This is a genomic window from Pararhizobium sp. P1_E7 (assembly GCF_056405855.1).
In genome coordinates this window covers 1-55719 of sequence record NZ_JBFUBH010000017.1, presented here as the reverse complement: position 1 = coordinate 55719, position 55719 = coordinate 1, and the positions used below count along the sequence as shown (strand labels likewise).

General features: G+C 61.2%; 60 protein-coding genes (1 of these 60 only partly in view). 22 read left to right on the top strand and 38 right to left on the bottom strand.

The genetic code is table 11. The features are described from left to right. Window positions 1–342, bottom strand: partial view of a LysM peptidoglycan-binding domain-containing protein gene (locus AC1D17_RS16960; RefSeq protein WP_477566537.1) — the start only. The gene continues 1473 nt to the left of window position 1, outside the view; only the first 342 of its 1815 coding nucleotides appear in the window; the start codon lies at window positions 340–342; its stop codon lies beyond the left edge, outside the window. Between the two features lie 253 nt (window positions 343–595). Here AC1D17_RS16960 and AC1D17_RS16955 point away from each other — a divergent pair, with 253 nt between their 5' ends. Continuing rightward, window positions 596–1216 (top strand): LOG family protein, encoded by a 621-nt coding sequence (locus AC1D17_RS16955; protein ID WP_477566536.1) that lies wholly within the window; start codon window positions 596–598, stop codon window positions 1214–1216. A gap of 24 nt (window positions 1217–1240) precedes the next feature. On the opposite strand, the gene rarD is transcribed toward AC1D17_RS16955, so the two are convergent. The 9 genes from rarD to cysS all read right to left on the bottom strand — a co-directional run bounded on the left by rarD (window position 1241) and on the right by cysS (window position 8978). Then, window positions 1241–2179, bottom strand: coding sequence for an EamA family transporter RarD (gene rarD, locus AC1D17_RS16950; RefSeq protein ID WP_477566535.1), 939 nt, complete (start codon window positions 2177–2179; stop codon window positions 1241–1243). Between the two features lie 456 nt (window positions 2180–2635). Further along, a complete protein-coding gene (gene cimA, locus AC1D17_RS16945; RefSeq protein WP_477566534.1) occupies window positions 2636–4258 on the bottom strand; it encodes a citramalate synthase in 1623 nt (540 codons plus the stop codon). Window positions 4259–4416: 158 nt separating this feature from the next. After that, window positions 4417–5373: a prolyl aminopeptidase gene (gene pip / locus AC1D17_RS16940; RefSeq protein WP_477566533.1), complete on the bottom strand. Its 957-nt coding sequence runs from the start codon at window positions 5371–5373 to the stop codon at window positions 4417–4419. A gap of 34 nt (window positions 5374–5407) precedes the next feature. Further along, entirely contained in the window at window positions 5408–5881 is a 474-nt protein-coding gene (locus AC1D17_RS16935) for a GFA family protein (protein ID WP_477566532.1), read from the bottom strand. Window positions 5882–5883: 2 nt separating this feature from the next. Then, entirely contained in the window at window positions 5884–6378 is a 495-nt protein-coding gene (locus tag AC1D17_RS16930) for a GFA family protein (RefSeq protein WP_477566531.1), read from the bottom strand. After that, window positions 6375–6857: a GFA family protein gene (locus AC1D17_RS16925; RefSeq protein WP_477566530.1), complete on the bottom strand. Its 483-nt coding sequence runs from the start codon at window positions 6855–6857 to the stop codon at window positions 6375–6377. Before AC1D17_RS16925 ends, AC1D17_RS16930 begins: the two co-directional genes overlap by 4 nt. After that, the gene (locus tag AC1D17_RS16920) at window positions 6854–7261 is read right to left on the bottom strand and encodes a PIN domain-containing protein (protein ID WP_477566529.1); all 408 of its coding nucleotides are present in this window, start codon (window positions 7259–7261) and stop codon (window positions 6854–6856) included. Before AC1D17_RS16920 ends, AC1D17_RS16925 begins: the two co-directional genes overlap by 4 nt. Before the next feature lie 14 nt (window positions 7262–7275). Further along, a complete protein-coding gene (locus tag AC1D17_RS16915; protein ID WP_477566528.1) occupies window positions 7276–7530 on the bottom strand; it encodes an antitoxin in 255 nt (84 codons plus the stop codon). A 56-nt stretch (window positions 7531–7586) separates the two neighbouring features. Further along, window positions 7587–8978, bottom strand: a complete 1392-nt coding sequence (cysS, locus tag AC1D17_RS16910) for a cysteine--tRNA ligase (RefSeq protein ID WP_477566527.1) — start codon at window positions 8976–8978, stop codon at window positions 7587–7589. A gap of 414 nt (window positions 8979–9392) precedes the next feature. Here cysS and AC1D17_RS16905 point away from each other — a divergent pair, with 414 nt between their 5' ends. Further along, entirely contained in the window at window positions 9393–9548 is a 156-nt protein-coding gene (locus AC1D17_RS16905) for a hypothetical protein (protein ID WP_477566526.1), read from the top strand. A gap of 4 nt (window positions 9549–9552) precedes the next feature. Here AC1D17_RS16905 and AC1D17_RS16900 read toward each other — a convergent pair whose 3' ends face one another. Next, window positions 9553–10317, bottom strand: coding sequence for an SOS response-associated peptidase (locus AC1D17_RS16900; protein ID WP_477566525.1), 765 nt, complete (start codon window positions 10315–10317; stop codon window positions 9553–9555). Between the two features lie 60 nt (window positions 10318–10377). Between AC1D17_RS16900 and AC1D17_RS16895 the strand changes: the two genes are divergently transcribed. From AC1D17_RS16895 to AC1D17_RS16860, 8 genes are all read left to right on the top strand, one after another. Beyond that, window positions 10378–10797 (top strand): NUDIX hydrolase, encoded by a 420-nt coding sequence (locus AC1D17_RS16895; protein ID WP_264219374.1) that lies wholly within the window; start codon window positions 10378–10380, stop codon window positions 10795–10797. A 58-nt stretch (window positions 10798–10855) separates the two neighbouring features. Continuing rightward, window positions 10856–11278: a TIGR02301 family protein gene (locus AC1D17_RS16890; protein WP_477566524.1), complete on the top strand. Its 423-nt coding sequence runs from the start codon at window positions 10856–10858 to the stop codon at window positions 11276–11278. A 124-nt stretch (window positions 11279–11402) separates the two neighbouring features. Then, complete coding sequence (locus tag AC1D17_RS16885; RefSeq protein WP_113004128.1) at window positions 11403–11672, top strand: hypothetical protein; 270 nt, start codon at window positions 11403–11405, stop codon at window positions 11670–11672. A gap of 40 nt (window positions 11673–11712) precedes the next feature. Beyond that, window positions 11713–12435, top strand: a complete 723-nt coding sequence (locus AC1D17_RS16880) for a hypothetical protein (RefSeq protein WP_477566523.1) — start codon at window positions 11713–11715, stop codon at window positions 12433–12435. Window positions 12436–12508: 73 nt separating this feature from the next. Continuing rightward, entirely contained in the window at window positions 12509–13348 is an 840-nt protein-coding gene (ygfZ, locus tag AC1D17_RS16875) for a CAF17-like 4Fe-4S cluster assembly/insertion protein YgfZ (protein WP_477566522.1), read from the top strand. Beyond that, window positions 13348–13956, top strand: coding sequence for a YfbR-like 5'-deoxynucleotidase (locus AC1D17_RS16870; protein ID WP_477566521.1), 609 nt, complete (start codon window positions 13348–13350; stop codon window positions 13954–13956). The genes ygfZ and AC1D17_RS16870 overlap by 1 nt, the downstream gene beginning before the upstream one ends. A gap of 1 nt (window position 13957) precedes the next feature. Further along, the gene (locus tag AC1D17_RS16865) at window positions 13958–14497 is read left to right on the top strand and encodes a tyrosine phosphatase family protein (RefSeq protein ID WP_477566561.1); all 540 of its coding nucleotides are present in this window, start codon (window positions 13958–13960) and stop codon (window positions 14495–14497) included. Then, window positions 14433–15464 carry an NUDIX hydrolase gene (locus tag AC1D17_RS16860; RefSeq protein WP_477566560.1) on the top strand — a complete coding sequence of 344 codons (1032 nt, stop codon included), beginning with the start codon at window positions 14433–14435 and terminating at the stop codon, window positions 15462–15464. Before AC1D17_RS16865 ends, AC1D17_RS16860 begins: the two co-directional genes overlap by 65 nt. Before the next feature lie 127 nt (window positions 15465–15591). Here AC1D17_RS16860 and AC1D17_RS16855 read toward each other — a convergent pair whose 3' ends face one another. Together AC1D17_RS16855 and AC1D17_RS16850 are read right to left on the bottom strand one after the other, a co-directional pair. Continuing rightward, window positions 15592–16104, bottom strand: coding sequence for a superoxide dismutase family protein (locus tag AC1D17_RS16855; RefSeq protein ID WP_477566520.1), 513 nt, complete (start codon window positions 16102–16104; stop codon window positions 15592–15594). Window positions 16105–16213: 109 nt separating this feature from the next. Further along, window positions 16214–16927 (bottom strand): sulfite exporter TauE/SafE family protein, encoded by a 714-nt coding sequence (locus AC1D17_RS16850; protein ID WP_477566559.1) that lies wholly within the window; start codon window positions 16925–16927, stop codon window positions 16214–16216. A gap of 121 nt (window positions 16928–17048) precedes the next feature. Between AC1D17_RS16850 and AC1D17_RS16845 the strand changes: the two genes are divergently transcribed. Further along, on the top strand, window positions 17049–17306 hold the full coding sequence (locus AC1D17_RS16845; RefSeq protein ID WP_477566519.1) for a hypothetical protein: 258 nt from the start codon (window positions 17049–17051) through the stop codon (window positions 17304–17306). Between the two features lie 10 nt (window positions 17307–17316). Then, on the top strand, window positions 17317–17553 hold the full coding sequence (locus tag AC1D17_RS16840) for a DUF6434 domain-containing protein (protein WP_477566518.1): 237 nt from the start codon (window positions 17317–17319) through the stop codon (window positions 17551–17553). Here AC1D17_RS16840 and nadC read toward each other — a convergent pair. From nadC to AC1D17_RS16800, 8 genes are all read right to left on the bottom strand, one after another. Beyond that, window positions 17550–18458: a carboxylating nicotinate-nucleotide diphosphorylase gene (gene nadC / locus AC1D17_RS16835; protein WP_477566517.1), complete on the bottom strand. Its 909-nt coding sequence runs from the start codon at window positions 18456–18458 to the stop codon at window positions 17550–17552. The two genes, AC1D17_RS16840 and nadC, sit on opposite strands and share 4 nt — an antisense overlap. A gap of 155 nt (window positions 18459–18613) precedes the next feature. Beyond that, window positions 18614–20212, bottom strand: a complete 1599-nt coding sequence (locus AC1D17_RS16830) for an L-aspartate oxidase (protein WP_477566516.1) — start codon at window positions 20210–20212, stop codon at window positions 18614–18616. 109 nt (window positions 20213–20321) lie between these two features. Continuing rightward, entirely contained in the window at window positions 20322–21401 is a 1080-nt protein-coding gene (gene nadA, locus AC1D17_RS16825) for a quinolinate synthase NadA (RefSeq protein WP_477566515.1), read from the bottom strand. A gap of 171 nt (window positions 21402–21572) precedes the next feature. After that, window positions 21573–22817 (bottom strand): MFS transporter, encoded by a 1245-nt coding sequence (locus AC1D17_RS16820; RefSeq protein ID WP_477566514.1) that lies wholly within the window; start codon window positions 22815–22817, stop codon window positions 21573–21575. A 139-nt stretch (window positions 22818–22956) separates the two neighbouring features. Continuing rightward, window positions 22957–23802 carry an MOSC domain-containing protein gene (locus tag AC1D17_RS16815; protein WP_477566513.1) on the bottom strand — a complete coding sequence of 282 codons (846 nt, stop codon included), beginning with the start codon at window positions 23800–23802 and terminating at the stop codon, window positions 22957–22959. An 81-nt stretch (window positions 23803–23883) separates the two neighbouring features. Beyond that, window positions 23884–24540, bottom strand: coding sequence for an HD domain-containing protein (locus AC1D17_RS16810; protein WP_477566512.1), 657 nt, complete (start codon window positions 24538–24540; stop codon window positions 23884–23886). A gap of 35 nt (window positions 24541–24575) precedes the next feature. Then, window positions 24576–27428: a DUF2339 domain-containing protein gene (locus AC1D17_RS16805; protein ID WP_477566511.1), complete on the bottom strand. Its 2853-nt coding sequence runs from the start codon at window positions 27426–27428 to the stop codon at window positions 24576–24578. Between the two features lie 214 nt (window positions 27429–27642). Next, the gene (locus AC1D17_RS16800) at window positions 27643–28101 is read right to left on the bottom strand and encodes a carboxymuconolactone decarboxylase family protein (protein ID WP_477566510.1); all 459 of its coding nucleotides are present in this window, start codon (window positions 28099–28101) and stop codon (window positions 27643–27645) included. Window positions 28102–28242: 141 nt separating this feature from the next. Here AC1D17_RS16800 and AC1D17_RS16795 point away from each other — a divergent pair, with 141 nt between their 5' ends. Next, window positions 28243–29112, top strand: coding sequence for a sigma-70 family RNA polymerase sigma factor (locus tag AC1D17_RS16795; RefSeq protein WP_477566509.1), 870 nt, complete (start codon window positions 28243–28245; stop codon window positions 29110–29112). A 25-nt stretch (window positions 29113–29137) separates the two neighbouring features. Here AC1D17_RS16795 and AC1D17_RS16790 read toward each other — a convergent pair whose 3' ends face one another. The 5 genes from AC1D17_RS16790 to AC1D17_RS16770 form a co-directional block, all read right to left on the bottom strand. Beyond that, on the bottom strand, window positions 29138–29647 hold the full coding sequence (locus tag AC1D17_RS16790) for a PaaI family thioesterase (RefSeq protein ID WP_477566508.1): 510 nt from the start codon (window positions 29645–29647) through the stop codon (window positions 29138–29140). A gap of 14 nt (window positions 29648–29661) precedes the next feature. Further along, window positions 29662–30408 (bottom strand): DNA repair protein RecO, encoded by a 747-nt coding sequence (gene recO / locus AC1D17_RS16785; RefSeq protein ID WP_477566507.1) that lies wholly within the window; start codon window positions 30406–30408, stop codon window positions 29662–29664. A gap of 94 nt (window positions 30409–30502) precedes the next feature. Further along, window positions 30503–32824 (bottom strand): Tex family protein, encoded by a 2322-nt coding sequence (locus tag AC1D17_RS16780; protein ID WP_477566506.1) that lies wholly within the window; start codon window positions 32822–32824, stop codon window positions 30503–30505. Window positions 32825–32948: 124 nt separating this feature from the next. After that, complete coding sequence (locus tag AC1D17_RS16775; RefSeq protein ID WP_477566505.1) at window positions 32949–34205, bottom strand: class I SAM-dependent methyltransferase; 1257 nt, start codon at window positions 34203–34205, stop codon at window positions 32949–32951. A gap of 300 nt (window positions 34206–34505) precedes the next feature. Further along, window positions 34506–35504: a glutathione S-transferase family protein gene (locus AC1D17_RS16770; RefSeq protein WP_477566558.1), complete on the bottom strand. Its 999-nt coding sequence runs from the start codon at window positions 35502–35504 to the stop codon at window positions 34506–34508. 180 nt (window positions 35505–35684) lie between these two features. Here AC1D17_RS16770 and AC1D17_RS16765 point away from each other — a divergent pair, with 180 nt between their 5' ends. From AC1D17_RS16765 to arsK, 6 genes are all read left to right on the top strand, one after another. Then, window positions 35685–36041: an ArsR/SmtB family transcription factor gene (locus AC1D17_RS16765; RefSeq protein WP_477566557.1), complete on the top strand. Its 357-nt coding sequence runs from the start codon at window positions 35685–35687 to the stop codon at window positions 36039–36041. Further along, on the top strand, window positions 36034–36561 hold the full coding sequence (locus AC1D17_RS16760) for an arsenate reductase ArsC (protein ID WP_477566504.1): 528 nt from the start codon (window positions 36034–36036) through the stop codon (window positions 36559–36561). The genes AC1D17_RS16765 and AC1D17_RS16760 overlap by 8 nt, the downstream gene beginning before the upstream one ends. After that, a complete protein-coding gene (locus AC1D17_RS16755; RefSeq protein WP_477566556.1) occupies window positions 36561–37274 on the top strand; it encodes an aquaporin in 714 nt (237 codons plus the stop codon). The genes AC1D17_RS16760 and AC1D17_RS16755 overlap by 1 nt, the downstream gene beginning before the upstream one ends. Window positions 37275–37354: 80 nt before the next feature. Then, the gene (gene arsC, locus AC1D17_RS16750; RefSeq protein ID WP_477566503.1) at window positions 37355–37777 is read left to right on the top strand and encodes an arsenate reductase (glutaredoxin); all 423 of its coding nucleotides are present in this window, start codon (window positions 37355–37357) and stop codon (window positions 37775–37777) included. Continuing rightward, window positions 37752–38477, top strand: coding sequence for an arsenical resistance protein ArsH (gene arsH, locus AC1D17_RS16745; protein ID WP_477566502.1), 726 nt, complete (start codon window positions 37752–37754; stop codon window positions 38475–38477). Before arsC ends, arsH begins: the two co-directional genes overlap by 26 nt. Further along, window positions 38474–39691: an arsenite efflux MFS transporter ArsK gene (arsK, locus tag AC1D17_RS16740; protein ID WP_477566501.1), complete on the top strand. Its 1218-nt coding sequence runs from the start codon at window positions 38474–38476 to the stop codon at window positions 39689–39691. The genes arsH and arsK overlap by 4 nt, the downstream gene beginning before the upstream one ends. A 32-nt stretch (window positions 39692–39723) precedes the next feature. Here the strand turns inward: arsK and era are convergent, their stop codons facing one another. The 8 genes from era to rpoZ all read right to left on the bottom strand — a co-directional run bounded on the left by era (window position 39724) and on the right by rpoZ (window position 46833). Continuing rightward, window positions 39724–40656, bottom strand: a complete 933-nt coding sequence (gene era / locus AC1D17_RS16735) for a GTPase Era (protein ID WP_037107068.1) — start codon at window positions 40654–40656, stop codon at window positions 39724–39726. Window positions 40657–40766: 110 nt separating this feature from the next. Continuing rightward, window positions 40767–41483 (bottom strand): ribonuclease III, encoded by a 717-nt coding sequence (gene rnc / locus AC1D17_RS16730; RefSeq protein WP_477566500.1) that lies wholly within the window; start codon window positions 41481–41483, stop codon window positions 40767–40769. Beyond that, complete coding sequence (gene lepB / locus AC1D17_RS16725; protein ID WP_477566499.1) at window positions 41480–42292, bottom strand: signal peptidase I; 813 nt, start codon at window positions 42290–42292, stop codon at window positions 41480–41482. The genes rnc and lepB overlap by 4 nt, the downstream gene beginning before the upstream one ends. A 118-nt stretch (window positions 42293–42410) precedes the next feature. Continuing rightward, window positions 42411–42818: a holo-ACP synthase gene (acpS, locus tag AC1D17_RS16720; RefSeq protein WP_477566498.1), complete on the bottom strand. Its 408-nt coding sequence runs from the start codon at window positions 42816–42818 to the stop codon at window positions 42411–42413. Between the two features lie 77 nt (window positions 42819–42895). Continuing rightward, window positions 42896–43462, bottom strand: coding sequence for a DUF2062 domain-containing protein (locus AC1D17_RS16715; RefSeq protein WP_477566497.1), 567 nt, complete (start codon window positions 43460–43462; stop codon window positions 42896–42898). 192 nt (window positions 43463–43654) lie between these two features. After that, a complete protein-coding gene (locus AC1D17_RS16710; RefSeq protein ID WP_477566496.1) occupies window positions 43655–43807 on the bottom strand; it encodes a DUF3563 domain-containing protein in 153 nt (50 codons plus the stop codon). A gap of 236 nt (window positions 43808–44043) precedes the next feature. Continuing rightward, window positions 44044–46269: a RelA/SpoT family protein gene (locus tag AC1D17_RS16705; protein WP_477566495.1), complete on the bottom strand. Its 2226-nt coding sequence runs from the start codon at window positions 46267–46269 to the stop codon at window positions 44044–44046. Window positions 46270–46425: 156 nt separating this feature from the next. Further along, entirely contained in the window at window positions 46426–46833 is a 408-nt protein-coding gene (rpoZ, locus tag AC1D17_RS16700) for a DNA-directed RNA polymerase subunit omega (protein WP_477566494.1), read from the bottom strand. 584 nt (window positions 46834–47417) lie between these two features. Here rpoZ and AC1D17_RS16695 point away from each other — a divergent pair. Next, window positions 47418–47996 (top strand): LabA-like NYN domain-containing protein, encoded by a 579-nt coding sequence (locus tag AC1D17_RS16695; protein WP_477566493.1) that lies wholly within the window; start codon window positions 47418–47420, stop codon window positions 47994–47996. Between the two features lie 61 nt (window positions 47997–48057). On the opposite strand, the gene smpB is transcribed toward AC1D17_RS16695, so the two are convergent. Continuing rightward, entirely contained in the window at window positions 48058–48534 is a 477-nt protein-coding gene (gene smpB, locus AC1D17_RS16690) for an SsrA-binding protein SmpB (protein WP_264219407.1), read from the bottom strand. Then, complete coding sequence (gene dapA / locus AC1D17_RS16685) at window positions 48534–49418, bottom strand: 4-hydroxy-tetrahydrodipicolinate synthase (protein ID WP_477566492.1); 885 nt, start codon at window positions 49416–49418, stop codon at window positions 48534–48536. The genes smpB and dapA overlap by 1 nt, the downstream gene beginning before the upstream one ends. A 299-nt stretch (window positions 49419–49717) precedes the next feature. On the opposite strand from dapA, the gene AC1D17_RS16680 reads away from it, so the two are divergent. Both AC1D17_RS16680 and AC1D17_RS16675 read left to right on the top strand, forming a co-directional pair. After that, a complete protein-coding gene (locus AC1D17_RS16680; RefSeq protein WP_477566491.1) occupies window positions 49718–51790 on the top strand; it encodes a lytic transglycosylase domain-containing protein in 2073 nt (690 codons plus the stop codon). 125 nt (window positions 51791–51915) lie between these two features. Beyond that, complete coding sequence (locus AC1D17_RS16675) at window positions 51916–52812, top strand: alpha/beta fold hydrolase (RefSeq protein WP_477566490.1); 897 nt, start codon at window positions 51916–51918, stop codon at window positions 52810–52812. Between the two features lie 102 nt (window positions 52813–52914). Here AC1D17_RS16675 and AC1D17_RS16670 read toward each other — a convergent pair whose 3' ends face one another. Further along, the gene (locus tag AC1D17_RS16670; RefSeq protein WP_477566489.1) at window positions 52915–53982 is read right to left on the bottom strand and encodes a porin; all 1068 of its coding nucleotides are present in this window, start codon (window positions 53980–53982) and stop codon (window positions 52915–52917) included. Window positions 53983–54777: 795 nt separating this feature from the next. Beyond that, the coding region (locus AC1D17_RS16665; RefSeq protein WP_477566488.1) for a porin at window positions 54778–55719 on the bottom strand (942 nt) is incomplete at its 5' end.

The window sequence follows — 55719 nt, the reverse complement described above, 5'->3', positions numbered from 1 at the left end:
GACGATCTCGAGCTTGGTGTTGGGCTGCGCCCGTCCGGCAATCACGGTCGAACCATCCGGCTCGACGCGCAGCACATCAAAGCCCGGCACAGCCCATGCGGCTGGATCGGCAGAGTTGACGTCCGTTGCCGTGGTATTTGCCGTTTCGCTCTCAGCCGTCGGGCGCGCGCCCTTTGCATCGACGGGCTTGGCATCAGCCTGCTTGGCAGTACTGTCACCCRTCGCTTCCGCCGTGATCTTATCTTTGCCGCCGTTGATATTGGGCAGGACAAAGAAAATCATCAACAGCGACGCAATTGCCAGGACGATAAGGGCCACCCAGCCGGCCTTGTTCTTCATCATGCAAATCTCCAAATGGCCCGGAACCGTCTGCGCCCGGCATGAGCGCAGAAAGACAGCCTTTTCCAAGCCCGTGCAGCTTTCCGCCGGTTTTTGCTGAATAGAATCAGCCTGCCCATTACGTCAGCTCATGCTTAAAAATTGCTAACGATTCCCAACATTTTCCACAAGCAGCGCCGCATGTTCCAACCTACGAACAGGCCCGTTTTTCGTCATTTTTCTTGACGACTGCCRCACTGCGATGTCTCTTTGGACCATGAATGAGCAAAATATCCCGATTCGATCCATCTGCGTCTATTGCGGTTCGCAGCCCGGAGGCGACCAGTCCTTCATGGATGCCGGTCGAATCCTCGGCAAATCCATTGCCGAGAATCATCTTCACCTCGTCTATGGCGGCGGTACCAAGGGCATCATGGGCGCTGTCGCGAGTGGCGTTCTTTCGCATGGCGGACGCGTTACCGGCATTATACCAGAATTCCTGATGGATATGGAGGCCACCCGTCATTCGCTGGGGCAGCTGAGCGAACTGATCGTCACGCCTGACATGCATGAGCGCAAGCACAAGATGTTCGAGCGTTCCGACGCCTTCGTCACGCTGCCGGGCGGGATCGGAACCCTTGAGGAAATCGTCGAGGTCATGACCTGGGCGCAGCTCGGCCGCCACCGCAAGCCGATCGTGCTCGTCAATATCAACGGCTTCTGGGACCCGCTGATGAAACTGGTCCAGCATATGGCCGACAGCGGCTTCATCCACACCGCCCATCTCGTCCAGCCGCTGGTGATCGATGCGCCAGAAGAGGTCGTTCCGGCTTTGCTTGCCCACTGGGCAAGCCAAGTCGATCGCGATGGCGACGAGGGGATTATTGCAAAGCTTTGAGGACCGTAAGCCAACCCCGGCCGATTATTCGGCCGGGTTCAGTACAGCAGCCCGGCGGGCACGGCTTTCCATGATCATGGACGTCGAATAGACCGCCAGCGCTGCCCAGATCAGGATGAAGGCAATCAGCTTCGACGTGCCGAAGGGCTCGTGGAAGACGAAAACGGCGATGATGAAGATCATCGTCGGGGCGATGTACTGCATGATGCCGATGGTCGAGAGCTTAAGCAGCTTGGCGCCGTTGGCATAGATCATCAGCGGAACCGCAGTCACGACGCCACAGGCCATCAGCCAGGCGACATCGGCCCAGCCGGTATCGATGAAATGGCCCTGGCCTGTCATTTCCAGGTAGGCGATATAGGCGAGAGCCGGAACGCTGAGCAGCAGCACTTCCAGGAAGAACCCCTGATTGGGACCGACCGGCAGCGTCTTGCGGAAGAAGGCGTACAATCCCCAGGACAGCGCCAGGCCGATGGAAACCCATGGCAAGCCGCCCGCATCGAAGGCGAGGACGACGACGGCGATGGCGGCCAGTACGATCGCCACGATCTGTGCCGGATTGAGCTTTTCCTTCAGCAGGACGGCGCCCAGGAAGATCGAGAACAGTGGGTTGATATAATAGCCGAGTGCCGTTTCCAGCGCCCGCCCTGCCCCGATCGCCCAGACATAGATGCCCCAGTTGATGGTGATCAGCACCGCCGTCAGCATCGCCATCTTCAGCATACGCGGCGAACGCAGCGCGACCTTCACATCGTCCGTGCGGCCAAGCAGGATCAGAACGGCACCGGCCAGCGGCACCGACCAGACGATCCGGTGCGCCACCACTTCGAAGGCCGGGATGTGTGCGACGGCCTTCATGAAAAATGGCAGGAACCCCCAGAGCAGATAGGCGGTCAGAGCGAAGGCAAAGCCGCGCGGCGAATCACCGTTCTGCACCACCGGTGTTTGTTTCGCGTCAGCCATGGCATTTCATCCCGTTACAGCGTGCCTTGTGGCCGCTCTTCGTTGTTTCACTCGTCCTACTCCAAAGGCCATTGATCAACCAATTCATTTCCGTGAACCTTGCTACAACAAAGCTCACAGTGGATTTTCACGGCGGCACGGACTGATTGCCGATGTGAAGGGCGTAATGATCGAGGACGGGGGCGGCGGCGCGGACGGGTTTGCGACGTTCTGGCCGGTGTTGTGAGGTGCAGCGTCCGGCGCTTTGTCAGACCACCTCTATCAATGTCTCGCCGCGCAATAGTGCGGCGACAACTGCCGGTAAGGCTATTTCGAACCGGGTAAGAAGCTCCTGGCGGCGTGTATTGGGCCACCGGATCCAAACGACCGCCGGACCGGTCTGCACCAGAACCTTGCGCTGCGCAAAGTCCCCAGGGATTGTAACATGCAGTCGAACGGCGATCGCCTCCCCTCGCCTCACTCCGCCGCAGCCAATCCCGCCTGATCCCGGTTCTTCAACAGCTTGAACACGATCGAATCCATCAGTGCCTGGAATGACGCATCGATGATGTTGTCGGAAACCCCGACCGTCCACCAGCGGGCGCCGGTACCGTCGACGGATTCGATGAGGACGCGGGTGATGGCGCCGGTGCCGCCATTGAGGATACGGACCTTGTAGTCCACCAGCTCCAGATCCTCGATCTCCGACTGGTATTTGCCAAGATCCTTGCGCAGCGCCAGATCGAGCGCGTTGACGGGACCATGGCCTTCGGCGACGGACATCATCGTTTCGCCGTCGACCGATACCTTTACCACCGCCTCCGAGACCGTCTTCAGGTTGCCGTTGGCATCGAAGCGGCGCTCGACCATGACGCGGAAGCTTTCGACGTGGAAGAAATCCGGCACGGAACTGAGCGTGCGCTGGGCAAGCAGCGCAAAGCTCGCGTCCGCCCCTTCATAGGCATAGCCGGTCGCCTCGTTTTCCTTGACGATGGAAATCAGCTTGTCGAGCTTCGGATCGTCCTTGGAGACGATGATGCCGCGTCGCTTCAGGGCATTGATGAAATTGGCCTTGCCGCCCTGGTCCGACACCATCACCTTGCGCAGGTTGCCGACACTTTCGGGCGTCACATGCTCGTAGGTGCGCGGGTCTTTCAACAAAGCCGAGGCATGGATGCCGGCCTTGGTGGCAAAGGCGGAGGCGCCGACATAGGGCATCTGATGGTCCGGCGAACGGTTGAGAAGCTCGTCGAAGGAATGCGAAAGCTGGGTGAGTTCCTGCAGCCGGTCGCCATCGATCGCCGTTTCGAAGCGGCTTGTATAGGTTTCCTTCAGTGCCAGCGTCGGGATCAGTGTCACCAGATTGGCGTTGCCGCAGCGTTCGCCGATGCCGTTCAGCGTGCCCTGGATCTGGCGCACGCCTGCCTCGACGGCGGCGAGCGAATTGGCGACCGCCTGCCCCGTGTCGTTGTGCGCATGAATGCCGAGATGGGCGCCGGGAACGCCGTGCGCAATGACGGCTGCGACGATGTCGCGGATTTCCGGCGGCTGGGTGCCGCCATTGGTATCGCAGAGCACCACCCAACGGGCGCCGGCGTCAAAAGCTGTTTTCGCGCAGGCGAGCGCATAGGCCGGGTTTGCCTTGTAGCCGTCGAAGAAATGCTCGCAGTCGATCATCGCTTCCTTGCCGCTCGCAACGACAGCTTCGACCGAGGACTGGATCGATTCGAGGTTTTCTGCGTTGGTGCAGCCAAGCGCCACGCGGACATGATAATCCCAGCTCTTGGCGACAAGACAGATCGCGTCGCTTTGCGCCTGCAAAAGGCTCGTCAGCCCCGGATCGTTGGAGGCGGAAACGCCGGCCCGCTTGGTCATGCCGAAGGCGACGAAGCGCGCGGTTTTCGTGCGCTTCTTGCTGAAAAACTCGGTATCGGTCGGATTGGCGCCGGGGTAGCCGCCCTCGACATAGTCCATGCCGAACTCGTCCAGCATCGCCGCAATGGCGATCTTGTCCTCGACGGAAAAATCGATGCCCGGCGTCTGCTGGCCGTCGCGCAGGGTGGTGTCGAAGAGATGGATGCGTTCGCGTGTCGTCGCCATAAATGTTCCCTCCAAAGGAACGGAATACTTTATAAAAAACCCTCACCCTAGCCCTCTCCCCGCAAGCAGGGAGAGGCGATGATCGAGGTCGCCGCTTGTCCCTTCTCGCCGTTCACGGGGAGAAGGTGGCCGACAGGCCGGATGAGGGGCAGCCTTTACTATTTCCCCGCAAACCGGTCCGTCGCCCGGATCAGCCTGTCGAGAATGCCGGGCTCGGAATAGGCGTGCCCCGCTCCTTCGATCAGATGAAACTCCGCTTCGCCCCACGCCTTGTGCAGCGCCCAGGCATATTTTGCCGGGCATGGCATATCGTAGCGGCCGTGGACGATGACGCCCGGGATGCCATGCAGCTTATGGGCGTCGCGCAAGAGCTGCCCCTCGTCCAGCCAGCCGGCATTGACGAAGAAGTGGTTTTCGATACGGGCGAAGGCGTGGGCGTATTCCTCCTCCTCGAACGGCGTCGATGTCGCCGGTTCCGGCAGTAGCGTGATGGTTTCCCCTTCCCAGATGCTCCAGGACTTGGCGGCGGCAACACGGGTTGCCCGGTCGTCGCTGGTCAGCCTCCGGTGATAGGCGAGCATCATCTCGTGACGTTCGTTTTCCGGGATCGGGGCGATGAAGCGCTCCCATTTGTCGGGGAACATTTCCGAAACGCCGAACTGATAGTACCAGTCGAGTTCGGCCTTGGTCAGCGTGTAGATGCCGCGCACGACCAGCTCGGAAACGCGCTCCGGATGCTTTTGCGCATAGGCAAGCGCCAGGGTCGAGCCCCAGGAGCCACCGAAGACCAGCCATTGTTCGACGCCCGCCATCTCGCGCAGCCGCTCGATATCGGCCACCAGATGCCAGGTGGTGTTGGCCTCGAGCTTAGCATGCGGCGTGGATTTGCCACAGCCGCGCTGATCGAACAGCGTTACGTCATAAAGCTTCGGGTCGAACAGGCGGCGGTGATTGGGCGAGATCGTGCCGCCGGGGCCGCCATGCAGGAAGACGGCGGGCTTGGCGCCCGGCGTGCCGGATTTCTCCCAATAGATCGTGTGGCCGTCACCAACGTCGAGATAGCCAGAGGCATAAGCCTCGATTTCGGGATAGAGCGTGCGGAGAATTTCGGTCATGCTTTTGCTTTCAAGGGTAACTTAAAACTGCCGGTCAGGAGGTGTGCGGAAATTGCGGCCAGACCTCGGTGTCGTGGTCGGGGTGCTGGAAGGAAATGATCTGTTCCTGCTGCATGTAATAGTCGGGATCCTGATGCACCGGCTGATCGAAGATCGTCGTCACCCAGGAATTGCGGGCGGCGAAATTCACCTGGATCTGCGGGGCAAGATCGGAGCGGTCATCGAAGGCGCCGATGGCGATTTCGAGCCCGCCCGGATGCTTGTAGGTCAGCGGCGTGCCACAGGCGGCGCAGAAGCCGCGGGCGATATTGACCGAGGATTGGAAATAGCTGGGCTCGCCCCGCGTCCATTCCGCCTCGCCCTTGATGGTGACGAGCGGGCCGAAGAAGCCGCCAAAGGCTTTCTGGCACATGCGACAATGGCAGATCGACGGGCGACCGAGTGCGCCATGAATCTTGAAGCGGACGGCGCCGCATTGGCAACCTCCGGTTCGATTGATGTCTGTCATCGTCAGTCCTCCGGTGGCCAATGATCGGTGTCATAGTCTGGATGCTGGCAGTTCGATTCCAGAATGGCGATATGCCGCTCGGTGCTTGCCTTCTCGCCGTCATCGGTTTCCGTGCCCGGCAATCCCGGCAGATGCGAAAACCAGGGCATCCGCGATTCCACGCCGGATTGTGTCACCGGCCGCACGTCATAGGGATCGTCGAGCGAGCCGAGCACGATATTTATGAAATCGGCCTCGGGCATATCGTAGAACAGCGGCGTGCCGCAGAGAAAACAAAAGCCCCGCCGCACCAGATGCGAGGAACGGAACCAGCCGGGTGCGCCGCGGGTGATGCTGAACGTTGCGCGCGGCACATTGGCGAGCGGCAGAAAATAGTTGCCGGATGCCTTCTGGCACATGCGGCAATGGCACAGGTGCGGATCACCGAGCGTTCCCTCCGCCCGGTAGCGCACCGCGCCGCACTGGCAGCCGCCGGTATAGATGCGGCTGATGCTCATGCCCGGTCTCCCGGTGGCCAGGCCTTAGTATCGTGGTCGGGGTGCTGGTAGGAAACGAGATGAGCGAGAAAAGACGCGGCATCCTGATCGGCCATCGTATCCTCGCCCGGCAAGTCCGGGATGTGATCGACATAGGGCAGCTTGGCCTCGATGCCCCACTGGATCTTCGGGACGATGCCTTCCGGCTTGTCGAAGGCGGCAATCGCCAGGCCGACGCCATCAGGGGCTTCGTAGCACAGCGGCGTGCCGCAATCGCCGCAGAAACCGCGTTTGACGAAATTCGAAGACTGGAAATATTTTGGCTCGCCGCGCGTCCAGCTGAGCTTCGCCTGGCGCACGGAAACCAGTGGCGCATAGAAATTGCCGAACGCCTTCTGGCACATGCGGCAATGGCAGACGGAGGCGTCGCCGAGCGTGCCTTCGACACGGAAACGGACGGCGCCGCACTGGCAGCCGCCGGTGTGGACAGGGTCGGTCATGGCATCACTTCCTTGTCTCCAAGCCAATTTTCGACCTTGAGCCCGTCAACGCGAGAAAATTCACGGGTGTTGTCGGTCACGAAAACGAGATCCAGTGCGCGGGCATGGGCGGCAATCAAAATATCCATTGGGCCGATGAGATTGCCGCTGCGCGTAAGCTGGTCGCGAATCTCTGCATAGTGCATTGCTGCAGCAGATTCGTAGGCGACGACGTTGAGGCGTAGCAGCATGTTTTCCACGAGCGACGACAGCCGCTCCGATCCTCTCTTCACTGCGCCGTATCGAAGTTCCGACGCAACGAGTGCGCTAATACAAAGCGTGGCACTTCCAACGCTTTCAACGCGGCGCACCACCTCCCCTTCCGGAGCGCGGATCATGTGCGATACAATATTGGTATCGAGCATGTAGTGCCACGTGCTCACAGATCGATGTCCTCAAGCGGCAGCTGCCCGTCATCGACATCCGGAAACTCCTCGTCCCAAGGCTCGATAGTGGCCAGCCACTCCAGCAAGCCGCTTTTCTTTTTCGGCTCGATGATCAACCGATCGCCTTCCTTGCGCATGATCGCCTCGTTGCCCGGGAGCTCGAATTCCACGGGAATGCGAACGGCCTGATTGCGGCCGTTGCGAAAGAGCTTCACCTCGCGCCCCTGGTCAACCTGGATCACTGTCATGGCAACCTCCCGCAGCATAGGCCAAAGCATATGCCTCCATTATCAGAAAGACAAGTTTATCGCTTGACCTCCCACGTCGTCACCCGCTCGCCGGTTGCCGCATCCTTGCCGTCTTTCAACTGGATGCCCTTGGCGGCAAGATCGTCGCGGATCTTGTCGGCCTCGGCAAAGTTTTTGGCTTTCAGCATTTCAAGCCGCATCGCCACCAGCGCCTCAACCGCCGAGACGACAGCACCATCGACTTCCGCCGCCTTCGGCAGAACCCCCAGCAATGCGGCGCTTGCAGCAAAAACCGGAAGCATCGCCGGATCGGCATTGGCGGCAGAGGCCAGCGCATGCAGGGCCTGCACCGCCGCGACCGTGTTGAGATCATCCGCCAATGCGTTGATGACGGACGCCTCCGGGGCAGCATCGCCGGGTTTTCCGGCCGGCCATTTCGCCAAGAGGCGCTCCGCCTCCTCCAGCCGCTTGATCGAAAAATCGATCGGCTCGCGGTAATGCGTCATCAGCATCGCCAGCCGCAGAACCTCGCCCGGCCATTTGCGGCCGCCGAAGGTCTCGGTGTGCAGCAATTCGTAGATGGTGACGAAGTTGCCTTCGGATTTCGACATCTTGCGGCCTTCGACCTGCAGGAAGCCGTTGTGCATCCAGACATTCGCCATCACATCCGTGCCATGAGCGCAACGCGACTGGGCGATCTCGTTTTCATGGTGCGGGAAGATCAGATCCAGCCCGCCGCCATGAATATCGAAGGTTTCGCCGAGATAACGCTGGCTCATCGCCGAGCATTCGATGTGCCAGCCGGGGCGGCCCCTGCCCCATGGGCTTTCCCAGCCCGGCTCCTCATCGGACGACAGCTTCCAAAGCACGAAATCGCCGGGATTTTTCTTGTGCGCATCGACCGCCACGCGGGCGCCGGCCTGCTGTTCGTCAAGATTGCGCTTCGACAATTGCCCATAGTCGGCCATCGAGCGCGTATCGAACAGCACCTCACCCTCAGCCGCATAGGCATGGCCCTTGGCAATCAGCGTCGCGATAATCTCGATCATCAGGGCAATGTTGTCGGTGGCGCGTGGCTGCACGTCCGGCTCCAGCGATCCGAGCGCCCTGGCATCGTCGAGAAACTGCGTCTCGGTCTTTTCCGTCACCAGCCGGATGGCTTCGTTCAGCGGCAGGCCGGGATGGTCGCGCAGCGCCCGCGCGTTGATCTTGTCGTCGACGTCGGTGATATTGCGCGCATAAGTCACGTGGCTTTCGCCGTAGACATGACGCAGCAGCCGGTAGAGCACGTCGAAGACGATGACCGGGCGGGCATTGCCGATATGGGCGAAATCATAGACCGTCGGGCCGCAGACATACATGCGGACGTTTTCAGGATCGATCGGCGCGAAGACCGCCTTCTCCCGTGTCAGCGTGTTGTACAGTTTCAATTCCGGCAGTCCGCTCATTCCCAATCTCCCATTCCGCATAACACCGAATACACGCAGCCGCCCGGCTGGACCTTCGCGTTGTCATCTTGATTTTTGGGAGACGAAAACGGCCAGGCCAGCGGAGAAGCTAGCGAATAATAATCCGGCAGATGATGCAGATAACCGTTTTCATGGACGCTTTATCGCGCGTCGATCGGCCCCGGTCAAGAGGTCAGCCGCGCGCCAGCATCCTATGTTGAAATACTGGATTATTCGTCATTGTTTTGTCATGATTGGGCTTATGTGGAGACGCCGGGATGTCAGGGGAATCAAGGCTTTGAGCACTTGCTCATTAAAGCCTGTTTCCCCGGGCACAATAAGGGACGCCATTTTGGTGGAAAACACACAGGACGAAGCGCTCCCGGCTAGGGAAGCATCTGAGGAGAGTTTGAAATGCCTGGTAAAAAAACCGACAAGACCAGTCCGCGAGCAGCGGCCAATCTCGTCGAGCAATACCGTCCGCTCGGCCTGAAGGCCGTGCTTGCCGCCGCTTTGCAGATCAAGCCCAAGCCGGTGAAAAAGCCCGTCTGGCCCAAGCAGCCGGCCTGATCGCTCAAAAGAGCGACAGCTGCGGATTTGCGGATGGTTCCTTCGGCCTTGAGGCAGGCCGTGCGGTCACATGAACCGGTGTTTGAAGGTCGGCGCCGGTATTGGCCACCTTGTTTACCCGGTCCGATACGGCGATGACGTCGAAATAGTCGTCATCGACCGGCACCAGCAAATCGGCAATATCGCGCGGCTCCTGCGTCCGGCAGTCAAGCCAGCGGGCAAAATCCTCCGGTTTGATCACCACAGGCATGCGGTCATGGACATCGCCAATCCTTGAATTGGCGTGCGTCGTCAGGATCGCGCCCGTATCGACCTCGGATCCATCCGCCGAAGACCAGGTTTCCATCAGCCCGGCAAAGGCGACGACGCCTCCGTTTCGGGGCTTGATCCAGTAGGCCTGCGGCGCCTGGCCGCTTTCTTTCGACGGCCGATGCCATTCGTAGAAACCGGATGCCGGAATCAGCACGCGCCGGTGGCGCATCGCCGCCTTGAACGAGGCTTTTTCAGCTGCCGTTTCGGCGCGCGCATTGATCAGCAGCGGAAAGTCGCGCGGGTCCTTGACCCAGGACGGCGTCAGGCCCCAGCGGACGAGAAGCGCCCTGCGATCAGGCAGATTGCTGCCCGGCCGCTGGCGCTCGCCCGACATGACGATCAGGATCGGCTGGGTCGGCGCGATGTTGAAGCGCGCCGGAAAGTCCTCCGTTTCCAGAAGACCCCACATATCCGCCACTTCCCCCGGTGTCGCCGTCAGCGAAAATCGTCCGCACATGGCTTTCAATTCGCACTTCGCCTAAGGTGGGTCAAGTTTTCCAATGCTGGTTCCATCGACATGACCTCCTCTCCCCAACTTGCCTCGTCCGCCATTCTCGAGCGGGACGGGCGTTATCTGCTGGTGCGCCGCGCCAATCCGCCTTCGGCCGATATGTATGCTTTTCCGGGCGGCCGTGCCGAAGCGGGGGAAACACCGGCCGAAACTGCGGTGCGCGAGTTTCATGAGGAGACCGGCATCCTGCCGCGCAATCCGCAATTGTTCGAGACCTATGATCTGCCGCCGCGCGAATCGGACGGGGCCGGCGCCCGGCATTTTTTCCTTTCGGTCTTCAAGGTCGAGGCCGATCCGGATCTCGTTGCGATCGCCGGCGACGATGCGGCGGGGATCGGCTGGTATACGGCAGACGAAATCTTCGGCCTTCCCATCCCCGAAAGCGTGCAGGAATGCGTGGAAAAACTTGAAGCGCTGCGGCGGTGACGGGAACGCCCATCAAAATCCGCTTGCCCGCAGGCATGATTCGGGGCTTGAAAGGACAATGATCCGTTTTTTGGCCATACGATCGTGCCTGATGCTGGCTTTTGCCGGTCTGCCGCTCGGCGCGCAGGCGCAGGACGCCCCGCCATCAAGCGTACCCGCTATCGCCGCAGAAAAACCTGCCCCTTATGACGCGCGCTTGCTCCGCCTGTCGGAAATCCTTGGTTCCGTTCACTATTTACGCACGCTTTGCAAGGATGCGGCTGCCGATAGCTGGCGGCAAACGATGCAGAATCTGCTCGACAAGGAAGCGCAGGGCGAAGCCCAGAGGCGCGCGCGCATGACGGCCGCGTTCAATCGCGGCTATCGGACGTTTGCCTCCGTTTACACTGCCTGCACCCCGCAGGCCGTGGTCGCAGACGAGCGATACCGTGCCGAAGGAGCAACACTTGCTTCAGAAATAACCGCCCGCTTTGGAAATTAACGATAAATTAACCTCTTTCTTCAGGAGCCCGTGTCGTTTTGGGAAAAGGCTGCTAAGGTTGTTAAGAGAGTGGTAAGAAGTGGCATCGCATCGAGTTAGGTGCCAGTAAAGAGCGTGAAACGGCATGGAACGAATGATGGAACCCAGTCTGAATGACATCGACGACATGATTGTTCATGAGAAGATGCAGGCAGCCCTGGAACACCAGAATGAAGCCTGGGCGGATGGCATGGCGGATGGCATTGAGCCTGAAATCATCGCCGATGCCGCCATTGCCCTTGCCATGCGCGAAACGATCCGCCTTCATGGCGAAGACGGTGCCGAGGCCATGTTGAATTCGCTTCGCGAGCGCATGCTCGCCGGCGAGTTTTCGCCGGAACGCACCCTGCAGTAGTTTCGAGGCCGTCATGGAACGTCAGACATCAGCATGCCGGATGCGTGCGGTTCGCCTTTCCGCGTTGCTGCTTGCCGGCCTGTTCGCCTCGTCCGTCCTTCTGCCCCAAACCGCTTTCGCGCTCAGCGAGTTGAAGCAGATCCCCGGCGCGACAAGCCAGGACAAGCAGCCCAAGGATGTTCCCGAAGAGGACGAACCGGCCGATGAAGGACCGATGCAGATCCCGATGCCGGATCCGCTGGTCAACAAGCCTGACCGTGACGCCAAGGACGATTCGGCTGACGAGAAGGCCCCCGCCGCTCCGGTCGAGGTGCTGTCGGACGTTTCGAAAATCCCCGAACCTGTCGCCCGAATGCGCGAACTGATCGTCGAAGCCGCCGCCTCCGGCGATATCGAACGGTTGCGGCCCCTGCTCGGCAAGGGCCCGACCCAGACGCAGGTCGGTGAAACCGATGCCGATCCGGTCGAAACGCTCAAGGGCCTCTCCGGCGATCCGCAGGGCATCGAAATCCTGGCGATCCTGCTCGACGTCCTGTCGACCGGTTTCGTGCTGAGCGAAAAAGGCACACCGGACGAAGCCTATGTCTGGCCCTACTTTACCGAAAAACCGCTGGCTTCGCTGACCCCGCCGGAAAAGGTCGATCTGTTCCGTCTGGTAACCGCCGGCGATTTCGCCGAGATGGAAGAGGGCGGAAACTATAATTTCTACCGGGTCGGCATCACGCCGGATGGCCAGTGGAAATTTTTCGTGGCTGGCGACTGACAGGCCGCGCAAAGCGCTTGCCGCGACGCGTGCGAAATCCTACCTGTTTCATCAGATGAACAGGACAATCGCCATGCAGCCCGTCACTCTTCAAGATCGTGCCGTGATTACCGTGTCAGGACAGGACGCGCAGGACTTTCTGCAGGCGCTGATCACCACCGATCTCGATCTCCTCGAGAATGATGAAGCCAAGCCCGGCGCGCTTTTGACGCCGCAGGGCAAGATTCTCTTCGATTTCATGGTGACGCGTGACGGCAGCGCGATTCGCCTCGAAACAGGCGTGGAGCAGGCCGAAGCCTTGTTGAAGCGCCTGACCATGTACAAGCTGCGCGCACCGGTTTCCCTGTCGTTGACCAATCCGGCAACCGTCTCCATTCGCTTCGACGAGGCGCCGGGCGCCTATCGCGATGCGCGTTTTGTGAAGGCCGGGCAGACCGTTTATCGCTCCTATGGAGGCGAGAGCGAAGCCGGCGAGCCTGATCTGTACGAGCGCCTCCGCATCGCCAGCGGCATCGCCGTTTCCGGCCCCGATTATGCCCTGCAGGATGCCTTTCCACACGATGTGCTGATGGACAAGAACGGCGCGCTGTCCTTCAAGAAAGGTTGCTATGTCGGCCAGGAAGTCGTGTCGCGCATGCAGCATCGCGGCACCGCACGGCGGCGTGTCGTGATTGTCGCGGCGGAGACCGCGTTGCCGGCAACAGGAACGCCGCTGACCGTCAAGGGACGCCCAATCGGTATACTCGGCAGCGTCATCGGCGCGTCGGCGCTGGCGATCGTGCGCATCGACAAGGCCGGTGAAGCCATCGCCTCGGGCGAACCTATCCTTGCCGGCGATGTCACGGTGACGCTCACCCTGCCCGCTTGGACCGGCCTGGATTTCCCGGCTGAAGCCGACGAGGCAAGCGCCTGATGCCGTCGACCCGTGCCTGGCAGCGCATGCTTTCCGGACGGCGGCTCGATCTGCTCGATCCGTCGCCGCTCGATATCGAACTGTCGGATATCGCCCATGGTCTTGCCCGTGTCGCCCGCTGGAACGGCCAGACGAATGGCGATCATGCCTTTTCCGTCGCGCAGCACAGTCTGGTGGTCGAGGAAATCTTTCGCCGGCAGTTCAGCTGCACGGCCGAGGAGTGCCAGATGGCACTGCTGCACGATGCGCCGGAATATGTGATCGGCGACATGATCTCGCCGTTCAAGGCAGTGGTCGGCGGCGGCTACAAGGTGGTGGAGAAACGTCTGGAAGGCGCCATCCATCTGCGTTTCGGGCTCCCGTCCACAGCGCCTGCCGAGTTGAAGACCCGGATCAAGAAGGCCGATCACATCGCGGCCTATTTCGAGGCAACGGTGCTTGCCGGGTTTTCGCTCACGGAAGCCCGCAAATTCTTCGGCCAGCCGCGCGGGATTACCCGCGAGATGATCCTCATCGATCCGCTGCCGGCGATCGAGGCGCAAAAATTGTTTGCCGAACGGTTTGCCGCCATCGAAGCGGAACGCCTGAATGCACGGGCGGTGTCCTGAGATGCCGGTGATCGTCGTCTCGCCATTGTCGCGCATCGCCGAGATGGCCGTGCGCCACCGCGCCCGCGAAATGATCAGCCTGATGGCGAAGGAACAGGCCTTCCATCGCCCGGCCGTGATTGCGGCCGACCGGCACCTGCTGCTGGGGATGAACGATATCACCTTTGCCGGAAATGCCGGCCTGGTAGCGCCCGGCGAAGAGCACGTGCTGCAGATCATCGAATTTTCGCGGCAATGGGACCGGTCGTCGCCGCTTTTGATCCATTGCTGGATGGGCGTCTCGCGCTCGCCTGCAGCAGCAGCTATCGCCGCCTTGGCGGTGGAACCGGATCAGGACGATATGGACCTGGCGCTACGGCTGCGCGCCGCCTCGGCCTACGTCACCCCCAACTCCCGGCTGATCGAGATCGCAGACCGGTTGCTGTCGCGCAACGGCCGGCTGGTGGCTGCAATCAAGGCGATCGGCCGTGGCGCCGATGCGGATGGCAACGTGCCCTTCGTCTTTTCACCTGTGCCAGAGCCTGCCGCCCATGCCGGTTGACGACAGGGCCATCACCGTCGAAATCGGCCTCAACGCCGCGATCGTCGCGGTGACAAGCCGTTCGCCGCGCATCCTCGCGGTCAGCGATGAGCAGAGCGACAGCCGCGACGGCCTGCCGTTTGGCCCCTTCGATCCCGCCCACTATCGGACGTTTGAAACCAGCCTCAGAGCCAGCGTCGAGCAACAGACGGCGCTTAATCTCGGCTATATCGAGCAGCTCTACACGTTCGGCGACCAAGGCCGCCACCGCTTGGCGGGGGAAAGCGGCACGCACATGGTATCGGTGGGTTATCTCGCACTGACCCGCACCGATGCCGAAAACAATGCGCGCCTGGCTGAGGCCGGCGCCCATTGGCGCGACTGGTACAGCTATCTGCCCTGGGAAGACTGGCGGCAAGGCAGGCCCGCACTCATCGACCAGCTTATTCTTCCGGCCCTGCGCCAATGGGAAAAGGGCGGGCATCAGGATGAGCGCATGGGGCTGCCGCAGCGGCGTACCCGCACGCGGCTTGCCTTCGGGCTCGATGATTTCCCCTGGGACGAGGAGCGCGTGCTGGAGCGCTACGAACTTCTTTATGAGGCCGGTCTCGTCGGCGAAGCGGTGATCGACGGCCGTGCCGCCGCGACAGATGCGCCACCGGTCGGGCTCACCATGCGCCACGATCATCGCCGCATCGTTGCCACCGCCGTTGCGCGGCTGCGCGGCAAGATCAAATACCGGCCGGTGATCTTCGAACTGATGCCGCCGGAGTTCACGCTGACCGAGCTGCAGGCGACGGTCGAGGCGATTTCCGGCCGGCACCTGCACAAGCAGAATTTCCGCCGTCTGGTCGAAGGTGCCGAACTTGTCGAACCGACCGGCATGCTGACGGCGGCAACCGGTGGTCGGCCCGCGGCCCTCTTCCGCTTCCGCCGCCAGATCCTCGACGAGCGCCCGGCACCGGGCCTGAAAGTCGGCGGACGATAGAGCATATCGCGCAAAAGTGTCGGCGGTTTTGCGATAACGACATGCGTAAAATCAAAGACCTAAAGCGCAGGAAGCGATCCTGAAAGATCGCGACGCGCTTTAGGCGTTGCCGAACCGCCTGATCGAGCTATTCGATCACCGCGCAGGCCAGCCTGTCGCCGGCGTCGCCGGAGGGCTGGCTGCGGTTGTCGTCGGACTTTGCATGCACCATCAGTGCCCGGCCGCGAATGCCGTTTTCGGCATTGTCGAGAGCCACCATACTGTTGAAGACCTGGGCGCGCAGAACGCCGTCGGCGCCGGCATACTGGTTGGGCATGTCACCGGCATGCGGGCCGTTGGCAGCAAGAAATCCATGCTCGGTGTTGCCGGGATTGAAATGCTTGCCGGCCGATTCGTGATTGTGCGCGGCATCGCATTTGCCGTTTTCATGCACATGGAAGGCCACCCATTTGCCGGGCGGCAGGTTCGTCACTTCTACCTCGATCAGTACGCCGTTCTTGCCTTGCGTCAGCAACGCCCGGCCGGTTTCCTTACCATCCTTGCCGATGAAATTGGCGATGGCAGTCTGCGACGTTGATTGCGCGGACGCAGCTGCCGCTGCCACAAGGATGAGGGCGAGCGCGGTGATCAGGCGTTTCATGAGACATTCCTCCGGTGGGCTGTGACAGTATCATGCTGCAACGCCTGATGACGCCAGCGGTTCCACAATCAACCGTCGCGTTCTCCCAATCCGGCCCTGGCGCGATGGATTAGAAGATCCGCACGGCCGATGTGGCGATGATGACGAAGGATACGGCGATCATCAACGGCCGCACGGGCACCCGCCTGACGACAAGCGCACCGACTGGCGCCGCAAGCACACCGCCCAGGACGAGGCCGATGGCGGATCCCAGATCCGACCAGCCAAGCGCCAGCACAAAAGTCGCCGAAATCGTCAGGGTGACGGCAAATTCCGTCAGGCTGGTGGAGCCGATGACCTTCTTCGGATCATGGCCCCGGCCGATCAGCGAGGTCGTGACGATCGGTCCCCATCCGCCGCCGCCGGCCGCATCGAGCACACCACCACCCAGACCGATAAGCGGCACCGCCCAGTCCCTGACCTCACGCAGCCAGAGAGGCCGAAAGGCCTTGAACAGGATGTAGATGCCGACCAAAATCAGATAGGCCGAAACGAACGGCTCGATCGTCTCTCCATCGACAGTGGAGACGCCATAGGCGCCCAGCACACCGCCGATCATGCCGGCCGGCGCCAGGCGCGCGATAAGACGCCAGTCGATATTGCGGTGATAGGTGTGGGACGCGCCGGACGCGGCGGTGGTGAAGATTTCGGCGATATGGGTCATGGCGCTTGCCGTTGCCGGCGGCACGCCGACCGCGAGCAGGCTGGTGGTGGACAACAGGCCGAAGGCCATGCCGAGCGCGCCGTCAACCAATTGCGCCAAAAAGCCGATGACGACGAACATCCAGAAATCTACCGACACGAACAGTCCTTCATCACATCCAGCCTTTTCGAGACTTGGTATTATTTGCGCCAATCGCATGGTGTTGGTAAAGGTTCCCCACCGGCAATTCACAAGAGCAGTGATGAACGGGCCGCAATGCAAGAAAGACGATGCGATGAAGATGATTGCCGTTTTCCTCGCCGGTACCATTCTGGCGGCGCCGCAGGACAAGCCTGCCATTCCCGACTATTTCGGCGGCAATGACGCCACAGGCCAGCCGGTCCAATGCAATCTCAGCAGCGAGGATGTGAACGGGCCGTTCAAGACCTGCCGCTATGACTGCGGCAAGACGCTGACCATCGGTTCCCGGCTGGTCTGCCCCTTCGTGCTGCAGAAATAGGAGACGGCAGGTGACGGCTTTCGACTGGCACGCCGATCCGATCGACCGCGATACGCCGGTCACGCCGGCCTACCGCAATACCCAGAATGTCCGCCGCTTTCTCACCGCTGAGTGCGGTGACGGCTTTGCATTCGACCGTGCCTTCATGGCGTGGATCAAGGACGGCGCGGAAAAGACCATGGGTGACGTCGCCGGCGAATGGAAGCGCCGGCACGCAAGCCAGATGCCTGATGCGGCATTGCCTTAGCCGATCACTACATCCAGTCCGATGTCCAGCGTCGGCGCTGCCATGGTGATCTTCGAAGTCGAGATATAGTCGACGCCGGTTTCGGCGATGGCGCGGATGGTCTGGAAATTGACATTGCCGGAGGCTTCCAGCTTGGTGCGGCGCGGATCGGCTGCGTAGACACTCGGTGAAAGCTGCCAATGGGCAGCATTGACGGAGACGGCCTGGCGCAACAGGTCCGGCCCCATATTGTCGAGCAGAATGACATCCGGGCTGGCGGTCAGAGCCTGCCGCATCTGGTCCAGTCCATCCACTTCGACCTCGATCTTCACCAGATGGCCGCCATAAGCGCGCGCGGCGTGGACGGCGGAGGCGACACCGCCGGAGACGGCGATATGGTTGTCCTTGATCAGGATCGCGTCGTCCAAGCCATAGCGGTGATTGGAGCCGCCACCGAGGCGTACCGCATACTTTTCAAGCGCCCGCAGGCCGGGAATGGTCTTGCGGGTGCAGCAGACCTTTGCGCTGGTATGGGCGATCTCGGCTGAAAATTTCGATGTGTAGGTGGCAACGCCGCAGAGATGCATGAGGAAATTCAAAGCCACGCGCTCGGCCGACAGCAGGCCACGGGCCGGCCCGGAAATGCGCGCCAGCACCGTGCCGGGCGCGATCGGGTCGCCGTCCTTCACCAGCGCCTCGAAACGGATGGCCGGATCGATCAGGCGAAAGGCGGTGCGGGCGAGCTCCATGCCGGCAACCACGCCGGTTTCGCGGGCGTTCATCTCCGCGGTCGCGGTCTTATCCGGCGCGATGGTGGCATAAGTGGTGATGTCACCGGCGCGGCCGAGGTCTTCCAGCAATGCCGCGCGGACCTGATCTTCAACCATCAAAGCGGGCAGTTCTGGGCGAAGGGCGGTTGGTGTCATTGTCGATCCTCAAAAAATGCCGTTGCGAAGGCCCCAGCTTTGTCAAACCGGCCCCTTCAGTCGTCATCCCCGGCCTTGAGCCGAGAACCCCGCGCCTGTCTCTGGCCCTCGGGTCAAGCCCGAGGGTGACGGAGCAATGCGGTCCGATTGAACCCTTAAACGCTTTCCGTTTCCGTCACCTCTGCCACGACCCGGTCGGCTTCAGCGAGCGTCAGGAACGTCCGGTGCTTCCATTCCGGGCGCGGGTCCGGGCAATCGGAGCGGTAGTGGCCGCCGCGGCTTTCGGTGCGCAGATAGGCGCCGGTGGCGATCAGCTTGGCCGTGGTGACAATATTGCTGAAGCGCAGCCGGGTGTTCTGGCGCTCCAGATTGGCAATCGCACGGATGGCGCGGGTGAGCGCGTCCTGGCTGCGGATAACGCCGACATGATCGCTCATGATATGGCGCAGCGCCGTCAGCGGAGGGCTGTCTTCCAGCGTCACGGGATCGTCGTTCTCGCCGGCATTGTCGCCCCAATCGGCGATCTTCGGCTCCGGCAGCATGCCTTTGATGTTTTCGGCAATACGGGCGGCAAAGACCACAGCTTCAAGCAGCGAATTGGAGGCAAGCCGGTTGGCGCCATGGACGCCGGTCGAGGTCACCTCGCCCGCAGCCCAAAGGCCATCGATCGACGTACGGCCTTCCGCATCGGTCAGCACGCCGCCCATATGGTAGTGGACGGCCGGAACGACCGGGATCGGCTGTGTGACGGGATCGATACCGGCCGACAGGCAGGAGGCATAGACCGTCGGGAACAGTTCGGCAAAATGCGCGCCGACTGCCTTGGTGCAATCGAGAAACGCCCCGCGCCCGGCCTGCACCTCGGCAAAGACGCCGCGCGAGACGATATCGCGGGGTGCAAGCTCGCCGTCCGGATGGATATCCAGCATGAAGCGACGACCGGCCAAATTGATCAGGTGCGCGCCGTCGCCGCGCAGGGCCTCGGTTGCCAGCGGCGCCGGATCGCGGCCGATATTGATCGCCGTCGGGTGGAACTGGATGAATTCCGGATCGGCGATGATGGCGCCGGCGCGGGCGGCCATGCCGACGCCCTGACCGCAGGCTTCGGTCGGATTGGTGGTGACCGAGAAGAGATGGCCGACGCCGCCGGAGCACAGCACCACGGCACGGGCCGGAAACGATACGCGCTTCTTGGACTGCCCGGCATCCGGGCGGGCGATGACGCCGGAAATGAACCGGCCCTGGCGCACCAGTTCCTCGACCACATAGCCTTCCAGCACCCGGATCGACGGCGTGTTGCGCACGGCTGCAATCAGCGCTTCCATGATCGCCTTGCCGGCCATGTCGCCCTTGACGCGGACGATGCGGCGCTCGGAATGGGCGGCCTCGCGCGACAGGAGCAGCTTGCCCTCAAGATCACGATCGAACGGCACGCCATAGCCAAGCAGGTCATGGATGCGCGCCGGACCTTCGGCGACCATCATCCGCGTCATCTTCTCGTCCACAATGCCGGCACCGGCAATCAGCGTATCGGCGACATGCTTGTCGATGGTGTCGCCAAGCCCCATCGCAGCGGCGATGCCGCCCTGTGCCCAGGCCGACGAGGCGCCGTGCCCGATGGGGGCTGCGGCAAGCACGGTGACGGGACGCGGGCTGAGTTTTAGCGCGCAAAAGAGCCCGGCAAGGCCGCCGCCGACGATGACGATATCGTCAATGCCGTTGAAGGACTGTGGGCGGAAATGGTCTGTCAGCATGCTATTCCTCCTCCGGCGCCGCTCTTCCCTCCCTTTGTGGAGAGGGTGGCCCGCAGGGCCGGGAGGGGTTTTTCCCTGAAAACGGAAAGTCCCCTCCCCGAGCCCCTTTCTACTGCTTCAAATTCACCATTCGCTCGACGGCAAGTCTTGCGCGGCCGGCAATGGCCGGATCGACCAGGACTTCCTCCGTCATGAACAGCAGGCTGTCGAGGATCTTCGGCAGCGTGATGCGCTTCATGTGCGGACAGAGATTGCACGGCTTGATGAAATCGACGCCCTTGACCTCGGCCTGGATATTGGAGGCCATCGAGCATTCTGTGACCAGCAGCACGCGCGCCGGGCGCTTGTCCTTGACGTAGTTGATCATGCCCGAGGTGGAGCCGGCAAAATCGCAGACGGCGATGACATCCGGATGGCATTCCGGATGGCCGATAATTTCGATCGACGGATCGGCTTCCTTATAGGCGAGCAGTTCGGCCGCCGTGAAGCGCTCGTGCACCTCGCAGTGCCCCTTCCAGGTGAGGATCTTTTTCTTCGTCTGCTTGGCGACGTTCATCGCCAGGTATTCGTCCGGGATGCACAGAACGGTGTCGCTCTCCAGGCTTTCGATGACGGCGAGCACGTTGGACGAGGTGCAGCAGATATCGGTCTCGGCCTTCACGTCGGCCGAGGTGTTGACATAGGTCACCACCGGCACGCCGGGATAACGCTCCTTCAACAGCCGCACATCGGCGCCGGTGATCGATTCCGACAGCGAGCAGCCGGCCTTGCCGTCCGGGATCAGAACGGTCTTTTCCGGGTTGAGCAGCTTGGAGGTCTCGGCCATGAAGTGCACGCCGCACTGGATGATGATCCCGGCATCGACCTTGGTGGCGTCGCGCGCCAGCTGCAGCGAATCGCCGACGATATCAGCGACACAATGGAAGATATCCGGCGTCTGGTAGTTATGGGCGAGGATGACGGCGCCGCGCTCCTTCTTCAGCCTGTTGATGGCATGCACATAGGGCGCATAGACCGGCCATTCGAACGCAGGGACGAACTGTTTGACGCGTTCATAGAGATGGGCTGTCTCGCGGGCGATCTCCGGCGTAAACGTCAGGTCCGGCCTTTCGAGGATGCCGAAACGCTCGGCGGCGGTCTTTGCCGCGCTTAAACCTCCAACGGCTGCCTGGTTCTGTGCAATGGTCATCGAACTGCTCCTCTTGCCGCCCCTCCGGCGGCAGACCTATTTTGCTCAAATTGAGCATAATAGGATCAAAACAAAACCGGCAGTGCCGGTGGATGAGACTTAGAAAGTTTTGTGACAGTTTTCAAGAATGCTCTCCCGCTATTTCTGCGGGAGAGCACGAAAATACAGGTATCAGGCCATCGCCGGGCGGGCGACGGCCTTTTCCTCGATCGGCCAATGGACGATGGCGGCGAAGATGCCGAGCACCACGCCCAGCCACCAGACCGGGTCATAGGAACCCAATTGGTCATAGAGATACCCGCCCATCCAGACGCCGAGGAACGAACCGATCTGATGCGACAGGAAGACGATACCGCCGAGCAGACCGAGATGGCGCGTGCCGAACATGATGGCGACCAGCCCATTTGTCGGCGGCACCGTCGATAGCCAGAGCAGGCCCATGAGGGCGGCAAAGATGATCACCGACGTCGGCGACTGCGGCAGGAGCAGGAAGGCGGAGACGACGACAGAACGGCCGATATAGATCAGCGACAGGAAATAGGGTTTCGAATAGCGCTGACCGATGAAACCGGCCGCGAGAGAGCCGATGATGTTGAAGAAGCCGATCAGGGCCAGCGCAATCACCGCATAGCGCGCATCGATGCCGATATCGCCGATATAGGCCGGGAAATGCGCAGTGATGAAGGCGACCTGGTAGCCGCAGACGAAAAAGCCGGTGACCAAGAGCAGATAGCTCTTGTGGCTGAGCGCCTCCTTCAGCGCCTCGCCGATCGACTGCTTGTACTGTGCTTCCCTCTGGGTGCCGGAGGACGAATTGCCGCGCAGCGGAATGGCAAACAAAGGCACGAGCAGCATCAGCGCACTCATGTAGATCAGACTGTCCGACCAGCCGAAGGCCGAAATCAGGCCCTGGCTCAACGGCGCAAACAGGAACATGCCGGCGGAACCGGCCGCCGTGCAGATGCCGAAAGCCATGGAGCGCTGCTGTGGCGTGACATTGCGGGCAAAGGCAGACAAAAGGATGCCGAAGGAGCCGGAGCCAACCCCAAGCCCGACCATGACCCCACCGCCGATATGCAGCCAGATCGGCGCATCGGCAAAGGCCATGAGGATCAGGCCGCCGGCATAGACGAGGCCGGAAAAGGCCAGCACCCGCCAGGAGCCGTATTTATCGGCGATCGCCCCGAAGAATGGCTGGCTGACGCCCCAGGCGAGATTCTGGAAAGCCATGGCAAGACCGAAGGTTGTCCGGTCCCAGCCGGTATCGGCAAGCATCGGCAGCTGGAAGAACCCCATGGCCGAGCGCGGTCCGAATGTCAGAACGGCGATGAGGGAGCCGGCGATGATGATCAGCCAGGGCAGCCCCGGACTGGCGGCAGACGCTCGCGTGGCGGAAGCGGTGGAAACGGCGGACATAAAGCGACTCCGTGTGAGTGGAGCCGCAACCTACGCGGTGACGCCTTACAAAAAAAGCGAATTAAAATGACCTTCGGATCAGCCATATTGATGAATGAACATGATGGTTCAGCAGCGCACAGGGAAAACTGTGGCGGCGTTAGGCCCTGATCTTCATCGGCCAGCGCTCTTGTCGTGCGCTGACGATCCGCATCTCGTCGCCGAGATTGACGGTCCCTTCAGAGCGCGGCACGGCGTTCCAGCCGAACAGCACCCCCGGAACGCGGCGGTCCGCCGACATGCGCTTTTCGGCGAGTCCCTGGATCGGGTTGCCGCCGATACGCTCGCCGGTCACCTGATCCTGCGTCGTCATGATGCAGCGGGCGCAGGGTTTCACCAGATCGAAGGTGATGCCGCCGATCTCGACGCTTTCCCACAGGTCTTCTTCCCAGGGCTCATCATTGTCGATCAGGATGTTGGTGCGGAAACGGTCCATGCCGACCGGCTCCTGCCCCTTGGCGATCAGCGAGACGTTGAGGTCGGCAAGCGACGCCGTGGTGGTGATCAACACCGGAAAGCCATCCGCAAAGCCGACGGACGCCGCCTTGTCTGCCCATTCCTCACCAACGGCGCGGCGCGCCCGGTCATCCATATGCACCAGCCTGACAGGCCGGCCGAACCAGCCGGAAAGCGTGGCGTCGGCGCGGTTCTCGGAAACGGCTGCGTTGACCTCGCTGTCCCAGACGCGGACATTGAGCCGCCGGTCAGGATCGAAGGACACGGTTACCGTGCGGGTGCCCATTTTCAGATGGACGCCGCCGGTTACATGGGTGGCCTCAACCTGAGCCAGCACCTGCAATTCCCGCTGGGTGATGAACTTTCCATCGGGATCGACAACCATGAAGCGGCGATCACCGGCCAGCCCGTCGTGCTTGATGGAAACCGAGGTCTGCGCGATGGCGCGGCCGCTCTTCAGCGGGTGGATGTTGAGACCGGTCACCTTCATGTCGTCACTCCCAAGCGTTCAGATTGTGATTCAAGAGCATGGCACACTGATTCCGGCAACTCCGCCAAGAACCTGATTTGGCTAGATTTCCTCGATCAGCATGCCGAGCACCGCGCGCAGCCGTTCCTGCCGCTGCCGGGCGAGCGCGCGGCCCGCCGCCGTCTGGAAACCATCCGTCAGTTTGAACAGCTTCGTCTCGAAATGGTCAATGGCAAAGGCCTTGTCATCCAGAGGACGGTCTTCTGCCAACGGATCCAGCGGATCGTAAAGCCCGCTGCCCATCCGCCCGGCAATGTAGAAGCAGCGGGCAGCGCCGATCATGCCGATCGCATCCAGCCGGTCCGCATCCTGCAGGATCTTTGCCTCGAGGCTTTCCGGCGGGATGTTGGCGGAAAAGCTGTGGGTGACGATCGCATGGGCGACCGCGGTAATCTCCATGGTCCGCCAGCCGAGCGCATCAAGCACCTCGAAGGCCTTTTCCGCGGCAAGCCTCGAAGCCTGCGTGCGGTGGGGTGAATTCTTTTCGACGGCGACACAGTCATGCAGCAGGACGGCAGCCGCGATGATGCGCAGGTCTCCTCCCTCAGAGCCATGGATACGCAACGCATTCTTCCAGACCCTGATCAGGTGGGCGGCATCATGCGAACCGTCATTGCCCGGGACGGCATGGGGCAGCAACTGTTCTGCAAGGGCCTGGTGAGGCGCGAAAGCGGCGGCGAGCGAGGCAGTGTGGCTCATGCGGCATCCATCCTAAGGATTGCAGGGGAATCGGTTCAGGCTGTTTGCCCCGGTTCCGCGTCGATGTCCACCGGCGGTTCCCGCTGCAGCTCGGCACTCGCCTTGCCGGACAGGATCTTCTGGTAGAACAGCCCGATGCCGATCAGCACTGCGCCGAGCCCGATGAAGGACAGGGCGCGCAGAAAGCCTTGCAGGTTGGCCATGTCGATCAGGAACACTTTCAGCACCGCGACGAAGACCAGTACCGCCGAGGCGATGCGGATGCTCTTGGCATTGAAGCGGGAACCGAGCACCAGCAGCAACACGCCGAGAAGCAGCCAGACGACGGAATAGGTATAGGTTTCGCCCTCGAGGAACCCCTTCCAGTCGGCGACATTCTGGCCCTGCCAGAACCGGCGCACCGACAGCGTTGCCCAGGCAAAGACGAGAACGGCGCCGGTAACGGCAAGTGCTGTCACATAGGGCATCGGCCTCTTGCCGCGGGCATACCAGGCGAGCCCGGCATAACCGAGCCCCGGCAAAAGGTAGCCGATCAGGAGGAGATCGAAGAAGGGGATCGAGCCGAGCAGCTCGCCGCTGAAATACGGATTGAGCCCGATCAGATGGGCGCCGAGGATCGAGAGCATCGACAGGACGCCGATCGCCATGCTGCCATAGCGGAAGACCGGGCTTGGCGATTTCCGGTCGAGCGTCATCATGATGCTGGAACCGCCGATGGCGAGCAGCGTGTAGATCGACTGCTCGCCAAGCGTCGGCACGGAACTGTCGAGCACGCCGCCGTTCATGGCGTGGCGCACGAGGATGGCAACCGTCAAAAGCACGAACAGGCTGGCGAGAGCCTGCAGCAGGTTGCGCACACGCAGGTCCGGCCAGCGGCGAAGCTCGAATGCCGAGAGAACGAGCAGCAGCGCCGGAATGCCGTAACCGGCGAGAAGCGCATTGAAGATCGGTGTCTTACCAAGCTGGAACGGACCGACAATGGTCGGCTCCCAGGCGATGCGGGCAAGGACGATAATGGCCGCGCTGACCATCATCCAGGGTAGAGCGGGCCAGGAACGCAGCCGCGTTGCCGCGACATAGACCGCGCCAAGCACGGCGATCAGGACCGTGGTTGCAAGACCGTCGGTCAGCGCATGCAATGCGATGACGAAAAGGCCGAGAGAACCGGCGACCAGAAACGCCTGCGGCAGATCGAGGCTGTCACCGGCGGTCTTGCCGCGTGAAAACCACTCGGCAAGACCGAGAAGGATCAAGCCCGCCGCCAGCGCAAACAGTCCGTGTGAAAGGTCGAATGTCAGATTGCCGGTCATCAGCAGCGACATGCCGATGAGCGCGATCGGGACAACAGCGATGATGGCGGCCCAGATCGTCGCCAGTGGCTGTTGGTCATTGCAGTGCACATGAATGGCCAGCGCACCCAGAGCGATGAAGACGCAGGAAAGCCCCATGCTGGCCAGCATCGCGGTGTGGCCGGAAACCGCCAAGGTCGCGATATGACCGGGAATGGCTGGGTCGATGAATGTCAAAAGGCCGCTCAGCGCCGTCATGCTCCAGACACCAACGACCGCAACGAGTGCCGACAGGACAGCGGGATAGACGGCATAGCTGCGAGAGGCACCAAGGGCTGCGAGCGCCGAAACGACGAGGCAGAATTCGATGACGGGATAGCCGGACGCCGTGGCGAGCGGGCTGATCATTGCAAGCGCTGTCAGGACAACAGAGATTCCCGCTGTCACCGTGATCGCGGCAAACGGCGGCGTCATTGTGCGTTGCCAGGAGGTGCGCGGCGTCGCGGGCGGCTGGTCTGCCGGCTCGCTATCGATGATGCCAGCTAGCCGGCCGGGCCAGATGAAGCCGACACCGGCGATCATCACCAGCATGATCAGGGTCACCGGCCGCGTTTCGAATGGCGTCGATGAGGCGATATAGGCAAGCGCCCAGAGGCAAAGACCGATATTGGCGGCCGAGGGCACGATAGTCCAGCGGCGGACCCGCGCGGCAAGGAGCGTGGCGATCCAGGCAACACCGAGAAATCCGAACAGGCTCCAGGGGCTGGGGCTTTCAGACGACACCAGTGCCGGGGTGATGAGCGAGGCGAGCAGGCCGAGGCCGGCAAGGCCCTGCCCATGCAAAAGCGACAGGCCGACGGTGGCAAGCGATACCAAGGCCAGCAGCGCGAAAGCTGAAACCGGTCCGATGAAACCGTAAATGCCGTGGGCGGCATAGCAGACGCCGAACAGCGTCACAGCGCCCGCCGCCGTCAGGATGCCGGGGATCATGGCGTTCTGGAACGCGTCGGCAACCAGAGGCACGGCGCGGCGGCGGACGAATTCGCCGATTGCCATCAGGGCAAGACCGAAGGCGGCCGCCATGAACAGGCGCACTGCCGGGCTGAGAAGCCCCGCATCGATCGAATATTTGACCATGAAAATGCCGCCGAGCGCCAGCGCGATACCGCCGACCCAGACGGCCCAGCGCGCGCCCAGGCGGCTTTCGAGGCTTTCCTTCTGCCGCGGGGCAACGGCATCGACGGTGGTCAGCCCGCTTGGGCGGGCAGCCACGGGTTCGCCACGGGACGCTTTTTCAACCTCATCCTGGCTGACGGGCGGACCGCCGAAGACGGCGTCGACCTTTTTGATTTCCGCAAGGCGCTTGCGTTCCCATGGGAAGGCCTCAACCGGTTGCGGGGCGATTTCCGATGCCTCGGGCTGATCGGCGGTCTCAACCGCCACATCGGCAGTGAAGGCGACGGGACGGAGCGCCTCAACCTGCGCCAGTTGCTCCTTCAGCGCCGCGATCTCGGTCTCCAGCCTCTCGGCTGTCTTGCGTCCGTTGAGAAGCGCCGCGAGCGCCAGACCAAAAGCAACGAAAGCAATGACTTCGATCATGTTTTCTCCCCGGCGCCCGTGCAATCGTTCAAACCATACAGCTTTTCAGCCGAAGGCCAAATCGGAGACGGCTCAGGGTAGCAATATCTTCACCGGATTATCGCCAACTCGTCATTATGTGGGGCACGTCATCGATGCCGGGCTGGGGAGATGGTCAACCTCACGCAGTCAGAACATGGCGCCGTGGCCGCGACGCCATGTTTCTGATCGTGGTCTATGGCTTCCAGACGCCGGCAACCTGCCTTGTGGCAGCATTCAGCCGGTTCCAGACGTTGATGTTGGCAATCGCCAGAATAAGCATCGCCAATGCCGTTTCGTCATAGTGCCTGGAAACCTCGTTCCAGAGATCGTCCGGCACCGGATCGGCACGGTCGCTGATGCGCGTCAGCGCTTCGGTGAGCGCAAGGGCCGCCCGTTCCGCATCGGTGAAATAGGGCGTATCGCGCCAGGCGGCGACGGCGAAGAGACGCTCGTCCGTCTCGCCGGCTTTTCTCGCAAGGCGCGGGTGCCCATCGACGCAGACGCTGCAGCCGTTGATCTGGCTGGCCCGAAGGTTGACCAGTTCGAGGGTCAGCAGCGGCACAACACCTTTTCCGGTGACGGTCGCAAGCGCATTCAGCGCCTGCATGGCTTCGGGGATCAGGACGGCGGGGTGGTTCATTCTGGCTTGCATGGATATCTCCTCAATCTGTGGGCAACCGGATATCGGCATCCGGTATCGTTCTGGACGTTGAAATTTCCGGCGATTGTCTGTCACATCGTCCGGTTCTCGTTCGTCAAAGGCATGACGAATTGCTGAGGAGGAATGTGACGGATGGATGGGGAAAAATTTCTGGCAGAGAAATTTCAGGCGGATCGCGCGCGGTTGAGGGCAGCGGCTTACCGCATGCTCGGCTCGCGCACGGAAGCGGAGGACGCAGTTCAGGAAGCCTGGCTGCGCCTCGGGCGCTCGGACATGACGGAGGTCGGCAATCTCAGCGGCTGGCTGACGACAGTGGTGGCGCGGATTTGCCTCGATATGCTGCGCGCCCGCAAATTGCGCCGGGAGGAGGCTTGGGGGCCGCACGTCCCTGAACCCGCAAGCTCAAACGGCGATGCCGAGCATGAAGCGGTGCTTGCCGATTCGGTCGGCGCCGCGCTGTTGATCGTGCTGGAGACGCTGACACCCGCCGAACGGCTGGCCTTTGTGCTGCACGATATGTTTGCGGTCCCGTTCGACGAGATTGCCGTGATCGTCGATCGAACGCCAGACGCAGCACGGCAACTGGCGAGCCGCGCCCGCCGCAGGGTTCAGGGCGCCAGAACAAGCGTGGACGCTGATCGCAGTGCGCAACGTGGGATCGTCGAGGCATTCCTGGCCGCATCGCGCGGCGGCGATTTCGAGGCACTGCTTGCCGTTCTCGATCCGGATGTGGTCTTCCGCGCCGATGCCGCCGCCGTCAAACTCGGGTCGCTTGCCGAAATCCGCGGCGCCGCAGCCGTGGCAAACACCTTCAAGGGCCGGGCAACCGGCGCGCAGCCTGCATTCGTGGATGATGGTTTCGGGCTGATCGTCGAGGTCGGCGGGCAGTTGCGCGTCATCCTGCGTCTGACCATCAGCGACGGGAAAATCGCCGAGGTGCAGGCCATCGCCGATCCGGACAGGCTTGGCGAGATCGGCTTCACCCTGTTTAGTCAGGCGTGATCGTCCCCTCAGGCCTGCCGCGCGGTCAGCGCATCAGGTTCTCGATCGGGAAGATGGCGCAGGTTTCCGTGCCGTGCGCCAGAAGCTTGCCGTTCTTGTCCTTCAGCCAGGCCTCCGAGGTTGCCAGTGTGCGGCCTCGGTGGACGATCTTGCCTTCGCAGAACACCTCGCCCATGCCGGGCAGCAGCGGCCGCACCAGGTTGATCTTGAATTCGACGGTCGTATAGGCCTCGCCCGGTTTCAGCGTGGTCATGACGGCGCAGCCCAGCGCCGAATCCATGATGGTCGCCGCCCAGCCGCCATGCACCGTGCCGAGCGGATTGAGGTGCTCGGCGGACGGCAGCCCGGTGAACACGACCCTGCCCTCTTCGACGTCGCTCAATCCGAACTTCAACGTCGCAGCCATCGGCGGTGCCGGATGAACGCCTGCCAGGAGATCGAGCATCGCCTTCAGTCCGCCATCGCGCGCGACAGCTTCCAGCGGCACCGTGCCGATGCCGGACACGGTCATTCCGGGGTAGAGTTCAACGGTCATACTTTCGGGATTCCTTATGGATGGGCGACGGTGTCTTGCGGCTTCAGGGCCTTGAGCGCGGCCTGGACAAACCCCTCACGGGCAGCCGAAAGGCCGATGCCGCGCGGCTCGTAGACATGGCGGTGGAGGAAGAACGCCGTCATGCGGAAGGCGGCGGCGAGGCTGTCATAGTCTGCAGCGCCCCCTCCGGCCAGAAAGCCGGGCAGGACCAGCATCTTGTCGGCATAGGGCGCGCCTGCCGCACGGCTGACGGCGCGGCCGGATTTCGGCGAGACATAGACCAGATCGTCGCGCGCGCCGGTCGCGGCACATTCCGCAAGGTCGAGGCCGAAGCCGAGATCGTTGAGAACCGCGATCTCGAAGCGGACGAACAGTTCTCCGGCGTCGCGGGGGTCGTGCAGGTTTTCAAGAATGATGTCGAGCGCTTCATAGAGATGCGGATGCGGATCGCGCTCGGGCAAGAGCCTGAGCAGCGCCCCCATGGCCTGGACGCCGTAGACCGAGGTTGCCGCCTCCATCAGCCGGGCGGCTCGGAGCCTGACCGGCTCCATCCTGAATTCGCCGAGATGCTCGTCGAGCCGCGCCCGCCAGGTGACCTCGACCTCGTTGCCGGGTTGCAGCACCGGCTGCATCGTCCGCGACCGGCCGCCGCGCACAAGCCCGAGATGGCGCCCGCGCGCATGCGTCATCACCTCGGCAACGACAGAGGTTTCCCCGTGCCGTTTCACACCGATGATGATGGCCTGATCGCTCCATTGCATGTCTTAAGTTTTACCCCTGGCGGCAGGCGAAGACAATCAGCACGGAGCCCGGTTGTCGAAGGTCCCGGCAACCGGATTCCCTATTCTCTGTGTCCTACTTCCGCTTCATCGCCTCGGCAAGCGCCGCTCCGAACGCGCCTTGCGACGGCGCCTGCGGCTTTTGCTGCTGCGTGCGGGCCAAGGTCTGGCGGGCCTGATGGGCGGCCTTCGGATCGCTCTTCATCTCGCGTCCGCCTGACTCTGCGGCACCGTCCTTGCGCATGGTGAGCCCGATGCGCTTGCGGGGGACATCGACTTCGGTGACTCGCACCTGCACCACATCGCCGGCTTTCACCACCTCATGCGGATCCTTGACGAAACGGTCGGCAAGCTGCGAAACGTGCACGAGACCGTCCTGATGCACGCCGATATCGACGAAGGCGCCGAAGGCGGCGACGTTGGTGACGGTGCCTTCGAGCAGCATGCCGGGCTTCAGGTCCTTGATGTCATCGACACCATCGGCAAAGGTCGCCGTCTTGAAGCTTGGGCGGGGGTCGCGGCCGGGCTTTTCGAGCTCGGCGAAAATGTCCTTGACCGTCGGCAGGCCGAATCGTTCATCGACGAAAGCTTTCGGGTCGAGCTGCTTCAGCGCGGCGCTGTCGCCCATGATGGCGCGCAGGTCGCGGCCGCAGGCGGCGACGATCTTCTTGGCCACACCATAGGCTTCCGGATGCACCGAGGAGGCATCCAGCGGCTCCTTGCCATCGCGGATGCGCAGGAAGCCGGCGCATTGCTCGAAGGTGCGGGCGCCGAGACGCGATACTTTCAACAGTTCCTTGCGGCTGGTAAAGGCGCCGCTCGCGTCGCGATGGGCAACGATGGCTTCGGCGGACGATTTTCCAAGCCCGGAGACGCGGGCGAGCAGCGGGGCCGAAGCCGTGTTGAGATCGACACCGACGGCATTCACCGCATCCTCGACGACGGCTTCGAGCGAGCGGTTGAGGCGGCCCTGATCGACATCGTGCTGGTACTGGCCGACGCMGATCGACTTCGGCTCGATCTTCACCAGTTCGGCGAGCGGATCCTGCAGGCGGCGGGCAATGGAGACGGCGCCGCGCAGCGAAACGTCGAGGCCGGGGAATTCGTCGGCTGCAGCCTGCGAGGCGGAATAGACCGATGCGCCGGCTTCCGAGACGATGACCTTGGTGGGCTTTGGGCCCGCCGGCAGTTGCGTCAGCATGTCGGCGACGAGGCGTTCGGTCTCGCGGCTGCCGGTGCCGTTGCCGATGGCGATCAACTCGATCTTATACTTGCGCACAAGGCTGGCGAGTTCGGCCTGCGTGCCGCGAATGTCGTTCTTCGGCGGGAACGGATAGACGGTGGTGGTCTCGAGCAGCTTGCCGGTTCCATCGACGACGGCGACCTTGACGCCGGTGCGGATGCCCGGATCGAGCCCCATCGTGGCGCGCGAGCCGGCGGGAGCTGCGAGCAAAAGGTCCTTGAGATTGCGGGCAAAAACGTGGATCGCTTCCTCTTCCGCCCGCTCGCGCAATTCGCGCATCAGGTCGAGCGACAGCGACATCGACAGCTTGACCCGCCAGGTCCAGCCGATCATCTCCATCAGCCACTTGTCGCCCGGCAGCGTGCCGCCGACCTTGTAGACGGCGGCAATGGTGCGCTCCACCGGCTTGACCGGCGAGGTATCGTCCTGATCGACGACGATATCGACGGAGAGGAACTCCTCGTTCCAGCCGCGCAGCATGGCAAGCGCCCGGTGGCCGGCAACGGTTGCCCACTTTTCCGAATGATCGAAATAATCGGAAAACTTGGCGCCGGCCTCCTGCTTGCCATCGACAACCTTGGACCGGAGAAGGGCGACCTGGCGCATATGGGCGCGCAGCCGGCCAAGCAGGTCGGCATTTTCGCTGATGCCTTCGGCGATGATGTCGCGGGCGCCGTCGAGCGCCGTTTTCACATCCGGCACATTGGCCGTGATGTAGGCGCCGGCGCGGTCTGCCGGAGCCATGGTGCGATCGGCAAGAATGGCGTCTGCGAGCGGCCCGAGGCCACGTTCGCGGGCGATCTCGGCCTTGGTCCGGCGCTTCGGCTTGTAGGGCAGATAGATGTCTTCCAGTTCCGCCTTGGTGGTAACGCCGGCGATCTTGGCTTCCAGTTCTGCCGTCAGCTTGTCCTGACTGCGGATCGAATCGAGGATGGAGAGCCTGCGCGCCTCGAGTTCACGCAGGTAAACCAGCCGTTCGGCGAGGTCGCGCAGCTGCGTATCATCCAGCCCGCCGGTCACTTCCTTGCGGTAGCGGGCGATGAAGGGAACGGTCGCGCCTTCGTCCAGAAGCTCGATGGCTGCGATCGCCTGGGCGGGCGTTGCCTTGATTTCCTGGGCAATGAGGACGGCGATGGATTTTGATGGCAGGGACATGGCATTCCGGATTCAGTTGAGATGTGCGGGGACCATAAATGCACATGCCATCAAGGCCAAGTGAAGGCGTGCCATCGCCTCGGAGCGTCCACAGATGGATGCCGGTGAAATACCGGCCGACTGCTCAGAATTCCACTGGCTCCAGCGGTGAACGGGTCTTTTCGAATTCCCGAAACTTCGCTTCGCGTTCGGCGATATAGTTGCGCGTGTAGGGCACCGCATCCTGATCGTGCGACAGCTGGATCTGGAAAATCATCAGCTTGTCGTAGATGAAGGCGGTCTCGGAGGCGGCCAGATAGAATTCCCACATGCGGAAAAACCGCTCGTCGTAGAGCCGGACCGCCTCGTCCTTCCTTGCCGTAAAGCGCTCGCGCCAGGCCCGCAGCGTGTGGGCATAGTGCATCGGCAGGATCTCGATGTCCCGGATCATCAGCCGTGCCTTCTCGATGGCCGGCGCGACCTCCGAAAGCGCTGGCATATAACCGCCGGGAAAAATGTACTTTTCGATCCATGGATTGGTCGCCCAGGGCTTTTCCGCCTGGCCGATCGAGTGCAGCACCATCACGCCCTTGGGCTTCAGCAACCCTGCCATCTTGGCGAAAAAGTTTCCGTAATTGGCCATGCCGACATGCTCGAACATGCCAACCGAAACGATACGGTCAAACTGGCGACCGGCCATCGTCCGGTAATCCTGCAGCTCGAACCGGACGCCATCGCCAAGCCCACGCTTTTCAGCCCTGGCGCGCGAGACCTTCAGCTGCTCCTCGCTAAGCGTAATGCCGGTGACATCGACGCCGGAAGACTCAGCCAGGTACATCGCCATGCCGCCCCAGCCCGAGCCGACCTCAAGCACCGTATGGCCGGGTTCCAGCAAAAGCTTGGCCGCGATGTGGCGTTTCTTCGCCGTCTGGGCCTCGTCAAGGCCGATGCCGGGCGGATCGAAATAGCCACAGGAATATTGCCAGTCCTGATCAAGGAACAGGTCGAACAGCTTGCCGTCGAGATCGTAGTGGTGGGCGACATTGTGCTTGTTCCGGTTGACCGGCAGGCGGCTCTTGATCTGCTGCTCGGCCACATGCAGGAGTGCGGTGGCCGTATTGCTGATCGTTGCCGCCTTTTCGAGACCGTTGGCCTTCACCATCGACAACAGATCGAAAATGTTGCCATCGTCGATGACGATGCGCCCTTCCACATACATTTCCCCGAACCTCAGGCCGGGATCGCGCAGGACCGCCCGTTCGGCTTCCTCGTCGAGTGTCCGCACCGTCACTGGAACGCCGGACCCGTCGCCGAGAGTGGCCCGCTCTCCAGACGAGAGGATGAGTGTCAGATTGCCTTTTTGAACCAGCCGGCGGAAAATTTTCAGAAATGTCGTGTTCATTCCGTACCTCGACAACAGATGCAGACATTCTGGTGAATGGCCACGTGCCGCCGGCCTTGGCTTGCCGGACGTTCGGAAACGGGAAGAACCGCAGTTGGAGCGCCACCGGCGTCGTCCAAGGGTGGCCGGAATTGCGGCATGATCATCAGACCGCTTGCCGCCCGGCTGCCGGACAAATCGTCTGGCGCCCCGATCACGGAGCTTTATCCATCAGAACACCCGTTAAACTAGTGTTGTTTTGCCAATTCGCAATAGCTTGGCGGGTCCCTCAAGGATTTAATTGCTTAGCAAATTCGCGGATCAGGCCGCCATTACCCCCTGCCCTGCAAGCCTTGCGCGGTCATGCGCACGGTCAAGATCAAGCAACGGCCCAAGCGGTACGATCCTGGCCGGGTTGATATGGGCGATGGAGTAATAGCCCCGCTTGATATGATCGATCCGCGCGGTCTCGCGGATACCCGGCCATTGGTAGATCTCGCGCAGATAGTTCGACAGGTTCGGATAATCCTCCAGCCGTCGCAGATTGCATTTGAAGACACCGAAATAGGCGGCATCGAAGCGGATCAGCGTGACGAACAGGCGGATATCGGCCTCGGTGAAATGAGTGCCAACGATATAGCGGTTCTCGGCGAGGTGCGCTTCCAGCCTGTCCAGCGTTTCAAAAAGACGGGTCACGGCTTCCTCATAGGCGGCTTGCGTCTTGGCAAAACCGGCCCGGTAGACGCCATTGTTGACCGTCTCGTAAATCGGCGCGTTCCAGCGATCGATGCCGGGACGCAGGCGTTCCGGATAGAAATCCTGCCTGTCGCCGGTCAGGTGGTTGAACGCCGTATTGAGGATGCGGATGATGTCGGCGGATTCGTTGTTGACGATGCGGCCTTGCTTGCGGTCCCAGAGCACCGGCACGGAAACCTTGCCGGTATAATGCGGGTCCGACGCCGTATAGAGCTCATGCTGGTAGCGGATACTGCCGGCGCGCGGACCGGCATCCTGCGGCTTGGCATAGGTCCAGCCGTTTTCCCCCAGCTCCGGCTCGGAGATCGACACGGCGATGATGTCCTGCAAGCCTTTCAGATTGCGCATCATCAAGGTGCGCGAGGCCCAGGGGCAGATGAAGGCGACGAAAAGCTGATAACGCCCGGCTTCGGCGGGCAGAGCGGGTTGGCCATCCGGCCCCGGCAAGCCATCCGGCGTGATCCAGCTGCGAAAGCTGGTCGGTTCGCGATGAAAGGCGCCGTCCTTCATCTCGCTGGCGGCGACATCGCCAATTTCCCATTTTCCATCGACCAGCTGCGGCATCGTCACAGTCCTCATCCGGGCCCGGAACCGTCGGGCCGTTATTTCGCTCCGGAATCTCATGTGCGCGCAAAAACGGCAAGATAGCAGGTCCACGACAGACTGTTCGATGATTGTCGCCGCCGAAGCGGCGCAGGCAAAACGATCTTGACGGATGAATATTATGTCGATAAGTCTCGACAGATGGACAACATAAACACTGTCAATGCCTTTGCGGCCCTCGCCCAGACCACGCGGCTGGATGCCTTCCGGCTGCTCGTTACCCATGAACCCGACGGGTTGCCCGCCGGGGAAATCGCCCGGTTGCTCGGCGTCCCACACAACACCATGTCGACCCATCTGGCGACTTTGCAGCGGGCAGACCTGATCACGGCGGAGCGGCAAAGCCGGTCCATCGTCTACCGCGCCAGCCTCGGCAGCCTGCGCAATGTGGTGACGTTCCTCGTGAAAGACTGCTGTGCCGGCCATCCCGATCTGTGCGCACCCTTGATCGCCGATCTCGTTCCCTGCTGTCCTCCAAAGGAAAAAGGCCATGCCTGACCGTATCTACAATGTGCTCTTTCTGTGCACCGGAAACTCGGCTCGCTCCATCGTCGCCGAATCCATACTAAACGCCGAGGGAAAAGGTCACTTCAGGGCCTATTCGGCCGGGAGCTATCCCAAAGGCACCGTTCACCCCCTGGCGTTGCGGGAATTGGACGCGCTCGGCTATCCGGCGACCGGCTTCAGCTCGAAGAGCTGGGACGTCTTTGCAGTCGAAGGCGCACCGCAGATGGATTTCATCTTCACTGTTTGCGACAATGCTGCCGGTGAAGCCTGCCCTGTCTGGATCGGTCATCCGATGACGGCACACTGGGGCGTCGAAGACCCCGCAGCGGTGGAAGGCAGCGAATTCGAGAAGGAGCGCGCCTTCTCGCAGGCCGCACGGTTCCTGAAAAACCGCATCATGGCCTTTCTCAGCCTGCCGCACAGCTCCATCGACAAGCTGGCCATGGAGACGCATCTGCGCCAGATCGGCGCCATGGCCGGTGCATCGATCAGTCAGGTGAACGCCGGATGATGCCTGCATTCGATCTGCCACGCCGTCTTGTCGCTGAAGCCCTTGGAACCTGCCTGCTGGTTGCGACCGTCGTCGGCTCCGGCGTCATGGCCGACACACTGACGGACGACACTGCTCTGGCGCTGCTTGGCAACACGCTGGCGACCGGCGCCATTCTGGTGGTCCTGATCACCATCTTCGGTCCAATCTCCGGTGCGCATTTCAATCCGGCGGTATCGCTGGTTTTCGCTTTGAAACGGGACCTGCCCCGCCGCGACCTCGGATTTTATGTCGCAGCACAATTGGCCGGCGGCATCGTCGGCACGATCGCGGCGCATCTGATGTTCGATCTGCCGCTGATCGAGGTTTCGCTGAAGGCTCGAACCGGGGGCGCGCAATGGTTTTCCGAGGGGGTGGCAACCTTCGGCCTCGTCGGCGTTATCCTTGCCGGCATCCGCTTCGATGGGAAGGCCATCCCGTGGCTGGTCGGGCTCTATATCACCGCCGCCTACTGGTTCACCGCATCGACCTCGTTCGCCAACCCCGCCGTGGCACTGGCGCGATCGCTGACCAACACCTTCTCCGGAATCCGTCCGCTCGATCTGCCGGGTTTCGTCATTGCCGAACTTCTGGGCGCGCTTTGTGCGCTTGCCCTGATGAACTGGCTGCTACGGCAACCTCAAACAAAACTTACAGCGCCGCGCGTCGTTCATGACGCGCAAGGGTCGCTGTAACACTTTAAATTTGCTGCATAATTTTTCCCTAAATCGATTCCGGTTTAAGGAATTATGCGACAACCACACCGAGGCCAACCATGACCGTCACCATCTATCACAATCCCGCTTGCGGCACGTCCCGCAACACACTTGCCATGATCCGCAATGCCGGGATCGAGCCGGCCGTCATCGACTATCTGCACAACCCGCCGAGCCGGCAGGAGTTGAAGACGATGATCGCCGATGCGGGCCTTGCTGTTCGCGAAGCGATCCGCGAAAAAGATACGCCGTTCGGCGCGCTCGGCCTTGCCGATCCGTCGCTCAGCGACGACCAGCTTCTGGATGCCATGCTGGCGCATCCCATCCTCATCAACCGGCCGTTCGTGATCACGCCGATCGGCACGCGGCTCTGCCGGCCGTCCGAGGCCGTGCTGGATATCCTGCCGGAAACCCACAAGGGCGCGTTCGCAAAGGAGGACGGCGAGCAGGTGCTTGATGCCGAGGGCAAGCGTCTTGTCTGATCTGCCCGCAGCCAGCCTCAAGCACCTGCGGCAGCCGGACCCGGACGCATTGCGCTTGCCGATCTCCAGCCATCCGCCGCGCATTCTCATTCTTTACGGCTCGCTTCGGACGGTCTCCTACAGCCGGTTTCTTGCCGAGGAGGCCGGCCGCTTGCTAACGCATTTTGGCGCGCAGGTGAAGTTTTTCAATCCGGATGGCTTGCCCCTGCCCGACGCAGCACCGGCCAGTCATCCGAAGGTGCAGGAATTGCGGGAGCTGTCCCTGTGGTCGGAGGGCCAGGTCTGGGTCAGCCCCGAGCGCCACGGCGCCATGAGCGGCATCATGAAGGCGCAGATCGACTGGATCCCGCTGTCCGTCGGTTCGGTGCGGCCAACGCAAGGCCGGACGCTGGCGGTCATGCAGGTCTCGGGCGGCTCGCAGAGCTTCAATGCCGTCAACCAGATGCGCATTCTCGGCCGCTGGATGCGGATGATCACCATCCCCAACCAGTCTTCCGTTGCCAAGGCCTATCAGGAGTTTGACACCAACGGTCGGATGAAACCGTCGTCCTACTATGACCGGGTGGTCGATGTGACGGAGGAACTGGTCAAGTTCACGCTTTTGACGCGCGATGTCTCAGGCTATCTCACCGACCGCTATAGCGAGCGCAAGGAAGAGGCGGCCAAACTCGAACAGCGGGTTGGACTGAAGAGCATATGACCACGCCCTCGCCGCGCAACCGGCTGCTCCTGGTTTTCGGCCTGGGGCTCACACAGATCATCGGTTATGGGACGCTCTACTACAGCTTCAGCATTCTGGCGCCGGACATGGCGACGGACTTCGGCTGGCCGGTGGAAGTCGTCTTCGGCATTTTCTCCGCCTCCCTTCTGGCGGGGGGCCTTGTCGCGCCGCGCGTGGGACGGTGGATGGACCGCTATGGGGCAAGCCGGATCATGGCGATCGGCTCGGCCGCCGCCGCCGCCATCCTGATCATCTGCGCATCCGCTTTCAATCCGGTGACCTATGTCGCCGGCATCGTCGCGATCGAGATCGTCTCGACGCTGGTGCTCTACAACGCCGCCTTCGCGACGCTCGTACAGATCACTCCCGGCAACGCCCAGCGCAGCATCACGCACCTGACGCTGATTGCCGGCTTCGCCTCGACCATCTTCTGGCCGGTCACGGTCGAACTGCATCAGCATCTTTCGTGGCGCGCGGTCTACCTCATCTTCGCAGCTCTCAATTTGGCCGTTTGTTTGCCGGTGCACCTCTGGATCACGCGGCTTGTGCGACAGGCGAGCAATGCAGGATCGGCGAACCGGCCGGTGAATGCCGATGCGGCGGGTGGCGTCGTGGTTGCGGAACACCGGCGTCGCGCCTTCCTGCTGACGGCCACCGGGTTTGCCCTGCAAGGATTCGCGCTGGCCGCGCTGCTGTTTCACATGGTGCCCCTGCTCGGGGCGGTCGGGCTTGGCGCTAGCGCCGTTCTCGTCGGAACCCTGTTCGGACCTGCACAGGTGCTCAGCCGCTTCACCAACATGCTGATGGGGCGGAATATTTCGCCGCTAGCGCTCGCCATCCTTTCGGCAGTATTCATCATCGGCGGCGCTTCGGTGCTGATCGTTTCAGGAGCCTGGATTGCCGGGGCGGTCCTGTTTGCTTTGCTTGTCGGTCTCGGCTCCGGCCTTGCCAGCATTGTGCAGGGGTCGCTGCCGCTGTTTCTCTTCGGCGCTTCAGGCTATGGCGAAATGCTGGGAAAGCTCGCCGCTGTGCGGCTGGCAGTCTCGGCGGCCGCCCCCTTCGTCTTTGCCGTGCTCATCGAACAGGGCGGCGCGTGGGTCGCATTAACGTCCGTCGTTGTTCTGGGAATCGGCGCGGTCGTGGCATTCACGGCGATCGGTCGCTGGCCGCGACCAGCGCCGGAACCCTGCTGACGCATACGCCGGCAGGGTCGCAACCGTCAATTTTACTTCGGGAACTCCAGGCCCATCTCGCGGAAGCGCTCAGGGTCGTCGCCCCAGTTTTCGCGCACCTTGACGAACAGGAACAGATGAACCGGCTGTTCGAGGATTTCGGAGAGTTCCTTGCGCGACGCCATGGAGATCGCCTTGATCGCATCGCCGTTCTTGCCGAGCGCAATCTTCTTCTGGCTGTCGCGCTCGACATAGATGACCTGTTCGATCCGCACCGAACCGTCCTTGCGCTCTTCCCACTTTTCCGTCTCGACATGCGACGAGTAGGGCAGCTCCTGATGCAGGCGCAGGAACAGCTTTTCGCGCGTGATTTCGGCGGCGAGCTGGCGCATCGGCAAGTCGGAAATCTGGTCCTCCGGATAGTACCAGGGACCTTCCGGCAGCTTCATGGCGAGATAATCGAGCACGTCGTCGCAGCCGGAGCCATTCAGCGCCGAGATCATGAAGGTGCGTTCGAAATCGACATATTCGTTGGCGGCGGTGGCAAGCTTCAACAGCTCTTCGCGCGACACCTGGTCGATCTTGTTGAGCACCAGCATCTTCGGCTGTTCGACTTCCTTCAGGCCGTTGAGAATGGTCTCGGCGTCGCCCTTCAGGCCGCGTTCGCTGTCGATCAGCATCATGATCGCGTCGGCATCCTTGGCACCGCCCCAGGCGGTCGTCACCATGGCGCGGTCGAGGCGGCGGCGCGGCTTGAAGATGCCGGGCGTGTCCATGAAAACGATCTGGGCATTCTTATGGATGGCGATGCCGCGCACAATGGCGCGTGTCGTCTGCACCTTATGGCTGACGATCGACACCTTGGCGCCGACCAGCTTGTTGACCAGCGTCGACTTGCCGGCATTGGTGGCGCCGATCAGGGCGACGAAACCGGACCGGGTCGGGCCTTTTTCGGTTTCTACTGCGGTTGGTTCTGTTTCGCTCATGATGTCCGTGATTTCCGATTGGGCGGCCGGGCGCCGCTGAGGCGCGCGAGATCGCATTGTCTGTCAAAGGATTGCCTGATCTTTCGGGAGGAACAATGCCTCCGGACAGATCAGGCCGTCGTCGCTTTCTTCCAGACGCCTTCGCGCTCCAGAATTTTCGTGGCGGCCACCTGTTCGGCGGCGCGCTTGGACCGGTCGATGCCCGTTTCCGGCGCAATGCCCGGTATTTCCACCGTCACCGTAAAGCGCGGGTCGTGATCCGGGCCAGAGCGGTCGTCGATACGGTAGCTTGGCGTCACGCCGAACTTGGCATGGGCCCATTCCTGCAACTCGGTCTTGGCATCGCGCCGCGCACCATCGACCCGGCTCGCCCGCGCCGACCAGTGGCGCTGGATGAAGCCGCGCGCGGCCTCAAGCCCGCCGTCGAGATAGATCGCCGCGATCAGCGACTCTACCACATCGGCGCGCACGTTGAGCATCGATTTTCCGGTGAGCTTCTTCACGTCGGCGCCGGTGCGGATGAAGAGGTGCAGCGACAGCGCATCGGCGACCAGCGCACAGCTGTCAGCACTGACGAGCTGGTTCAGGCGAACCGAAAGCTCGCCCTCGTCAGCGTCCTTGAAGGTGTCGAACAAGAGTTCGGCGACGCAGAGCCCGAGCACCCGGTCGCCCAGAAACTCCAGCCGCTCATAATTGGAACCCTTGGCGTTGCGGGCGCTGGCATGGGTCAGCGCCCGGTCGAGCCGTTCCTTCTGGACAAAGCTGTAACCGATCGCAGCCTCAAGCCGCTGCCGGTCCTCCGTGTTCAGCGAACGGCCCTTGCTCATTCGACGCCCTTGAAAAGACGGTCGTAACGCAGGTTCGTCGGCCATTTCCAGATTTCACGGAACGAGGTGTCGTTGCCGAGCGAGAAGAAGATCATCGAAGCGCGGCCGATCAGGTTCTGCGCCGGAACGAAGCCGACGTCGAAACGGCTATCGGCCGAGTTGTCGCGGTTGTCGCCCATCATGAAGTAATGGCCTTCCGGAACGATGAATTCCCGCGTGTTGTCGCCGCGCGAATCCGGAAACTGGTCGAGCGTGTCGAAATTGACGCCATTGTCGAGCGTTTCGCGGAAAACCGGGACATCGGCACCGGTGTCGTACTGGTCGTCGGCGCGGAACACGCCATCCGGCACGCGTTCGACGGCCTTGTCGTTGACGTAAAGAATGCTGTCGCGGACCTGGATCTTGTCGCCCGGCAGGCCGATCAGGCGCTTGATATAGTCGATGTCCGGGTTCGGCGGAAAGCGGAACACCACGACGTCGCCGCGCTTGGGTTCGCTGGCAAAGATGCGGCCTTCAAACAGGTCGGGCGAGAACGGCAGGGAGTATTTCGAATAGCCATAGGCGAACTTGTTGACGAAGATATAATCGCCGACCAGCAGCGTCGGCATCATCGAACCGGACGGAATGGTGAAGGGCTGGAAGAACACCGTACGGATCACCACGGCGAGCAGAAGCGCCTGGATGATGACCTTGACGTTTTCCCAAAGGCCGCTGCCCTGCTTCTTGTCGATATTTTCTGCCACGCCACTTGTTCCTTGATCTGATCCCGCACGCACTGAAAGCCGGCGGATATATTGCTTGGGTTCCATATCCCGCCGGGTCATCCGATCGGAGGCTGCCTGACGCTTATGCGCGGCGCCGTCCTTTCAGATGCACTTTAGCCCGATGATACGGTCCATCTCATTCGGACATGCTCTAAACGCTTCCTCAATCTTGAGCAACGGGCAGAGCTTCAATTATGACGAAGGCCTGCGCCAGGGGGAAATCGTCGGTGATCGTCAGGTGAATGACGCCGCGGTGGCCAGCCGGCAGCATTTCCGCAAGCCGCTCGGCAGCCCCCCCGGTCAGCTGCATCGTGGGCTTGCCGCCCGGCAGATTGACGACGCCCATGTCTTTCCAGAAAACGCCCTGCGCCAATCCGGTACCGAGAGCCTTGGAACAGGCCTCCTTTGCGGCAAACCGCTTGGCATAGGATTCGGCGCGATTCTTGCGGCCTTCCGATTTGCGGATCTCGATCTCGGTGAAACAGCGATGGCTGAAACGCTCGCCGAAACGTTCGAGCGAGCTTGCGATACGCCGGATGTCGATCAGGTCACTGCCGATGCCGATAATCATCGAAATGAAAATACCCTAGTGGAGATGCAACAAGAGCAGACGGTCCGCTCTCTGCCAAGTTAAAAACATGTCAGAAATCAAAGATCATCCACCCATGCGACCGCACGCGCCCGCAGCCTGCTTTGACGGCGGGACTGGAACAGCCTGGCAGCATAGAAAGCCACGACATAGAAGACGGCAGCGCTTAAAACAGCAAGCGGCACCGAACCGACCAGCATCGGCTTCAGCACGGGACCCCAGAGATGGGAGAATTCGAGATGTTTCAGCAGGTGGAGAATATCCTGACCGGCCATAGCGCCGTTGCCCTCTGTCCCAAGCATGATCAGGCCAACCTCGTAAGTCGCTGCCAGAATGAACGGGATCGTCAAGGGATTGGCGAGTGCCGTCGATATGCCGGCTGCGATTAGATTGCCCGACAGCAAATAGGCGAGAGCCAATGCGATCAGAATGTGAAATCCGACAAACGGAGTGGCCGAAGAGGCCGCACCGGCGGCAACGCCGAGTGCTATCGAATGCGGTGTCGATGACAGCCTGAGCACACGCATCGACAGATAACGAAGCCCGCGCGAAAAACCCTTTCGCGGCCACAGGAACTCACGGAGCTTTCCCGACCAGGTTGCCGGCTTTTTGCGTCTGAACAACATAACGCTCTGATAGACGATGCGGATATGGCTGTTCAATGGCGCTCGCGCGAAAATCAGCTTTACAGCCGGGAACGCGTGCAGGCTTTGTTCCGGCGGCTGGCTGCGCGCCATGCGCAAAGAACGTACCCGCCATACGATATTTGCATAGGTCCCGGCAGCCTGCCGATGCAGGCAGCCGGACAACAACGTGGCTTAGAACGAGCTACGGAACAGGCCGCGGTCGATCTGACGCTGGCGGTATTCCAGGTCGATCCGGTCGAGCGAACCGTTGAGATAGTTCAGTTCCCGGTCTTCGACAGACGGTACGCGCAGGGCGTTGGTGATTTTCTTCAGTTGCTTAAACATGGTAAACCTCTTTTGTTTACCTCCCGACGCTGAAGATAGTGGAACCAGCCCTTCGTCACCAGAGCTACAAAAAGGCGGCAGCCATGCGTGACATGCATGGCCTGCACTTTTTCACCCCAAGGAATGCACAATCAGAGTGCAATTGCCGCCGTGCTATGCGCAACTGCGGCCGGGAGAGGTGAGCGGCCGATTTCGGGCCCCTATTCGAAAATCGCCGCGATGCCGCAAACGCGGCGTCACTCGAACACGCGCTTCACCGTGGAGACGCTCGGCAGATCGCGGATCTGGGTGATCAGGTGGTTGAGTTGGCGCAGATCCCAGACCTCCAGATCCAGCTGGAATTCACTGAAATCGGTGGCCACCTGCCCCATCGACAGGGTGCGGATGTTGATATCGCTGGTCGCAATCGACTGGGCGATCTCGGCCAGCGTACCCGGCTCGTTGAGTGCGTTGATCTGGATGCGCGCCATGAAACGGGTATTGTTGGCCTCATCCAGATCCCAGCGCACATCGATCCAACGCTCGGATTCCTCGTCGAACTTTTGCAGGCTCGGCGACTGGATCGGATAAATGGTGATCCCCTTGTCCTTTTCCATGATGCCGACGATACGGTCGCCCGGCACGGCGCCGGATGCGCTGAAATGCACCTCGGCATTGCCGGACAGGCCGCGGATCGGCAGCGCCTCGGGTCCCTCGCCTTCCAGAACATCGAACATGTCCTTCGGACGGCCCGGCAGCTTGAAGACCATGCCGGCGGCGCTGCGCATATTGAACCAGCCTTCGTCGGTGTTCGGCTTGACTGTGACGCGCTCGTCCTGATGGTCGGGATAGACGGCGCGCAGGACGTCGAGCGACGACAGCTCGCCGCGGCCGACAGCGGCGATCGCGTCTTCGATTTCTTTATGGCCGAGCCGGTGCAGGACCGGCTTCATCGCCTCACGGGTGAAGGATTTTCCAGCCCGCTCGAACGTGCGCTCGAGGATACGGTAACCGAGACCGGAATATTGCTTCCTGACGGCTGCGCGGGTGGCGCGGCGGATGGCGGCCCGGGCCTTGCCGGTGACGACGATTTCCTCCCAGGCCGGCGGCGGCACCTGAATGCCGGAGCGGACGATCTCGACCTCGTCGCCGTTGTTGAGCCGTGTCACCAGCGGCATGATCCGGCCGTTGATCTTGGCGCCGACGCAGGTATCGCCGATATTGGTGTGAACGGCATAGGCAAAATCGATCGGCGTCGCACCGCGCGGCAGCGCGATCAGCTGGCCTTTCGGCGTGAAACAGAAAACCTGGTCCTGAAACAGTTCGAGCTTGGTATGTTCGAGGAACTCTTCCGGATTGTCGCCTTCCGCCAGAGATTCAATCGTCCGGCGCAGCCAGGAATAGGCATTCGACTTCGGCGACAGCTTGACCTCACCAGCCAGCTCGGCGCTATCCTTGTAAAGCGTGTGGGCGGCAATGCCGTATTCGGCGATCTCGTGCATCAGGCGCGTGCGGATCTGCAGTTCAATACGCTGGCGCGACGGACCGACGATGGTCGTGTGGATCGACTGGTAGTCGTTCTGCTTCGGCGTTGAAATATAGTCCTTGAACCGGCCCGGAACCACGCGCCAGCGCGTGTGCACGATCCCCAGCGCCCGGTAGCAGTCCGGGATATCGGCGACGATGATGCGGAAGCCCCAGACATCGGAGAGCTGCTCGAAGGACAATGACTTCGACTGCATCTTCTTGAAAACCGAATAAGGCTTCTTCTGCCGCCCCTTGACCAGCGTGCCCGTCAGGCCCCTGGCTTGAAGCAGTTCGTCCAGTTCGGCCTCGATCTTCTTGATCAGGCCTTCGTTGCGGGTCGAAAGTTCCTCAAGCCGCCGGGTGACCGTCTCGAAGGCTTCCGGGTTGATGTGGCGGAACGAGAGATTTTCGAGCTCCTCGCGCATGTCCTGCATACCCATGCGGCCGGCAAGCGGCGCGTAGATATCCATCGTCTCTTCAGAAATCCGGGCGCGCTTTTCCGCCGACATGTGATCGAGCGTGCGCATATTGTGCAGCCGATCGGCGAGCTTGACGAGCAGAACGCGCACATCGTCGGAAATAGCCAAAAGCAGCTTGCGCAGGTTTTCGGCCTGCTTGGCTTTCTTCGTGACCAGATCGAGCTTCTTGATCTTGGTCAGCCCTTCGACCAGCGCGCCGATGTCCTCGCCAAAAAGCTCGTCGATTTCGGCCCGGGTCGCCGTCGTGTCCTCGATCGTGTCGTGCAGAAGGGCGACCGCGATCGTCGATTCGTCGAGATGCATCTCGGTGAGGATCGCTGCGACTTCCAGAGGATGGGAGATGTAGGGATCGCCGCTTGCCCGCTTCTGCTGGCCATGCTTCTGCATGGCATAAACATAGGCCTTGTTGAGAAGCGCTTCGTTTACATCGGGCTTGTATTTTTGAACGCGCTCAACGAGCTCGTATTGGCGCATCATCCGCTAGGGACTCCAGGAAGGATCCGGAAAACAAAAAGTGCGCCAATCATAGGAGTGGCGCACTGCTTTGCAAATACCGGGTTTGCGCGAATTCTAAGCGAAATGCGGCATTGCGTCAGAGCGTCGCACCCGGCATTGGCCGGGCACGCCATTCGCTCAATAGTCGTCGCTTTTTTCCGGCGGAACCAGGCCTTCGATACCAGCCAGCAGCTCTTCTTCCGACATGCGGTCGAAGGTGATCGGCTCCGGCTGATCGTCGTCCTCAGCCGTTTCAGCGAAGGCCGCAGCAGCATCGCCGCCGATCATCGAAGCCGGATCTGGCTCGGGCTCATCGACCTCGACATGCTTCTGCAGCGAGTGGATCAGATCTTCCTTGAGGTCGCCCGGCGACAGCGTTTCATCGGCGATTTCGCGCAAGGCCACGACCGGGTTCTTGTCGTTGTCGCGATCGATCGTGATCGCAGCGCCCTGCGAGATCAGGCGGGCACGGTGGCTTGCCAGAAGCACGAGCTCGAAACGGTTATCGACTTTGTCGATGCAATCTTCAACGGTGACGCGGGCCATTGCCTGTCCTTTGGATCTCAAGAGCGCAACTAAAATCACGGATGCCGAGCGACGGCCCGCTGCTGCGCCGATTAACAACACCGGAACCCGTCCAGCCGTCGGCTTGACGGTATGCGCGGCTCCGATTTCAGGAATTAACCTGCCCGATACAATCAAAACCACATAAATTCAAGTTTTTCCTGCATTGCGGAAAAAGATATCCGGAAATCTTGGCTGCGGCAGCATTCAACACAAAAATGATATCCGGCAACCACTTCCGATCGTTTGGCTTTGACATCCGCCAAAATGGTGATTGAATATCGTTAAACCCTGATGAACCATGGGGAAATAGACATTTGCGCGAACAGCGTTCCCCCCGCTCGTCAGAAAAAAAATCTAAACAAAGCTTGATATTTCTTATTCTTAGCAAAAAACTGCGAGAAATAGCTATTCCAAGCGGAATTTTCTTAGACTAAAGCGAACATTGGCTTAGAAAGCTGGAATATGATGAGATCTTAATGTAATCGAATTGTTCTGCCGCTGGGGACATCACTGCTCGCTTAGGTTGAAAATCAAAAACATTGAGACAACAAAAAGGAATTACGATGTTCGACCCACGCGAAAAAATCGCGCTCTTCATCGATGGGGCCAATCTCTACGCCGCGTCGAAAAGCCTTGGTTTCGACATTGATTATCGCAAGCTTCTCAAAGCCTTCCAGAAGCGCGGCTACCTGCTTCGGGCGTATTATTACACGGCGCTGATCGAGGACCAGGAATATTCATCGATCCGGCCGCTGATCGATTGGCTAGACTATAACGGTTACAAGGTTGTGACAAAGCCGGCCAAGGAGTTCACCGATTCCCTCGGGCGCCGGAAGATCAAGGGCAATATGGACATCGAACTGGCCATCGATGCGATGGAACAGTCCGAAACGGTGGATCACCTGGTGATCTTCTCCGGCGACGGCGATTTCACCACACTGGTGGAAGCGCTGCAGCGCAAGGGGCGCAAGGTCTCGGTCGTTTCGACCATGTCGACCCAGCCGCCCATGATCGCCGACGATCTGCGCCGGCAGGCCGACCACTTCATCGAGCTTGTCAGCCTGAAAGCCGAAGTCGGCCGCGACCCCTCGGAACGCCCGGTCCGGGTGACCGAGCCGGTCAGCGACGAATTCCACGACTGAAATGAAAWGGACCGGCTGATCGCAGCCGGTCCTTTTTTCTATCCGAACGCCGTTAGGCGAACTATCGGTCCTTCAGCAAGCGGCTCTTCTGCCGGTTCCAGTCGCGTTCCTTTTCGCTTTCACGCTTGTCGTGAAGCTTCTTGCCCTTGCCCAGCGCCAGCTCGAGCTTGGCCCTGCCCTGATCGTTGAAGTAGATTTTGAGCGGGATCAGCGTCATGCCGTCGCGATTGATCGCGCTTTGCAACCGGTGGGCCTCGCGTTTTGACAGCAAGAGCTTGCGGCGGCGGCGCGGCTCGTGGTTGAACCGGTTGGCCTGCAGATATTCTGGCAGATACGAATTGATCAGCCACATCTCGCCACCCTCGTCGGTGGCATAGGATTCGGCGATATTGGCCTTGCCTTCGCGCAGCGACTTGACCTCGGTGCCGGTCAGAACCAGACCGGCCTCGTAGGTATCGATGATCTCGTAGTTGAAGCGGGCCTTCCGGTTCTCCGCGACAATTTTCTTGACCACACGCTGGCTGCCCTTCGGTGCCATCAGTTCAGCAGCCCCGCATGGCGCAGGGCTGCGTCGATGGCAGCCTCGGTTGCCGGCTCAAGCGTCGACAACAGCGGCGAACGCACGGTGCGGTTCATCTGGCGCAGGCGGTGGAGCGCATATTTCGCGCCGCAGAGGCCCGGCTCCATAAAGATCGCCTTGTGCAGCGGCATCAGCTTGTCCTGATAGTCGAGCGCCTTGGCGTAATCGCCGGCAAGCGTTGCTTCCTGGAACTCGGCACAGAGGCGCGGCGCAACGTTGGCGGTGACGGAGATGCAGCCAACGCCACCATGCGCATTGAAGCCAAGCGCCGTCGCATCCTCACCCGAAAGCTGGACAAAGCCCGCGCCGCAGGCCATCCGCTGCTCGGAGACGCGTTCGATCTTGCCGGTTGCATCCTTGACGCCGATGATCGACGGATAGGCCTTGTGCAGGGCAGCCATCGTTTCGACGCTCATATCCACGACGGAACGGCCGGGAATATTGTAGATAACGATCGGCAGCTTCACACTCTCGGCAATCGCCGCATAGTGCGCGAAAAGACCCTTCTGGGTCGGCTTGTTGTAATAGGGCGTGACGACCAGAACGGCATCGGCGCCAGCCTTTTCGGCGTGCTGCGCCAGTTCAATGGCTTCGGTGGTGTTGTTGGAGCCGGCTCCTGCGATCACCGGTACACGCTTTGCCGCGGTCTCGATGCACAGTTCCACCACGCGTTTATGCTCGGCATGCGACAGGGTCGGCGATTCACCGGTAGTGCCAACCGGCACCAGACCGTGACTGCCTTCGCTGATCTGCCATTCGACATGCGCGGCAAAACTATCCGTATCCACTGCTCCGGAAGCAGTGAACGGGGTGACGAGTGCGGGAATGGATCCCTTGAACATGCACGACTCCTGACGGCCCGGGAGCTTGAAACCAACCCACGCTTTAGCCGCATTTCATGGTTAGAAAACTGGCGCACCATAATCATGTGAGGTGCCTGCGGCAAGCACTCTATCGCGCCATTCGTCGCCGGTTCCCGTCTATTGCGCCGGTATCAACGGCGGTTTTACGTATTTCAGGGCCCGGCCAGCCGCCGACATGGACGCGCCGGAATTTATGGGATTGAATGATAACGGGTAACCTTTCGTTAGCAATTGCATCGCCAAATGAGAGACTGTCGCAGGGAAGCATGGGGTTCTGGATGCGGGGGCATATGTTTCGCCACATGATTGCGATGCTGGGCGCATCGGCGATGCTTTTCTCTGCATTGGCCGTTTCCGCCCAAGAGCTGCAGGTTCCACTGCCCCGGTCGAAGCCGCAGACACAGGTGAAAACCGGACGGACCCCTTCCCCTGAAGTCACCGGCTCGATCATCTCCGCCACCGCAGCCGTGCCGGTCAATTCCGGTCTGAAGACCGGGCTGGATGCGCTGTCAAACAAGGACGCAGCCAAGGCAATTCTGGCGCGCAACGCGCTTGCCAAAGACACGCTCGACCGCCACATTCTCACCTGGGCCATCGCCGTTTCCGGCCAGAAGGCCGTACCATCCTACGAAATCGCCGCCGCGCAGCAGGAACTGAAGGGCTGGCCGGGGCTTGACGCGCTGCGTGCCAATTCCGAGCGGGCGCTGTATCGCGAGAATCCGGCCACCGCGGACATCCTTTCGGCCTTCGGCACGACACGGCCGGAAACGCCCGATGGCACCATCATTCTTGCTCGCGCCTATCAGGCCAATGGCGACAAGGCCGCTGCCGCCAACCTGCTTCGTGGCCTCTGGTCGAAGGACGCGCTCGACAAGGCGRCAGAAACCAGGATTCTTGAGGAATTTCCGGGCGTTTTGACCACAAACGACCACCAGCGGCGAATGGAAATGCTGCTTTATCGCGGCCGCCTCGATCAGGCTGCCCGTTTCAGCGATCTCGGCAAGGCGCAGTCGCTCTATCGCGCCTGGATCGCTGTTGCCAAGAAGGCCGGCAATGCCGCGGCACTGATTGCCGCTGTCGATCCCTCCTGGTCGAAGGAGCCGGCCTATCTGTTCATCCGCGTCGAATATCTGCGCAAGCAGGAGAAATACGAGGAAGCGGCCAAGCTGCTGACCAACCTGCCGAAAGACAAGGATGCACTAATCAACCCCGGGGAATGGTGGGTCGAGCAGCGGATCATCAGCCGGGGATTGCTGGACAAGGGCAAGTTCAAGGCGGCCTATACGGTCGCGGCCAATCATGTTGCCAGCGATCCGGCCGATATCGTCGATGCGGAATTCCATGCCGGCTGGTATGCCTTGCGCGGGCTTGACGAGCCGGCGATCGCCGCCCAGCATTTTCAACGGATTCTGAAGGCCTCCAACAGACCGGTCTCGGTGTCGCGTGCCTGGTACTGGATGGGCCGCGCCGCTGAGGCTGGCGCTCCTGGAAAGGCCAGCGAATATTTTGCCAAGGCGGCAACCCTTCCCGGCACATTCTATGGGCAGCTTGCCGCAGCCAAGCTTGGCCGCACCGGACTGAATGTCACCTACCCCTCGCCGAGCGCCGATGATCGCGCCAGATTTGAAGGCCGCGAGGCGGTCCGCGCCATTGCGCGGCTGGAAGAGGCCGGACATGGCTGGCGCGCCGACAGCCTGTACCGGTCGCTGGCCGAGGCGCTGACGAGCCCAGGCGAGCTTGCCATGCTTTCCGCGCAAGCCGAAAAAACCAGGGGACATCAGCTGTCGCTGCAGATCGGCAAGATCGCCTTTGGCCGCGGCATCGATGTCGCCGCCCTCGCCTTTCCGATCGGTGTCATTCCGGCAAGCGCCAATATCAGCGGCGCGGGCAAGGCACTGGCCTATGCAATCGCCCGGCAGGAAAGCGCCTTCAATCCGGCCGCCATTTCGCCTGCCAATGCGCGCGGACTGTTGCAGATCCTGCCTGGTACGGCGAAAGGCGTGGCCGGGCGGCATGGCCTTGCCTATTCTAAGGAGCGGCTGACGACGGACACCGCCTATAATGCCACGCTCGGCTCACATTATCTTGGCGAACAGATCGATGATTTCGGCGGGTCCTACATCCTCACCTTCATCGCCTACAATGCCGGACCGCGCCGCGTGCCGGACTGGATCAACCGCTACGGCGACCCGCGCGGCAAGTCGATCGACGACGTCGTCGACTGGATCGAGCGCATTCCCTTTGCCGAAACCCGCAACTATGTGCAGCGGGTGATGGAGAACTATCAGGTCTACAAGTCCCGGCTCGGGCAGACGGCCGATATCGTTCAGGATCTGCGTGTCGGCCGCTGACTTCAACCCTTTCGCAAGCCTGCCGACGGCAACCGGATTGTCAGACGGCACAAAGTCCGTAGCCCCTCTTCCGGGACAGTCACGATTCGCTATGGTTTTTCCAACATTCAGCGAAGGGAGACATCGTGACGAAGCCCATCGATACCAGTTTTCAGGAACGCCGGTTTTCAGCCAGCGACGGATTGCAGCTTTATGCCCGCGACTATGGCCATGACGATCCGCGAGCGGCAGCATTGCTTCCGATCGTCTGCCTGCCCGGCCTCAGCCGCAACAGCCGCGACTTTCACCTTCTGGCGATGCAGCTCTCCACCCATCCCGTAAAACCGCGCCGCGTCGTAGCGCTCGACTATCGGGGGCGCGGATTTTCGGACTGGGATACTGACAAAAGCCGGTATCAACTACCCGTGGAGGCCGAAGATGTGCTTGCCGTATGTGCTGGCCTGGATATTTCCCGGGCAGTCTTCATCGGCACGTCGCGCGGCGGCCTGATCCTGCATGTTCTCGCCGCCATGCGTCCCGCGCTGCTTGGCGCCGTCGTGCTCAACGACATCGGCCCGGTCATCGAAATCAATGGCCTGCTACAAATCCGGCAATATCTGCAGGCGCAACAGGCGCTGCACTCCTGGGAAGAGGCGATCGACAGCCTGAAACGGGTGCATGGAGAGGCCTTCCCGGCCCTTGATGACGCAGACTGGCACGATATGGCGCAGGCGATCTTCCGGAAAAAGGATGGGATGATCACCGCCGATTTCGATCCGGCCCTGATCGAGCCTCTGAAAAGCATGGACGCAAACACGCCGGTGCCAAATCTCTGGGAGCTCTATCAGGGTTTTCAGCCGATGCCATTGATGGTCATCCGGGGCGAAAACTCCAGCATTCTGTCACAGGCGACTTTTACTGAAATGGCGCAACGGCATCCGGGCATGAAATCGGTGACGGCAGCGGGGCAAGGACACGCGCCGCTGCTGCACCGGCCTGACCTGATCGCTGAAATCACGGCATTCATCGACAGGACGTCATGAGGACACCCGCTTCGCGCGGCCGGACGGCACCGGGAAAAGCTCCAAAACGGAAAAAGCCCGGTCTTTCGACCGGGCTTTCCATCACTGACATGAAGCCAGAGATTAGAAGTCGCGCTGCAGGCGGAGGAAACCAGTGGTTTCGTCGCCACCGACGTCGTAACGATTGGAGTCGTCGACGTCCTGGTACTGAACAGTAGCAAGAGCCTTGAGGCCAGCGGTGATCTTGTAACCAACCGTCAGGCCAACGCGCCATGCATCAACATTGTTGATGAAAGCGTAGTCGCCGAAGTACTGAGCAGCCGGGGTGATGGTCAGCTTGTCGGTTGCCTTGAACTCATACGATGCTGCAACGGTCCATTCGGATTCGTTGTAGTATACGTTCGGGTCCGTTGCGTAGATACCTGCAACGTTCAAAGTGCCCGAGCCGATTGCAGCCGTCAGGATAGCGCGGATGGCGCCATCTTCGCGTTCCGTGTCGTAGCCGCCGAGCAGGGTAGCTGTTACGCCACCGACCGAGCCGGAAACCATGGCAGCAACACCAACGCCGTTGTCATTACGACCGAAGCTGTTCGGCAGGGCCATCGGGGTGCCGAGAACGCGGCCGATGCCTTCGAGTTCATCAACGGAGATACCGGCCTTGAATGCGCCGCCATCGTAGGTGTACGAGACCGAGTTGAACAGGGTCTTGGTTGCAAGCGCATCGGTTTCGCCGGCAATGCCGTCGTCCCACCAGCTGTAGTAGTAGCCGAACTTGAGGCCGGCGATCTTGAACGAAGCCGTATCAAGGAAGGTCGAACCGCTGTTGCCAGCCTCGTCAGCGTTGGTCTGCAGAACGATTACGCTTTCCAGCGTGCCAAGTTCAGTGTCGTTCTTGGCGTCGAACTGCAGCTGACCACGGGTAACGGCATCCCAGTCGGATGTACCACGACCGCGCTTGACACCACGAAGGTCCTCATCGGGACCGAAGTTGGTCTGAAAACGGACGTAGCCGCCGATCTTCAGGCAGGTTTCCGTGCCCGGGATGTAGAAGTAGCCAGTGCCGAARGCGTCGCAAACGCGAACGTATTCCATTGGTTCCGGCTCAGCAGCAACGATTGCGTCAGCTGCCTGGGCGCCGGATACTGCTGCGAGAGCTGCAGCGGAGCCGAGAAGAAGGCTCTTGATGTTCATTTCTGATCTCCAGTCAAAAGTTTCATATAAATCTGCGTGTTACACTGAAGACGGTATTCCTTGCCCCCATCCCCAACACGGGAAGCCGGCCGACCCGAGCTTCCGGGAGGGAAACTACGAGAGTGTAAATTCGGCAAAATGACAAACCGGCCAGTTTGTGCAATGCAACAGACATTCCTCATATGACGTTGCCGGAAAGACACAAATTCGCCTCAAAGCGGGCGACGGCTGTGGAAGGAACCCGAGAAAACGCTTTATTTAAAATAGAGGCTGGAAAATCTCCGTGCCCAGCCGGCAGGCAACAACAAGGCGGGGCTCGGCAAAATGACAGGTGAGCCTATTTCAGGGCGACGTGGAAGCAGCTGTGTCTCCCGGGAGGGAAGCCTGTGGAGATTGTGGCATACGAACTGTGAACCGTTGTCGTGTGCACAACGCCGCGCTCGCCTGGCATTGATTTTGGCCGAACAAAAATCCCGGTCCCGTGGCGCAAGGGCTCTATCGTCCTGGCTGCAACTAACGGATCGCAATATCGCACCCAACCGATGACGACAGCAGCAAGAACCTGCGCGATCGTCCACGTCCTGCCGCCCGGAATTCAGCAATCGCATTCCGGAATAACATCCGCCGCCGTACGGCTGCCAAGGCAATGCTCGATCGCCGCACAAGCCGGGCTTACTCGGCGAAATACGGTCCATTCATCAAAGGCTTGGCGCAGAGCCAGGCATTGAAGAAGGCCTGAATGCAAAAAGCCCGGTCTTTCGACCGGGCTTTCCATCACTGACATGAAGCCAGAGATTAGAAGTCGCGCTGCAGGCGGAGGAAACCAGTGGTTTCGTCGCCACCGACGTCGTAACGATCGGCGTCGTCGACGTCCTGATACTGAACAGTAGCAAGAGCCTTGAGGCCGTCCGTGATCTGGTAGCCAGCCGTCAGGCCAACACGCCATGCATCAACACCGTTGATGAATGCGTAGTCGCCGAAGTACTGAGCAGCCGGGGTGATGGTCAGCTTGTCGGTTGCCTTGAATTCGTACGATGCTGCAACGGTCCATTCGGATTCGTTGTAGTATACGTTCGGGTCAGAGGCCCAGACGCCAGCCAGGGCGAAGGTGCCGGCACCGAGTTCAGCCGACAGGATAGCGCGGATGGCGCCATCTTCACGTTCCGTGTCGTAGCCGCCGAGCAGGGTAGCGGTTACACCACCGACCGAGCCGGAGATCATAGCAGCAACGCCAACGCCGTTGTCGTTACGACCGAAGTCGTTCGGCAGGTCCATCGGAGTGCCGGGAATGCGGCCGATGCCTTCGAGTTCGTCAACCGAGATACCGGCCTTGAATGCGCCGCCATCGTAGGTGTACGAGATCGAGTTGAACAGGGTGTTGGTAGCAAGTGCGTCGGTTTCGCCGGCAATGCCGTCGTCCCACCAGCTGTAGTAGTAGCCGAACTTGAAGCCGGCAATCGCGAACGAAGCCGTATCAAGGAAGGTCGAGTCGCTGTTGCCAGCCGCGTCAGCGTTGGTCTGCAGAACGATCGTGCTTTCGAGCGTGCCAAGTTCAGTGTCGTTCTTGGCGTCGAACTGCAGCTGACCACGGGTGAATGTATCCCAGTCGGATCCGCCGTTACCCGCGAAAGCGCCGCCCTTTACTGCGTCACGACCGAAGTTGGTCTGGAAACGGACGTAGCCGCCGATCTTCAGGCAGGTTTCCGTGCCCGGGATGTAGAAGTAGCCAGTGCCGAA

Coding starts and splice junctions, on each gene's coding strand:
- AC1D17_RS16955 (WP_477566536.1), top strand. CDS start 596: ATGAATGAGCAAAATATCCCGATTCGATCCATCTGCGTCTATTGCGGT.
- rarD (WP_477566535.1), bottom strand. CDS start 2,179: ATGGCTGACGCGAAACAAACACCGGTGGTGCAGAACGGTGATTCGCCG.
- cimA (WP_477566534.1), bottom strand. CDS start 4,258: ATGGCGACGACACGCGAACGCATCCATCTCTTCGACACCACCCTGCGC.
- pip (WP_477566533.1), bottom strand. CDS start 5,373: ATGACCGAAATTCTCCGCACGCTCTATCCCGAAATCGAGGCTTATGCC.
- AC1D17_RS16935 (WP_477566532.1), bottom strand. CDS start 5,881: ATGACAGACATCAATCGAACCGGAGGTTGCCAATGCGGCGCCGTCCGC.
- AC1D17_RS16930 (WP_477566531.1), bottom strand. CDS start 6,378: ATGAGCATCAGCCGCATCTATACCGGCGGCTGCCAGTGCGGCGCGGTG.
- AC1D17_RS16925 (WP_477566530.1), bottom strand. CDS start 6,857: ATGACCGACCCTGTCCACACCGGCGGCTGCCAGTGCGGCGCCGTCCGT.
- AC1D17_RS16920 (WP_477566529.1), bottom strand. CDS start 7,261: ATGCTCGATACCAATATTGTATCGCACATGATCCGCGCTCCGGAAGGG.
- AC1D17_RS16915 (WP_477566528.1), bottom strand. CDS start 7,530: ATGACAGTGATCCAGGTTGACCAGGGGCGCGAGGTGAAGCTCTTTCGC.
- cysS (WP_477566527.1), bottom strand. CDS start 8,978: ATGAGCGGACTGCCGGAATTGAAACTGTACAACACGCTGACACGGGAG.
- AC1D17_RS16905 (WP_477566526.1), top strand. CDS start 9,393: ATGCCTGGTAAAAAAACCGACAAGACCAGTCCGCGAGCAGCGGCCAAT.
- AC1D17_RS16900 (WP_477566525.1), bottom strand. CDS start 10,317: ATGTGCGGACGATTTTCGCTGACGGCGACACCGGGGGAAGTGGCGGAT.
- AC1D17_RS16895 (WP_264219374.1), top strand. CDS start 10,378: ATGACCTCCTCTCCCCAACTTGCCTCGTCCGCCATTCTCGAGCGGGAC.
- AC1D17_RS16890 (WP_477566524.1), top strand. CDS start 10,856: ATGATCCGTTTTTTGGCCATACGATCGTGCCTGATGCTGGCTTTTGCC.
- AC1D17_RS16885 (WP_113004128.1), top strand. CDS start 11,403: ATGGAACGAATGATGGAACCCAGTCTGAATGACATCGACGACATGATT.
- AC1D17_RS16880 (WP_477566523.1), top strand. CDS start 11,713: ATGCGTGCGGTTCGCCTTTCCGCGTTGCTGCTTGCCGGCCTGTTCGCC.
- ygfZ (WP_477566522.1), top strand. CDS start 12,509: ATGCAGCCCGTCACTCTTCAAGATCGTGCCGTGATTACCGTGTCAGGA.
- AC1D17_RS16870 (WP_477566521.1), top strand. CDS start 13,348: ATGCCGTCGACCCGTGCCTGGCAGCGCATGCTTTCCGGACGGCGGCTC.
- AC1D17_RS16865 (WP_477566561.1), top strand. CDS start 13,958: ATGCCGGTGATCGTCGTCTCGCCATTGTCGCGCATCGCCGAGATGGCC.
- AC1D17_RS16860 (WP_477566560.1), top strand. CDS start 14,433: ATGCGGATGGCAACGTGCCCTTCGTCTTTTCACCTGTGCCAGAGCCTG.
- AC1D17_RS16855 (WP_477566520.1), bottom strand. CDS start 16,104: ATGAAACGCCTGATCACCGCGCTCGCCCTCATCCTTGTGGCAGCGGCA.
- AC1D17_RS16850 (WP_477566559.1), bottom strand. CDS start 16,927: ATGTTCGTCGTCATCGGCTTTTTGGCGCAATTGGTTGACGGCGCGCTC.
- AC1D17_RS16845 (WP_477566519.1), top strand. CDS start 17,049: ATGAACGGGCCGCAATGCAAGAAAGACGATGCGATGAAGATGATTGCC.
- nadC (WP_477566517.1), bottom strand. CDS start 18,458: ATGACACCAACCGCCCTTCGCCCAGAACTGCCCGCTTTGATGGTTGAA.
- AC1D17_RS16830 (WP_477566516.1), bottom strand. CDS start 20,212: ATGCTGACAGACCATTTCCGCCCACAGTCCTTCAACGGCATTGACGAT.
- nadA (WP_477566515.1), bottom strand. CDS start 21,401: ATGACCATTGCACAGAACCAGGCAGCCGTTGGAGGTTTAAGCGCGGCA.
- AC1D17_RS16820 (WP_477566514.1), bottom strand. CDS start 22,817: ATGTCCGCCGTTTCCACCGCTTCCGCCACGCGAGCGTCTGCCGCCAGT.
- AC1D17_RS16815 (WP_477566513.1), bottom strand. CDS start 23,802: ATGAAGGTGACCGGTCTCAACATCCACCCGCTGAAGAGCGGCCGCGCC.
- AC1D17_RS16810 (WP_477566512.1), bottom strand. CDS start 24,540: ATGAGCCACACTGCCTCGCTCGCCGCCGCTTTCGCGCCTCACCAGGCC.
- AC1D17_RS16805 (WP_477566511.1), bottom strand. CDS start 27,428: ATGATCGAAGTCATTGCTTTCGTTGCTTTTGGTCTGGCGCTCGCGGCG.
- AC1D17_RS16800 (WP_477566510.1), bottom strand. CDS start 28,101: ATGCAAGCCAGAATGAACCACCCCGCCGTCCTGATCCCCGAAGCCATG.
- AC1D17_RS16795 (WP_477566509.1), top strand. CDS start 28,243: ATGGATGGGGAAAAATTTCTGGCAGAGAAATTTCAGGCGGATCGCGCG.
- AC1D17_RS16790 (WP_477566508.1), bottom strand. CDS start 29,647: ATGACCGTTGAACTCTACCCCGGAATGACCGTGTCCGGCATCGGCACG.
- recO (WP_477566507.1), bottom strand. CDS start 30,408: ATGCAATGGAGCGATCAGGCCATCATCATCGGTGTGAAACGGCACGGG.
- AC1D17_RS16775 (WP_477566505.1), bottom strand. CDS start 34,205: ATGAACACGACATTTCTGAAAATTTTCCGCCGGCTGGTTCAAAAAGGC.
- AC1D17_RS16770 (WP_477566558.1), bottom strand. CDS start 35,504: ATGCCGCAGCTGGTCGATGGAAAATGGGAAATTGGCGATGTCGCCGCC.
- AC1D17_RS16765 (WP_477566557.1), top strand. CDS start 35,685: ATGGACAACATAAACACTGTCAATGCCTTTGCGGCCCTCGCCCAGACC.
- AC1D17_RS16760 (WP_477566504.1), top strand. CDS start 36,034: ATGCCTGACCGTATCTACAATGTGCTCTTTCTGTGCACCGGAAACTCG.
- AC1D17_RS16755 (WP_477566556.1), top strand. CDS start 36,561: ATGCCTGCATTCGATCTGCCACGCCGTCTTGTCGCTGAAGCCCTTGGA.
- arsC (WP_477566503.1), top strand. CDS start 37,355: ATGACCGTCACCATCTATCACAATCCCGCTTGCGGCACGTCCCGCAAC.
- arsH (WP_477566502.1), top strand. CDS start 37,752: ATGCCGAGGGCAAGCGTCTTGTCTGATCTGCCCGCAGCCAGCCTCAAG.
- arsK (WP_477566501.1), top strand. CDS start 38,474: ATGACCACGCCCTCGCCGCGCAACCGGCTGCTCCTGGTTTTCGGCCTG.
- era (WP_037107068.1), bottom strand. CDS start 40,656: ATGAGCGAAACAGAACCAACCGCAGTAGAAACCGAAAAAGGCCCGACC.
- rnc (WP_477566500.1), bottom strand. CDS start 41,483: ATGAGCAAGGGCCGTTCGCTGAACACGGAGGACCGGCAGCGGCTTGAG.
- lepB (WP_477566499.1), bottom strand. CDS start 42,292: ATGGAACCCAAGCAATATATCCGCCGGCTTTCAGTGCGTGCGGGATCA.
- acpS (WP_477566498.1), bottom strand. CDS start 42,818: ATGATTATCGGCATCGGCAGTGACCTGATCGACATCCGGCGTATCGCA.
- AC1D17_RS16715 (WP_477566497.1), bottom strand. CDS start 43,462: ATGTTGTTCAGACGCAAAAAGCCGGCAACCTGGTCGGGAAAGCTCCGT.
- AC1D17_RS16710 (WP_477566496.1), bottom strand. CDS start 43,807: ATGTTTAAGCAACTGAAGAAAATCACCAACGCCCTGCGCGTACCGTCT.
- AC1D17_RS16705 (WP_477566495.1), bottom strand. CDS start 46,269: ATGATGCGCCAATACGAGCTCGTTGAGCGCGTTCAAAAATACAAGCCC.
- rpoZ (WP_477566494.1), bottom strand. CDS start 46,833: ATGGCCCGCGTCACCGTTGAAGATTGCATCGACAAAGTCGATAACCGT.
- AC1D17_RS16695 (WP_477566493.1), top strand. CDS start 47,418: ATGTTCGACCCACGCGAAAAAATCGCGCTCTTCATCGATGGGGCCAAT.
- smpB (WP_264219407.1), bottom strand. CDS start 48,534: ATGGCACCGAAGGGCAGCCAGCGTGTGGTCAAGAAAATTGTCGCGGAG.
- dapA (WP_477566492.1), bottom strand. CDS start 49,418: ATGTTCAAGGGATCCATTCCCGCACTCGTCACCCCGTTCACTGCTTCC.